At 72.5% G+C, this 57,671-nt stretch carries 27 protein-coding genes, 1 tRNA gene and 3 pseudogenes (1 of these 31 running past the window's edge); 5 read left to right on the top strand and 26 right to left on the bottom strand.

The features are described 5' to 3' along the window. Window positions 1-717, bottom strand: the 5' portion of a protein-coding gene (locus ACFYOY_RS32270) for a cytochrome P450 (protein WP_351892050.1). 576 nt of this gene lie to the left of the window's left edge; only the first 717 of its 1,293 coding nucleotides appear in the window; the start codon lies at window positions 715-717; its stop codon lies beyond the left edge, outside the window. A gap of 197 nt (window positions 718-914) precedes the next feature. Beyond that, window positions 915-1,766, bottom strand: coding sequence for a metallophosphoesterase (locus tag ACFYOY_RS32265; RefSeq protein ID WP_351892030.1), 852 nt, complete (start codon window positions 1,764-1,766; stop codon window positions 915-917). Window positions 1,767-1,872: 106 nt separating this feature from the next. On the opposite strand from ACFYOY_RS32265, the gene ACFYOY_RS32260 reads away from it, so the two are divergent. Both ACFYOY_RS32260 and ACFYOY_RS32255 read left to right on the top strand, forming a co-directional pair. Further along, the gene (locus ACFYOY_RS32260) at window positions 1,873-2,334 is read left to right on the top strand and encodes a universal stress protein (protein WP_078639047.1); all 462 of its coding nucleotides are present in this window, start codon (window positions 1,873-1,875) and stop codon (window positions 2,332-2,334) included. Between the two features lie 84 nt (window positions 2,335-2,418). Further along, a pseudogene (locus ACFYOY_RS32255) lies at window positions 2,419-2,532 on the top strand (dodecin family protein); the annotation flags it as partial. 35 nt (window positions 2,533-2,567) lie between these two features. Here the strand turns inward: ACFYOY_RS32255 and ACFYOY_RS32250 are convergent. Further along, the gene (locus tag ACFYOY_RS32250; RefSeq protein WP_351892020.1) at window positions 2,568-2,786 is read right to left on the bottom strand and encodes a dodecin; all 219 of its coding nucleotides are present in this window, start codon (window positions 2,784-2,786) and stop codon (window positions 2,568-2,570) included. Between the two features lie 550 nt (window positions 2,787-3,336). On the opposite strand from ACFYOY_RS32250, the gene ACFYOY_RS32245 reads away from it, so the two are divergent. After that, on the top strand, window positions 3,337-4,260 hold the full coding sequence (locus ACFYOY_RS32245) for a DNA-binding protein (RefSeq protein ID WP_388591033.1): 924 nt from the start codon (window positions 3,337-3,339) through the stop codon (window positions 4,258-4,260). A gap of 247 nt (window positions 4,261-4,507) precedes the next feature. Here ACFYOY_RS32245 and ACFYOY_RS32240 read toward each other — a convergent pair. Next, window positions 4,508-4,580: transfer RNA gene (locus tag ACFYOY_RS32240), tRNA-Pro, on the bottom strand. A 107-nt stretch (window positions 4,581-4,687) separates the two neighbouring features. Here ACFYOY_RS32240 and ACFYOY_RS32235 point away from each other — a divergent pair. Continuing rightward, a complete protein-coding gene (locus ACFYOY_RS32235; protein ID WP_388591031.1) occupies window positions 4,688-5,272 on the top strand; it encodes a DUF4352 domain-containing protein in 585 nt (194 codons plus the stop codon). Window positions 5,273-5,416: 144 nt separating this feature from the next. Here ACFYOY_RS32235 and ACFYOY_RS32230 read toward each other — a convergent pair whose 3' ends face one another. The 6 genes from ACFYOY_RS32230 to ACFYOY_RS32205 form a co-directional block, all read right to left on the bottom strand. Continuing rightward, on the bottom strand, window positions 5,417-6,484 hold the full coding sequence (locus tag ACFYOY_RS32230) for a phosphatidylinositol-specific phospholipase C domain-containing protein (protein WP_351892004.1): 1,068 nt from the start codon (window positions 6,482-6,484) through the stop codon (window positions 5,417-5,419). A gap of 211 nt (window positions 6,485-6,695) precedes the next feature. Continuing rightward, on the bottom strand, window positions 6,696-7,784 hold the full coding sequence (locus tag ACFYOY_RS32225; protein ID WP_351891997.1) for an NAD-dependent epimerase/dehydratase family protein: 1,089 nt from the start codon (window positions 7,782-7,784) through the stop codon (window positions 6,696-6,698). Window positions 7,785-7,880: 96 nt separating this feature from the next. Next, entirely contained in the window at window positions 7,881-9,719 is a 1,839-nt protein-coding gene (locus ACFYOY_RS32220; protein ID WP_351891992.1) for a transketolase, read from the bottom strand. A gap of 27 nt (window positions 9,720-9,746) precedes the next feature. Further along, window positions 9,747-11,066: an NAD(P)/FAD-dependent oxidoreductase gene (locus tag ACFYOY_RS32215; protein WP_351891986.1), complete on the bottom strand. Its 1,320-nt coding sequence runs from the start codon at window positions 11,064-11,066 to the stop codon at window positions 9,747-9,749. Window positions 11,067-11,206: 140 nt separating this feature from the next. Further along, the gene (locus ACFYOY_RS32210) at window positions 11,207-12,418 is read right to left on the bottom strand and encodes an FAD-dependent monooxygenase (protein WP_351891981.1); all 1,212 of its coding nucleotides are present in this window, start codon (window positions 12,416-12,418) and stop codon (window positions 11,207-11,209) included. Between the two features lie 191 nt (window positions 12,419-12,609). Further along, complete coding sequence (locus tag ACFYOY_RS32205; RefSeq protein ID WP_351891976.1) at window positions 12,610-13,476, bottom strand: DNA-formamidopyrimidine glycosylase family protein; 867 nt, start codon at window positions 13,474-13,476, stop codon at window positions 12,610-12,612. A 159-nt stretch (window positions 13,477-13,635) separates the two neighbouring features. Between ACFYOY_RS32205 and ACFYOY_RS32200 the strand changes: the two genes are divergently transcribed. Then, the gene (locus ACFYOY_RS32200; protein WP_388591027.1) at window positions 13,636-16,482 is read left to right on the top strand and encodes a peroxidase family protein; all 2,847 of its coding nucleotides are present in this window, start codon (window positions 13,636-13,638) and stop codon (window positions 16,480-16,482) included. Window positions 16,483-16,506: 24 nt separating this feature from the next. On the opposite strand, the gene ccrA is transcribed toward ACFYOY_RS32200, so the two are convergent. The 16 genes and pseudogenes from ccrA to ACFYOY_RS32120 form a co-directional block, all read right to left on the bottom strand. Beyond that, window positions 16,507-17,850 (bottom strand): crotonyl-CoA carboxylase/reductase, encoded by a 1,344-nt coding sequence (gene ccrA / locus ACFYOY_RS32195; RefSeq protein WP_351891964.1) that lies wholly within the window; start codon window positions 17,848-17,850, stop codon window positions 16,507-16,509. 112 nt (window positions 17,851-17,962) lie between these two features. Next, complete coding sequence (locus ACFYOY_RS32190) at window positions 17,963-19,387, bottom strand: NDP-hexose 2,3-dehydratase family protein (RefSeq protein ID WP_351891958.1); 1,425 nt, start codon at window positions 19,385-19,387, stop codon at window positions 17,963-17,965. Then, a complete protein-coding gene (locus tag ACFYOY_RS32185; protein WP_351891954.1) occupies window positions 19,381-20,367 on the bottom strand; it encodes an aldo/keto reductase in 987 nt (328 codons plus the stop codon). The genes ACFYOY_RS32190 and ACFYOY_RS32185 overlap by 7 nt, the downstream gene beginning before the upstream one ends. Beyond that, a complete protein-coding gene (locus ACFYOY_RS32180; RefSeq protein WP_351891949.1) occupies window positions 20,367-21,335 on the bottom strand; it encodes an NAD(P)-dependent oxidoreductase in 969 nt (322 codons plus the stop codon). Before ACFYOY_RS32180 ends, ACFYOY_RS32185 begins: the two co-directional genes overlap by 1 nt. A gap of 92 nt (window positions 21,336-21,427) precedes the next feature. Then, window positions 21,428-22,144, bottom strand: coding sequence for a response regulator transcription factor (locus ACFYOY_RS32175; RefSeq protein ID WP_351891946.1), 717 nt, complete (start codon window positions 22,142-22,144; stop codon window positions 21,428-21,430). Then, window positions 22,141-23,403, bottom strand: coding sequence for a sensor histidine kinase (locus ACFYOY_RS32170; protein ID WP_351891943.1), 1,263 nt, complete (start codon window positions 23,401-23,403; stop codon window positions 22,141-22,143). Before ACFYOY_RS32170 ends, ACFYOY_RS32175 begins: the two co-directional genes overlap by 4 nt. A gap of 1 nt (window position 23,404) precedes the next feature. Continuing rightward, window positions 23,405-24,142: an ABC transporter permease gene (locus ACFYOY_RS32165; protein WP_351891937.1), complete on the bottom strand. Its 738-nt coding sequence runs from the start codon at window positions 24,140-24,142 to the stop codon at window positions 23,405-23,407. A 21-nt stretch (window positions 24,143-24,163) separates the two neighbouring features. Next, entirely contained in the window at window positions 24,164-25,072 is a 909-nt protein-coding gene (locus tag ACFYOY_RS32160) for an ABC transporter ATP-binding protein (protein ID WP_351891930.1), read from the bottom strand. Window positions 25,073-25,235: 163 nt separating this feature from the next. Next, the gene (locus ACFYOY_RS32155) at window positions 25,236-25,832 is read right to left on the bottom strand and encodes a dTDP-4-dehydrorhamnose 3,5-epimerase (protein ID WP_351891923.1); all 597 of its coding nucleotides are present in this window, start codon (window positions 25,830-25,832) and stop codon (window positions 25,236-25,238) included. Beyond that, window positions 25,829-27,061 carry an activator-dependent family glycosyltransferase gene (locus tag ACFYOY_RS32150; RefSeq protein WP_388591022.1) on the bottom strand — a complete coding sequence of 411 codons (1,233 nt, stop codon included), beginning with the start codon at window positions 27,059-27,061 and terminating at the stop codon, window positions 25,829-25,831. Before ACFYOY_RS32150 ends, ACFYOY_RS32155 begins: the two co-directional genes overlap by 4 nt. A gap of 35 nt (window positions 27,062-27,096) precedes the next feature. Beyond that, a complete protein-coding gene (locus tag ACFYOY_RS32145) occupies window positions 27,097-27,882 on the bottom strand; it encodes a thioesterase II family protein (protein WP_388591020.1) in 786 nt (261 codons plus the stop codon). Window positions 27,883-27,939: 57 nt separating this feature from the next. Then, window positions 27,940-34,185: pseudogene (locus ACFYOY_RS32140) on the bottom strand (type I polyketide synthase); the annotation flags it as partial. 44 nt (window positions 34,186-34,229) lie between these two features. Then, a complete protein-coding gene (locus ACFYOY_RS32135; RefSeq protein WP_388591018.1) occupies window positions 34,230-44,387 on the bottom strand; it encodes a type I polyketide synthase in 10,158 nt (3,385 codons plus the stop codon). A 24-nt stretch (window positions 44,388-44,411) separates the two neighbouring features. Continuing rightward, window positions 44,412-49,220 (bottom strand): annotated as a pseudogene (locus ACFYOY_RS32130) (type I polyketide synthase); the annotation flags it as partial. Between the two features lie 154 nt (window positions 49,221-49,374). Then, window positions 49,375-54,273, bottom strand: coding sequence for a type I polyketide synthase (locus ACFYOY_RS32125; protein WP_388591016.1), 4,899 nt, complete (start codon window positions 54,271-54,273; stop codon window positions 49,375-49,377). Then, window positions 54,273-57,671 (bottom strand): SDR family NAD(P)-dependent oxidoreductase (locus ACFYOY_RS32120; RefSeq protein ID WP_388591014.1); only part of this gene is annotated, 3,399 nt, incomplete at its 5' end. The genes ACFYOY_RS32125 and ACFYOY_RS32120, both read right to left, overlap by 1 nt.

The raw sequence follows: 57,671 nt of genomic DNA, 5'->3' as shown, positions 1-57,671 counted from the left end.
GGGCCGCTCGGCGAGCGCGTGGGCGTAGGCGAACATGTCGGCCAGGGCCTCGCGGGAGCGCGGGTTCATCGGCCGGCCGTCGGGGCGTCGCGCCGCCGGGTGCGGTCGGCGGGCGAGGGCGGCGCGCCCCATGGGGCTGAGCTCCTCGAGGGCCGCGGTGGACGATCCGGCATAGTCGGCGTCCTGGTAGCCGATGACCCTGCCGGCCCAGTCGAACAGCAGCCGTCGGTCGCCCTCGGGGATGCCCATCACATGGGCGAGGGTCCAGACCGGCAGATCGGCGGCGAGTTCGACGAAGTCGGCCTCGCCGCGCCCGGCCACGGAGTCCACGAGCGCCGCCGCGCGCTCCTCGATGACCTCCTCCAGCTCCCGTACGGCGCGCGGGGTGAAGGCCGCGGCGACGATGCGGCGGCTGCGGGAGTGGTCGGGCGGGTCCTGATTGAGCATCATCGCCCGCACGAACTCCAGATCGGCGGGGGTGTCGGGGTCGCGGATCTGGGTGGCCCCGAGGTGGGAGGAGAAGACCTCGGGGGTGCGCAGGACGTGTTTGACGTCGGGGTGCCGGAACACCGCCCAGAAGCCGGGGCCGGCCGGCCAGGCCCCGACCGCGGGCTCCTCGATCCGGCAGACCGGGCGGGTGGTGCGCAGTTCGGCGAAGAGCGCGTAGGGGACACCGGCGGTGTAGGTCTCAGGAAGGAACGCCTCGACAGGGTTCACAGCCGAGACCGTACGGCGCCGCCCTCCGGGCCCGTCAAGACGCCCGGAGCCCACCGACCTCTGGGCCCACCAAAAACACCGTGAGCCCATCAGACGCCCCGACCCCACCGGGCCCCGCGAGCCCGCCGGACCCCGCGAGCCTCTCGGACGCCCCGGGCCCGCCGGAGACCGTGAGCCCGCCGGACGCCGTGCGGCCCCTACGGCACCGGCACCGGGAGGATCCGGCGCAGCGGGTCCTCCGGCAGCCGGCCGTGGGCCTTCCACTCCCGGGGGTAGCCGACCGAGACCTCCTGGAACTTCACCCCGTCCTCCACCGTGGTCCGGGGGATGTGCAGATGGCCGTAGACGACGGTCTCGGCCCGGAACCGCACATGCCAGTCGGCGGTCAGCTCGGTGCCGCACCACAGCGCGAAATCGGGGTAGCGCAGCACCCGGGTGGGCAGCCGGGTCATCGGCCAGTGGTTGATGAGCACGGTCCGCAGCCCCGGATCGACGGCCGCCAGCCGGGCCTCGGTCTCGGCCACCCGGGCCCGGCACCACGCGTCGCGGGTGGGGTAGGGGTCGGGGTGCAGGAAGTGCTCATCGGTGCAGACCACGCCCACCTCATGGGCATGGGCCAGCGCGGCCTCCTTGGTGGCCATGCCGTCGAGGCGGAAGGTGTAGTCGTAGAGCAGGAACAGCGGGGCGATGACCAGTGGCCCGCCGACGCCTTCCCAGAGGGGGTAGGGGTCCTCGGGGGTGACGATGCCCTTCGCCCGGCACATCTCCACCAGCGCCTCGTAGCGCGCCACCCCCCGGACTTCCAAGGGGTCCTTGGGATGGGTCCACAGCTCGTGGTTTCCCGGTGACCAGATGACTTTGGCGAAGCGCTCGCTCAGCAGGCCGAGGACCTCCTCGATCTCGGAGAAGACCTCGCCGACGTCCCCCGCGACGATCAGCCAGTCGTCGTCGGAGCCGGGCCGCAGCCGCTCCACGATCGCCCGGTTCTCCGAATAGGCCACATGCAGGTCACTGATTGCGAGGAGTTCGCCCCCGTGGGTGCCACCCATTGTCTCTCCTGTCGTACGGTGGCGGTCATGACGCGGTCGCGGTGCTCGGGCGCCGCGGGACGGGCCGGGTGATCACCGGACCGTCCCTGGCGCTAGCCTCGCAGATGTGGTGGACAAACTCCCTCCGTCTTTTGAACGGGGAACCGACGGACCCAAGGTCATCGTGGCCGGACTGGACGGTTCCGAATCTTCCTGGCGTGCCACGGCCTACGCCGCCGGACTGGCCAGACGCCAGAAGGCGCTGCTCGTCGTGGTCTATATCCAGCCGGTGCTGGCCGCCGGGGCGGCGCTGGGTGCCTCGGTGGCCGACACCACGGGCGAGGTGGCCGAGGAGCTGATGACGGAGATGCGGGAGGCCACCGAGCGGCTGCGCGGGGTCTTCGACGTGCGCTGGGAGTTCCACACCTTCCGGGGCGATCCGTACAACGGCCTGGCCCAGGCGGCCGATGAGCTGAAGGCCGACGCCGTGGTGGTGGGCGCGTCCGAGCAGGCCGGGCACCGCTTCATCGGCTCGGTGGCCGTACGGCTGGTCAAGGCGGGCCGCTGGCCGGTCACGGTGGTGCCGTAGGACGCCTGCCGGCTCGCGGAGCCCGGCGCGGTGAGGCACGGTGGGGGAAACGAACGGACCACCCCATGGACCGGGGAGACTGCCATGGCCCACGCCTACCGGGTGAGCGAGATCGTCGGCTCGTCCACCGGGAGCGTCGACGACGCGATCCGCACCGCCATCGGCCGTGCCTCCAAGACGCCGCGCAACCTCGATTGGGACAGATGAGCACTTGCAACTTGCGTGCGAGCCTGTCAGGAAGCCGTGTCCTCCAGTCGGAATCCGACCTTCAGCCCCACCTGGTAGTGCGCGATGCGTCCGCCTTCGATATGCCCGCGGACCTCCGTCACCTCGAACCAGTCCAGCTCTCGGAGCGTCTTGGAAGCCCGGTCGATGCCGCTCCTGATTGCGTCGTCGACGCTCTCTGCGGACGAGCCGACGAGTTCCGTCACCCGGTATGTGTGGCCGGACATGCGTCTCTCCCCTCAACAGGAACCCCCCTCCACCGTGCACCGCGCAGTCCGACTCCGCGACTTTACAACGTCATTCGAGGGCGACATCCGGGCACGACGAAGCCCCGCCCGGCGCCACGGGGGAAGCGCACGGACGGGGCCGCTGTTGGGACTGACGACCTACGGAACGACGCCCTTACCGCCGCAGCTGTTGCACGGGACGGCGTAAGCGATCCCGCCGACCGCGATAACCGTTGCCGTCAGCCTCGGGCCACGCTTCCGCGTGCATCCGCAGGCGTTGGCGGGACGAGGTTGCGGCCCGCGAAGCTGTTCGACGACGGCCGCACGGTCCTCGTCGGACAGCAGAGCTGTAGCGTTGCTCGTGCGCGTGCCTCTTCTCTGTGAGTGGTGCGCTGCCCTCGTCCCGGCCACTGGCCTCCAAGCACGCGACCGGGGCGGGGATGTATACGGCCCCCCGCCCCTCATCCCGTCGCACGTCACCGGGATTCGGAGCGGGGACGGGTGACTCATGATCAGTTAGCACAAAACTTAGAACGCTCTCCGAACCGTCGTGCGTCGTCACACGCTGCCGCACGAGGACGTTCCGCCTCTCGACGAACTAGCCGCCTCGCTCAAGCGCGCGGCGCAGCTCCGCGCCGACACGAAGTACCTGGAGCTGCTTCAGCTCCTCCCCACGCTGCTCGGCCAGGTCACGGCAACCGCTATGGAGAGCGACGGGGACGCTGTGGCGTGGGGGCAGGTGGCCGATGTCTATAGCTGTGCATACGCCTGCGCTCACCGCTTCCGTCAGCCGGATCTGGCGGACATGATCGTGTCACGTCAGCAGTGGGCGGCTCAGCAGACATGGAACCCCGAAGCGGTGGCTGCTGCGGCGTGGAATGAGGCGGGAACGTACCAGTCAGCCGGCGAATACTCCGACGGGCTGGCCGTCATCGAACGCGCCATTGTCCAGTATGAGAGGACTCCGGGAGACGACCTAAAACGCGTCGTACACCTGGGTTCGCTGCATCTCCGAGGCATCGTCCTGGCGTCGCGCCAGGAGGACGCCAACGCCACCGCGGACCACGTCAGGCGGGCAAAGGCGCTGGCAGAGCGGATCACGGGGCCCGATCATCTCCAGCACAACCTGACGTTTGGGCCGGGCAACACCGCGCTGTACGAACTGACAGCCCAGATCGAGCTGAACCACCCTGACAAGGCGGCCGAAGTGGCTGCTCCGCTGCTGAAGACCCCTCCCCCGGGCCTCAAGCCCAGCCGGGTTGGGCGCCTTGTCATCGATGCCGCTCGTGCTCGTCTGGCGACGAAGGATCTCGTCGGCGCTGAGGACGCACTCAAGTACGCCTTCCACGTCGCCCCGCAGATGGCGGAGATCCACCCGATGGCGCGGGAGGTGCTGCGGGTGCTGTGGACCCTCCACCAGCGCAGCCGACCGGATCTGCTGGTGATGGCCAAGCGGTCCGGACTGGCGTCCTGAGAAGGCGAAAGCCCCCGCCGGATCATCCCGACGGGGCTGTGTGTTGCGCTCATTTCGTCTGACGGTCGCCAACGGGGCGGTGCTCGCAGGTACATCCGTCGCCGACGCATTGAGCGTGATCCTCGGGGCGCCGATCGTCAGGCTGGCACGTCGGTTGCTGTTGATCCACGCCATCACGCCTCCCCGGAAATGGAACAGCCCCGCTGCGCGGGAGTCATCCTCCGCGGGCGGGGCTGGCTGGTGATCGTCGGGATAGCAGGTCTCGAACCTGCGACCTCCCGCCCCCAAAGCGGGCGCTCTTCCTACTGAGCTACCTCCCGGGGTTCTCCGGTGCATACTTGGCCTTCTCGGGCGGCTTGGGGAGCCGCTCACGCAATCTTTGGGGGATTCCATGCGCACGTCCCGTTACGCCGTCAGAGCGGCGTCTGTGGCATTTCTCGGGGCTGTTCTGGTGGGCTGCTCGTCGGAACAGAGCGATGGTCCGGACGTCGCCAAACCGGCTCCGTCGAAACCAGCGCAGAAGGCGGCCGAAGAATCGCCTTCCCCGTCGGCCTCGAAGTCCGCGGCCCCGGTGATCGCCGTTGGCGAGACGGGGACGTTCGATGTCGGCGAGACGGACGACTACGGCGAGAACTACAAGGTGACGACCAGAATGCAAGTCACTGCCGTCAGCGCGAAGTACGTGACGTCGGCCGAGGTGGACACCACCAACCAGCCGGAGCAAGGCCAGTACGTGAAGCTGACGCTCACACTGAAGAACGTCGGTAAGGCTCCAGCCGAGATCATGACCTACGGCATGATGCAGTGGGAGGACGTCCAGACGGCCGCGCAGGACGCCTCCACTCTCGAAGGCGTCGGCGAGGGTCCCGACCTCGACACGACGTACAAGCCGGGCCAGTCCGTGACGGGCACGCTCGTCCTCGATGTCGCCCGTCGGGGCGGCAAGGTGAGCTACGTCGGAGGCGACGATCCAGGTGAGGGGCCAACGTTCGTCGTAAGGCTGCCGAAGTAGGAAGTCTGCCGGGCAAGGCCGTTCTACCCGGATCGCGCACTACCAGGTGGGGCTGAAGGTCGGATTCCGGCTCGAGGACCCCGACTGACCCCGACTGACCCCGGCCGGGCCCGCGAAGCGGGCTCGGCCCCGGCGGTCGCGTGCTCAGCCACGGGGCACGACGCTGGAGAGCACGGACGGCAGCGGATACCAGTCGGCGGTCGCGAAGCTGGCGTGCCGGGCGGCGAGTTCGGACACCCGCGTGCGCGCCTGGTCCTCGGTGGGGCTGGTGCCGTCGATCGCGGGCGCCACGTTGTGCGCGTCCGTCATGATCAGCAGGTAGTGGCGGTCGTCGTACCAGGCGGTGTCGACACCGCTGGTGACATACGTGGACGCGTCCCCGTCGAAGGCCACGAACCACGGCCGGAGGGTGGCGTCGGTGTAGCGGGTGCGCGGGTCGCCCGAGGCGGCGCCGTGGACGGCGGGGAAGGCGGCGGCCTGACCGAGCTTCCCGGCGGCGGACAGGTCCCGCAGATGGGTGGCGTACTCACGGTCGGTCCACAGCGAGTCCAGCGGGTTGTTCTCCTCGACCGTGCCCGGGATCAGCTCGACGATGAACTTGCCCGCGAGCGCGGAGCGGGACGGCCAGCCGTCAGCCCGCACCGCCTCGTCGAGGTTGGCGTGGCCGCCCACCACATCCGCCGGGCGCAGCAGCGCGTCGCCCAGGGTGGCGCCGAGGAGGGCGTCGAGGTCGCCCGGGCCGCGTCCGCTCTTGCCGTAGAAGCCGTCCTTCATCTCCACCTTGATGAAGAGGGGACGGTGGCCCGGATGGGCCTGGTGCCAGGCCCGCATGTCGGCGAGGCAGCCGGTCAGGCTCTGGTCGCGGGGCTTGGTGCGCAGCTCGTCCGGGCCGGCGGCGTTCTCGCAGTTGTTGTCGTTGCCGAGCGGATTGCCGTGTGAGACCCGCCAGCCGGCGCCGAACGCATTGGTCCATACGTCGAGTTCCAGGAGCGAGGCGCCGGAGTCGAGAGCGTCGGCGAAGTAGGGATACTTGGCCTTTTCATACGCGTTGTGCACCCCTACCGAGGTGGTGGCGGAATAGGACGGATCGTCCGCGGCGGCGGGCCGGGCCTCCGCCGGTGCCGTCAGACACAGTGCGGCGGCCGCCGCGGCGACCGCCACCGTTCCCGTGCGCCGGGCATGACCGCGCGCCGGATTCCCCACCCTGCCCATGTGTCCCCACCCTCGTCGACATCCCGACCAACTGGGCAGCAGGGTACGGGAGTCGCGTCACGGGTTACGAGGGGCAATGGGTCACAGCGGGACGGGCCCCGCGGCGGTGCTGCCGCTGAGCCCGTCTCATGTGCCGCGTCTCACACGGCACGGGGCCGCTTCCCACCCGAACCCGCCCCGGTCCGGGCGCGGTTCGGGTCAGGCGCTCGGGTCAGGGGCGCTCTCCCACACCGGTCGTCGCGGCCTCCCGCGGCCGTCCGCCGGGCGGCTTGGCGGCCAGCGGGGCGGTCTGATCCATACCGGTGCCGCGCCGCAGCCCGGTGAGGAACTCCCGGAGCGTCTCGACGGCGGTGTGCCGGGGCCGCCAGCCCAGTTCCTCCTGGGCACGGGTGGTGTCCATCAGCGGGAGCCGCAGGGCCGCGTCGAACAGCTGGGGCGAGGGAGGCAGCAGATGCAGATGCCAGGCCGTGGCCATGGCCGAGCGGGCGGCGACGCGCGGGATCCGCACCGTCCGTGCGTCGAGGAGGCCGGCCAGCGTCTCGCCGTCGACCGGCGGTTCGGCCGCGAGGTTGAAGGCGCCGCGCACCTGGCGGCCGAGCGCCAGGCGGTACGCCTCGGCGGCGTCGTCGGTGTGCAGGACCTGGAGACGCAGTCCGGGCAGGTCGAAGACCGCGGGCAGAAAGCCGGCGCGGACCAGCCGCCGGGGCAGGAACGGCCCCATGAACAGCCGGCGCTGCTCGGCGGCCGCCTCCTCCTTGAAGAGGAACCCCGGCCGCATCCGTACCACCCGGATCTGCGGATGCTCCCGTTCGAAGGCGTCGAGCACCCGCTCCACATACGCCTTCTCACGGCAGTACGCGGCCTCCGGCCAGCCGTGGGTGGGCCAGGACTCGTCCACCGGGCGGCCGTCCTCGGGGCCGGGTGAGTAGGCGCCCACCGAGGAGGCGTACACCAGCACCGGCACCTCGGCCCGCGCCACCGCCTCGAAGACCCGGACGCTGCCGAGGACATTGGTGTCCCAGGTGATGGCGGGCCGGTGGCTGGGCTGGATCAGCCAGGCGAGGTGGACGACCGCGTCGGCGCCCTCGAAGTGCCGTACGAGGTCGGCCTCCTCACCGGCGTCCCGCCCGATGTCCGCCCGTACCCAGGTGGTCTTCGGCGGCGACCAGTCGGGCACCCTGCGGGCGACGCCCACGATCGACTCGATGTCCGGGGCCTCGCCGAGCGCGCGGACGACGCTCGTACCGGCGTTGCCGGTGGCCCCGACCACCACCACGCGCATGCCCTGCTTGATGCCCATGTGTCCGCTCCTTCCGGCCGCGTCGTGTCCTCGGCCGTCCCGGGGGCCTCGGCCGTCCCGGTCCCGGCCGCTCCGGGCCTCAGCCGTCTCCGGGCCTCAGCCGTCCCGGCCGACCAGCTCCCGCGCGGCCGCGACGATCGCGTCCGCGTCGATTCCCGCGTCGCTCAGCTGCTCGTCGGGGGTCGAGGAGCCCGGCATCGTGCGCACCGCGAGCCGGACCGTCCGGGGCACCGGACGGCCGTCGCCGAACGCCCCGAGCACCGCGTCGCCCAGCCCGCCCTCGGGGTGGTGGTCCTCCACGGTGATCAGCCGGCCCGTCACCTCGGCGGCGGTGCGCAGCGTCTCGGCGTCCACCGGCTTGACCGAGTACAGGTCGATGACCCGGGCGGGGACGCCCTCCTGGGCGAGCCGGTCGGCGGCCTCGATGGCCTCGTGCAGGGTGATCCCCGCGCCGATGAGGGTGACCTGGTCGTCGTCGGTGGCGCGGACGACCTTGGAGCCGCCGATGGGGAAGCTCTCGGTGGGCGGGTAGATGACCGGCGTTCCGCCGCGGGTGGTGCGCAGATAGCAGATGCCGGACTCCGCGGCCATGGCCGCGGTCAGCTGGGCGGTCTGGTTGGCGTCGCACGGGTAGAGCACCGTGCTGCCGTACACCGCCCGCATGGCCGCCAGGTCCTCCACGCCCATCTGCGAGGGGCCGTCCTCACCGATGGCCACCCCGGCGTGGGAGCCGATGAGGTTGAGGTCCGCGTCGCTGATGGCGGCCATCCGGATGAAGTCGTGGGCGCGGGTGAAGAAGGCCGCGAAGGTGGAGACGTACGGGTTCCAGCCGCGGGCCTGCATGCCGACGGCGGCGGCCACCAGCTGCTGCTCGGCGATGAAGAACTCGAAGTACCGCTCGGGGTGCTCCTTGTGGAAGTACTCCAGCCGGGTGGAGTCGCCCACCTCGCCGTCGAGCGCCACCACATCGCCGCGGGCGGTGCCGACGGCGGCGACCGCCTCGCCGAACGCGTCACGGGTGGGCACCGAGTCGCCGGTGTTGTAGCGCGGCAGGACCAGCGGGCCCTCGGGGAAGGGCCGGGTGGGAGCGACCGAGGGCGGGCCGAGCACCGGCACGGCCAGGTTGCGTACGCCGCCGAGCTCGGCGATGGCCTCGTCCGCGTTCTTCAGCGGCTTGCCGTGCATGCCCTCGCGGTTCTCCACCGAGGCGACACCGCGGCCCTTCATGGTGCGGGCGATGATGGCGGTGGGGCGGCCGACGGTGGACAGCGCCTCGGCATAGGCGCGGTCAATGGCCTCGATGTCATGGCCGTCGATCTCGATGGTGTGCCAGTCGAAGGCGCGGATGCGCCGCGCGTAGGCGTCCAGGTCCCATTCGTGGCGGGTGGGGCCGCGCTGGCCGAGCCGGTTCACATCGATGATGGCGATGAGGTTGTCCAGCCGCTCGTAGCCCGCGTGCTCGAACGCCTCCCACATCGAACCCTCGGCCATCTCGCTGTCGCCGCACAGCACCCAGACGCGGTAGGGCACATGGTCGAGCCGCTTGCCGCTCAGCGCCATGCCCACGCCGTAGGGCAGGCCCTGCCCGAGCGATCCGGTGGCCACGTCCACCCACGGCAGCCGCGGGGTGGGGTGGCCCTCCAGCCTGCTGCCGCGCTTGCGGAAGGTGACGAACTCCTCGTCACGGAGGGCCCCGGCCGCCTTGTAGACCGAGTAGAGCAGCGGCGAGGCATGGCCCTTGGAGAAGATCAGGTGGTCATTGCCCGGACGCTCGGGCTGCTCGAAGTCATAGCGCAGATGGTTTCCCATCAGGACGGCCATCAGGTCCGCCGCCGACATCGACGACGTGGGATGGCCGGACCCGGCGGCATCGGCGGCACGCACCGAGTCCACACGGAGCTGCTGCCCGAGCTCGCTGAGTTGTTCGTGTCGCATTGTTCTCCTTCCAGGTTTCGCCGACGGTCAGCCGCGACCCGCCCGCACCGTCTGCGCGACCTCGGGCGATTCGGTGTCCAGCGGCACCGCCCACGGCGGGATCACCCCGAGCTGCACCGCCTGACGTGGCAGCACCGCGTCGAGCAGCCAGTCGGCGGCGACCCGGACCCGGTTCCCCGGCATCGCCATCAGGTGATAGCCGCGGGTGACCGCGTTCGCGATCGGCCCGGACAGCGGTATGTGCAGCGGGTCCGCGGCGGCCTGCGCCCCGCCGAGGTCGACGGTGAACCCGAGGTCATGGTGTTTGTACGGTTTGGGAGCGCCGCGCCCGAGGGAGGCCAGGACGTTGTGGGCCGCGACCTTTCCCTGCCGGTGGGCGTGCTGTGCGGTCATCGGGGTGAACTGGCCCGGCCGGGTCAGATCGGGTACCGCGGCGGCGTCCCCGCAGGCCAGCACCTCCGGGTGGCCGGGCACGGCCAGATACTGGTCGACCCGCAGCCGGCCGCGTTCGGTCGGCAGCCCGAGCTGGTCCACCAGCGGGTCGGGGCGCACCCCGACACACCAGATCAGCGACCGGGTCTCGATGAACTCGCCGTCGTCCAGCCGCACGCCCTCCGAGGTGGCCTCCTTGACCGTGGTCCGGGTGCGGACCTCCACACCCCGTTTGCGCAACACCCGGTCGGCCGTGCGGGACAGCTTCTTGTCCAGCTCCGGCAGCACCCGGGGGGCGATGTCGAGCAGCAGCCAGCGGGGCCGCGGCGCGTCGCGCAGCGTGGTGTTCTTCCGCGCGAGCGAGTCGGTGAACAGCACCCCGTGGGCGGCCACCTCGGTGCCGGTGTAGCCGGCGCCGACCACCACGAAGGTGCGGCGGGCGGCCCGCTCCCGCGGGTCCTCGCTGGTGCCGGACATCTCGATCTGCCGGGTGACGTGGTCGCGCAGGTAGAGCGCCTCCGGCATGCCGCGGAAGCCATGGGCGTGCTCGGCCACACCGGGGATCGGCAGCAGTTTGTTGACGCTGCCCACGGAGAGGACGAGGCGGTCGTACGCCATCTCGCCGGACCGTCCGTCCGGGTCCCGCCAGGAGATCCGGCGGGCGTCCAGGTCGACGCCGTGGACCTCGCCCAGCACCAGCCGGACATGCGGCAAGGTGCCTGTGAGGGAGACCGAGACCCGTCGGGGCTCCAGGACCCCGGCCGCCACTTCGGGCAGCAGCGGCAGGTACAGGAAGTAGTCGTTGGGGTTGATCAGGACGATGTCCGCCGCACCCCGCAGGGTGCGGGAGAGGTCACGGGCGGCCTGGTAACCGGCGAAACCGGCACCGACGATCACTATGCGTACTGGGCTCACACGAATCTCCCGGGCATACGGGGCCAGGGAGCACCAAGTGCCCGTGAGAGTCCGGGCCAAACGTCGGGCCCGCGCGGTTCCGCCCCCGGGACCGCGTTCCGGAGGGTCCCGGTACGGTCCGGGGGCGGAGCCGCGGTAGGTCAGCGGCGCCGGCGGGCCGTCTGCGCGTCGACCGGCTCGTCCCAGTCGATGCGGTAGCCGGTCAGCCAGTCGGGGGCGCCCTTGCCGGCCCGGTCCAGCTTGCGCGGCATGGTGGCATCGCGCAGGGCCCGCGCCACGGGCCCCGGCGCCGTGCGGCGGGCCATGCCCGCGCTGGCCGCGGCGACCTTCTCGACCCGCTCCCGGCGCAGCGCCTCGTACGCGGCGAAGGCCGACTGGGGCGAGCGCAGATCGCGCAGGCATTTGGCGAGCACGACACCGTCCTCGATGGCCATCGACGCGCCCTGTGCGGCGTTGGGCGCGCAGGCGTGCGCGGCGTCGCCGACGATGACCATGGCCTCCTCGGACCAGGTGGGGGTGGAGATGATGTCGTAGGCGGCGGTGGCCACGATGGAGTCGCCGGTGGCGCGGACCAGGTCGGCGGCGGGGGTGTTGTCCTCGGCGAAGAGATTCAGCAGCCGCTCCCGCCACTCCTCGGCGGTGACGGCGGCGAGCTCAGCCTTGGACATCTCCTCGGCCGGGGCGTTGCAGAACCACCACACCTCGCCGTCCGGGGCGGTGGTGCAGCCGAAGAACGCCTGCCTGCCGAAGATCATCGTGTAGGCGTCCGGGTCCGGGGGCGTCTCGGCGTCGCGGGTGTAGCCGCAGACGGTGTGCTGTCCGGTGTAGCGGGGCCGGGGCGCGGCCGCGTCGATGGCCCTGCGGACGAGCGAGTGGATGCCGTCCGCGCCGATCAGCATGTCGCCCACGGCGCGCCCGCCGTCGGCGAAGGAGCAGACGATCCGGCCGCCGGGGCTGGTGTGGGCGGCGAGCAGCCGTTTGCCGTGCTCGATGCGCACTCCGCGGCGCACCGCCTCCTCGCGCAGCACCCGGGCGAGGGTGGCGCGTTTGAGGGTGACCGAGCCGAGGCCACCGTCCTGCGATCCGGACATGGGCCGGTTGCCGAGCCGCTTGCCGGTGTTGCTGATGAACTCGACGCGGCCGACCGGGAAGGAGTGCTCCAGCACCGGTTCATGGGCGTCGATGGTGCGCAATGCCTCCAGGCCGTTGGCGGCGACGACGAGGAACGCGCCCGCGTCGGTGGCGTCCGTGGGGTACGTCTCGTAGACGACCGCGTCGATCCCGGCTTTCCGCAGGGCCATCGCGGTCACCGTGCCGGCGATGCCGCCACCGATGATCAGGGCTGTGGTCATGGTGCTCCGTGACGTGGCGTGGGGTGTCGTGTCGTGGGGTTGCGACAGCACCATATGGCGGACCGGAGCTCCCCGGGTCAAGAGCGCCAGTTCAACTACCCGGTGGCGGACGGCATTTGGGACAGCTCCGGCAACCCGCCACGTGAGCGGCCCCGCCACGTGAGCCGCCGCGCTGACGTGAGCGGCCGCGCTTACTTGAGCAGTCGGGACAGCCGCCGGTCGGCGAGCGGCTTGCCACCGGTCTGGCAGGTGGGGCAGTACTGCAGCGAGGAGTCGCGGAAGGACACCTCGCGGACGGTGTCCCCGCACACCGGGCACGGCTGCCCGGTGCGGCCGTGCACCCGCATGCCGCCGCGCTTCTCCCCCTTGAGGTCGGTGGCGGCCAGCCCGCGGGAGCGCTCGACGGCGGAGCGCAGCGTGGCACCCATCGCCTCGTACACCCCGGCGATCTCCTCTTCGGTGAGGTCCGAGGCGAGCCGGTAGGGCGACATCCGGGCGGCGTGCAGGATCTCATCCGAGTAGGCGTTGCCGATCCCGGCGATGACGCTCTGGTCGCGCAGCACCCCCTTGATCCGGTGGCGTACGCCGCGCAGCAGACCGGCGAACGCCTCCAGGGTGAAGGAGTCGTCGAGCGGGTCCGGGCCCAGCCGGGCGATCCCGGGGACCTCCTGCGGGTCGTGGACCACGTACACCGCGAGCCCCTTGCGCGTCCCGGCCTCGGTGAGGTCGAACCCGAAGCGCTCCGGACCGGCCAGGAGCAGCCGCAGCGCGAGCGGGCCCTTGCCGGGGCGGGGCGGGGCCTCGGGGAGTCCGTCCCGCCAGCGCAGCCAGCCCGCCTTGGCGAGGTGGACGACCAGATGGGGGCCGTCGGTGGCCAGGTCGAGGAACTTGCCGTGGCGGGCCGCCGCCGTGATGGTGTGGCCTTCGAGCGCGCCCAGCGGCGGGTCGTAGGTCTTCAGGACGCTCACCGCGACGGGGAGGACACGGGCGATCTCCCGGCCGGCGGCGCGCTCGGCCAGGATCGCGGTGAGGGCCTCCACCTCGGGCAGCTCCGGCATGCCACCAGTGTGCCGCAGGGCGCAGGCGAATCACCCGGGGCGCCCCGGAGGGGGCGGGTTACCACCGGCGCACCGCTCCGGGCTGCGGCCTCGCGGGCGCTCCCTTACCGTCTCTTTTGTCCCTTCTCGCCCCAGCCTGCCCCGTACGGAGCGTTCCCCATGGTCGACACCGGACAGCAGTCCGTACGAAGCGAGGCAGTACGCGGCGGTGAGGTGGCACGCGTCGGCGAGGCGGCACGGCACGAGGCGACGGGCGGGACGCGAGGCGCGAGGTACGAGGGCTATGAGGCGTACGAGGGCGGCAGTCCCGAGGCCGAGCGGCGGCGCTTCGAGAAGCTGACGCGCGAGCTGATGCGGACGCAGCGGACACGCCCCGGCGGCGCGGACAGCCCGGGCGCCCCGCAGCTGCTGCGCCCCTTCCGGGCCAAGGCGGCGCTGGGCGTGGAGAACGCCCGGCTGCGGTTCCGCGACGACCTTCCGCCGGAGCTGTGCGTGGGATACGCCCGACCGGGCGCCGAGTACCCGGCCGTGGTGCGGCTGTCCAGCGCGAGCGGCACCGAACGGCACGACACCACGCCCGATCTGCGCCGGATGGCGGTGCGGGTCCAGGCCGGTCCGGAGGAGACCCACGATCTGCTGGCCACCAGCTTCCCGGTGTCCCATGCCGCCGATGTGCACGAGTTCGTCGCCTTCGCCAAAGCCACGGCGGGCGCGGGGAGCACTGTGGAGAAGGCGTTCGGGCTCTTCGTCCGGCTGCCGCTGGCGGTGGGCTGGGCCACCGCCGACCGGATGCGCCGCAATGTACGGACGGCCACCCGCCATACGGTGGGCTCGCTGGCCCGCGAGACCTTCTGGAGCCGGGGCGCGATCCTGTGGGGCCCGGCCGGTCCGGTGCGGTATCAGCTGCGTCCGGCGCCCGGCGGCACCGCCGCTCCCCCGCCCGACCGCGGCGACCCCGACTATCTCGACCGTGAGCTGGCGATGCGGCTGTCCACCGGCGACATCGCCTTCGAGCTGTGTGTGCAGCGCTATCTGGACGACCGCCGCACTCCGGTCGAGGACGGCTCGGTGGAGTGGCGGGAGAGCGACGCGCCGGTCGTCCCGGTCGCGGTCCTCACCGTGCCGTGCCAGGACCTGGACAGCGCCCGGGCCCGGGCCGCGGCCGGCCGTGTCGAGCTGCTGGCGTTCAACCCCTGGCACACCACGGAGGAGTTCCGTCCGCTGGGCAATCTCAACCGGGCGCGCAAGGCCGCGTACGAGGTCGCCGCGGCGCACCGCCTCGGTCTGCGCCTCCCCACCGCCGAGCCAGGCCCCACTGCCGAGCCGGGCCCTACCTCCGAACCGCGCCCCACCGCGCTGCTGCCCGTTCCGGTGCGCACCGCCTTCGACCTGCCAGTGCGCGCGGCCTTCGGCCTGGTCAACCGCTGTGTGCCCTGGCATCGGCTGCCAGACCCGCTGGGGCTGCTCAACCCGGTCGCGCTGGGCCGGACGCTGCGCCGGCTCGGATTCCTCGACGCGGCCCCGCCCGAGGCGCCTCCGCACCCCGATCCGGCCCCCGCCCCGGCCGTGGAGAGGCCACGGGCGGCGAGCTCGTACGACGGCCCGACCGGCGATCCGGGCATGGCGCGCAGGGAGGGGGCGCGGACGGATGACGGGGCGCGGAGGGACGTGGCCGGGGCCGCCACCGGCCATCGCCTGTCACCGGTCCACCGGCCCGATCTGATCCATGTGCCCCACCCCGCCACGGTCAGCGAACGGCTGCTGCACCGGGAGCGCTTCCGGCCCGCCACCTCGCTCAATGTCCTGGCTGCCGCCTGGACCCACTTCCAGTCCCCGGACTGGGTCGACGCCGCCTCCCACCGGTGGGACGGCTCGCAGGTGTACGGCGGCGCCGGGCCGCGCCTGGAGGAGGGCCATCTGCCGCTGGGCCCGGGCGGGGTGCCGCCGATCGGCTCGGCCGGCGCCTGGTGGCTTGGGCTCAGCGCGATGCACACGCTCTTCGCCCGTGAGCACGAGGCGGTGTGCGAGGCGCTGCGCCGCACCCATCCGGCGATGGACGAGGAGTCGGTGCACCGCACCGCCCGGCTGGTGGTCTCCGCGCTCATCGCCAAGATCCATACGGTGGAGTGGATTCCGGCGATCCTCGCCACCGAGGTGGTCGACCTCGGCTCGAAGACCAACTGGCAGGGCCCGCCCGCCCATTGGCTGTCCCGGCTCGGCCTGTGGCTGTTCGAGACGAGCGCGTCGGCGGGCGGCACCCGCGGTGTGCCGGACCATCCCGGGGTGCCGTTCGCCCTCGCCGAGGAGTTCATGACGGTCTACCGGACGCATCCGCTGGTCCCGGACGACATCGAGCTGTGCGACCACCGCTTCGGGCGGCGGTCGCGGTCGCTCGGCTTCGACGAGGTGCGGGGCGCGGCGGCCGAGGCGGTGATGCGCAAGACGGGGCTCGCCGACGCCCTCTACTCCTTCGGCGTCGCCCATCCGGGCGCGATCACCCTGCGCAACTACCCACGCGCACTGCGGCGTTGCGAGCGGGACGGCGAGCTCCTCGATCTGCCGGTGGCGGATCTGATGCGGGCCCGGCGGCGGGGTGTACCGCGGTACAACGACTTCCGGGCCCGGCTGGGCAGAGCGCGGATCCGCTCCTTCGAGGAGCTGTCCCCCGATCCGGACACCGTCGCGCGGCTCGAGGAGGTCTACGCCTCGGTCAACGAGATCGACACCATGGTGGGGCTGTTCGCGGAGAACCCGCCCGAGGCGTCGGCCTTCAGCGAGACGGCGTTCCATGTCCTGCTGCTCATGGCCACCCGGCGGATTCAGGACGATCGCCTCCTGACCGTGGACTTCCGTCCCGGGGTGTATACGCCGCTGGGGCTGGACTGGGTGGAGAAGTCCAGCATGACCTCGGTGATCCTGCGGCACTGCCCGGAGCTGGCCGGAGTGCTGCCCCGCGGGGCGAGTCCGTTCGCGCCCTGGCGGCCGGTGGCGCCGTCGCCGTCCTGACCACGGCCGTGGACCGGTTCAGGTTCAGTCCTGGCCGCGGAAGCGGTTGATGGACGGCAGATGGCGCTCGCGCAGCTCCGGATCGCGCACCCCCAGGCCCTCCTCCGGGGCCAGGCACAGGACGCCGACCTTCCCGGAGTGGCGGTTGCGGTGGACGTCCTGGGTGGCCGTGCCGACCGCCGTGAGCGGATAGACCTTGGAGAGCGTGGGGTGCACCATCCCCTTCTCGATCAGCCGGTTGGCCGCCCATGCCTCCCGGTAGTTGGCGAAGTGGGTGCCGATGATGCGCTTGAGCGCCATCCACAGATAGCGGTTGTCGTACTCATGGCGGTAGCCGGACGTCGAGGCGCAGGTGACGATCGTTCCGCCGCGCCGCGCCACGTACACACTGGCGCCGAAGGTCTCGCGGCCGGGGTGCTCCAGGACGATGTCCGGATCGTCGCCGCCGGTCAGTTCGCGGATTCGGGCCCCGAAGCGCTTCCACTCCTTGGGGTCGGGCGTGGACGCGTCCTTCCAGAACCGATAGCCCTCTTCGGCCCGGTCGATGACCAGCTCGGCCCCCATGGAGCGGACCAGTTCGGCCTTGCGCTGCCCGGAGACCACGCACACCGGGATGGACCCGCCGTTGACGGCCAGCTGGGTCGCGTACGAGCCGAGGCCACCGGCCGCGCCCCAGATGAGTGTCACATCGCCCTGTTTCAGCTGGGCGCCGTTGCGGGAGACGAGCTGCCGGTACGCCGTGGAGTTGACCAGGCCCGAGGACGCGGCCTCCTCCCAGGTGAGGTGGGCGGGCATCGGCATCAGCTGGTTGGCCTTGACCAGCGAGAGTTCGGCGAGCCCGCCGAAGTTGGTCTCGAAGCCCCAGATGCGCTGCTCGGGGTCGAGCATGCTGTCGTCGTGGCCGTCCGGTGAGCGCAGTTCGATGGACAGGCAGTGGGCCACCACCCGGTCGCCCGGCTTCCAGTGGCGCACCCCCGGCCCGGTGCGCAGCACCACACCGGCCAGATCGGAGCCGAGAACGTGGTACGGCTGGTCGTGGCGGGCCGCTCCGGGGTCGTCGGTCCGTGCGTACCGCTCCAGGAAGCCGAAGGTCGGCAGCGGCTCGAAAATGGCGCTCCACACGGTGTTGTAGTTGATCGCGCTGGCCATGACCGCGATCACCGCCTCGCCCGGGCCCGGTTCGGGCGTGGGCACCTCACGGATGTGGAGCGACTTCTGGGGGTCCTTGTCCTTGGTGGCCATGCCCTCGAACATCTCGGATTCCTCTTTGAGGATCACCGCGCCCCGATAGGACTCGGGCACGCTCAAGGCGGCGAAATCCGCGGCCACCGCATCCTCTGCCAGCACGGCGCTGATGATGTCCTGCATGACATGTCCTCCGATGTCCGCCCCGGGCACCCTGTGTCCCGGAGGCTATGGCAGCGGCCACGATCCGAATAACCCCTACGTCCGCCCAGGTCCGGCCCCCCTAGGCGCCCCCCTATACCGCCAGGGAGTGCAGACAGGCGATGAGCGTGCGGGCCTCGACATTGACGTAATGGCTGTGGCGTATCAGGTCGAGCAGCTGACGCACGGCCATCCAGCGGTAGTGCGACGGCTCCTCGGGGACGGCGCTCATCTCGGTCTCCACGACGAGATAGCGATTGAAGGCGTGGAAGAACCGGCCGCCTTCTTCGGAGAGCACGGTGTCGAACCGCACCCGGTCGGCCGGCGCCTCCACCACCTCCCGGAGGAACGGCGGTGTGGCCCCCTCGGGCAGATGGGTGTAGTTGCGCGGCGTGCACTGCACGGTGGGGGCCAGTTCCACCACATCCGTGTAGCCGGGTTCGGCGCGGGCCTGCACCAGCACATGCGGCACCTTGTCGGCGTAGGCCAGCAAGAAGGCCGCCACGCCCGGGCCATGGGGCTCGATCATGGGCTGGGTCCAGCTGCGCACCTCACGGCCGCCCGCGGTGACGTCCACGGCCATCACGCTGAAGAAGCGCCCGCTCTCATGGGAGATCCGATGGGCGCTGCGGTGCCAGCCGGCCGTCTCCCGCAGCGGTATCCGCTCGGTGAACACCTCGCGCTCGGTGCGCAGCCCGGTGATCCAGCTGAGGATGTCGGCGTCGCGGTGGAGGGCGGAGCCCGCCTGCCCCGGCCGTCCCGGCTCCACGGTCCCGCCGGGTCCGGCGGACTTGCGGTCCCGGAAGGTCTCCTCGGGGTCGAGCGGGGAGTGCGGCAGACAGGCCAGGACGCTGCGCGCGTCCATGTTCACCAGGTCCTCCACGGCCAGCAGATGGTGCAGCTGGCCCAGTGTCAGCCAGCGGAAGCCGTCGCGCACCTCGACGTCCGTCTCCGGTGCGACCTCTACCAGCATGTTGCGGTTGCGCTTGTGGAAGAACCAGCTGCCCTGCTCCGACTGGCGGACGTCGGCGAGCACTCGGTGCCGTTCCGCCTGCTGGAAGTACTCCACATACGGCACGGCCCGGCCCTTGTGCACGCGGGTGTAGTTGCTGCGGGTCGCCTGGACGGTGGGCGACAGCTGCAGTCCGCCGTGGTTGCCCGGCTCCATCTTGGCCTGCATCAGGAAGTGCGGTACGCCGTCGAAGTCCTTGACCAGGATGCCGAGGATGCCGATCTCCGGCTGGTGGAGGATCGGCTGGCGCCACTCCTCCACCGGCGCCCCGGGCATCCGCACCCGGATGCCCTCGACGCTGAAGAACCGGCCGGTCTCGTGGACGAGGTTGTGGGTGTCCGGCGCGAACCGCCAGCCGCGCATCGCCTCGAACGGAATGATCTCGATCCGGGACTCGTCGGCGTCGACGCGCTCCCGGAACCAGCGCTGGAAGTCGGCGAGCAGGGTCACCGAGCTGTCGACGGTGGCGGCCGAGCGGACCAGCCGCTCCTGGAGCGTGTTCACCACGCCCACGCCTCCGGTCCGGGGCCGCCGTTGCCGATCGGCGGGAACAGCCGGTCCAGTTCGGTCAGCACCTCGTCCGGCAGCGTCAGCTCCATGGCTTTGAAGGCCCCTTCGAGCTGGTCCAGGCTGCGCGGCCCGATGACCGGCGCCGTGATGCCGGGGCGTCCCATCACCCAGGCCAGCCCCACCTCGGCCGGGTCGGCGCCGAGGCCGTCGCACAGCTTCTCGTACGCGGCGACGGCGTCCCGGTGGACCTCCAGCGCCTGGGCCGCGCGGCCCTGGGCGGTCTTCACCGCGGTGCCCTCGGCCAGCTTGCGCAGCGCCCCGCTGAGCAGTCCGCCGTGCAGCGGGGACCAGGCGAGCACCCCGACCCCGTACCGCTGGGCGGCGGGGATCAGCTCCAGTTCGATATGGCGGGTGACGAGGTTGTAGACGCTCTGCTCGGAGACGATCCCGAGGAAGTGGCGGCGGGCGGCGGCCTCCTGGGCCTCGGCGATATGCCAGCCGGCGAAGTTGGACGAGCCGACGTAGCGCACCTTGCCCTGCCGGATCAGCGTCTCCATCGCCTGCCACACCTCCTCCCAGGGGGCGTGGCGGTCGATGTGGTGCATCTGGAACAGGTCGATCCAGTCGGTGCCCAGCCGGCGCAGCGAGTCCTCGCAGGAGGCGATGATGTGCCGGGCGGAGAGCCCCGAGTCATTGGGCCAGTCGCTCATCGGGTTGAACACCTTGGTGCCCAGCACGACCTTCTCGCGCCGGCCGCCACCCTGGGCGAACCAGCCGCCGAGGAACTCCTCGGTGTAGCCCTTGTGCTTCTGCCAGCCGTACTGGTTGGCGGTGTCGACGAAGTTGACCCCGCGGTCCAGGGCGGTGTCCAGGATCGCGTGGCTCTCCTCGTCGCTCGCCCTGACCCCGAGGTTCAAGGTGCCCAGGCACACCCGGCTCACCTTGAGGCCGGTACGTCCGAGATAGGTGTACTCCATCAGTGTCCTTCGGTACGGGCCGCCGCGGCAGCCGGTCGGCTCGAGGTGGCGGAGGAGGCGGCCCACAGGTCGTGGAGGGATTCCTTCAGGGCCACCTTCGGGGACCAGCCCATGAGCCGCCGTGCGAGGCGGATGTCGGCCTGGGTCCAGCTGCCACCCTTGCTGTGCACGGCGCCGCTCTCCTCGCGCACCAGATCCGCGGGGACCCGGGAGGCGGAGATCAGCAGCCAGGCCAGTTCGCGCATGCTGGAGGCGTCGCCCTGCCCGATGTTGATCACCCGGCCGGTCACCGGGCTGCCGGCGGCCAGTACCACGGCCTCGGCCACGTCGCGGACGTCGATGAAGTCGCGCTGGTCGTCGACGAGGGTGAGGGAGAGCGGAGCGTCCTCGGTGGTCCGGCGCAGCCGGTGGGCGAGTCCGCCGAGGAAGCTGCCCCGGGGGGTGCCCGGTCCGCAGACGTTGGTGACGCGCAGGACGCAGCCGTCGATGCGGCCCGCCTCCGCCGCGCCCAGGACGATCCGGCTGCCGACGAGTTTGGTGCGGGCGTAGGGGGTGTGCGGGGCGGTGGGGTGGTCCTCGGCGATGGCCGTGCCGTCGGGGACGGGGCCGTACTCGTGCACCGAGCCCAGATGGACCAGCCGCGGCCGCCTGGGGAGGGTCGCCACGGCGTCCACCAGCCGGTCGACGAGCGGGATGTGCGAGGCCGTCATGCTCTCCTCGTCGCCCTCCCAGCTGTCGCCCGCGGCGTTGACGACGAGATCGGCGGACTTCGCGGCGCGGGCGATGTCGTCGCTCGGCGCGGATACCGCGTCAAGGGGCAGAAATACGACTCCGGGAATGGGTTCAGCGGGTTTTCTCGCTATTGCCAGGACTTCATATCCGCGTTTGGTGAGAGCCCTGCAGATATGTCGCCCGATGAATCCGGTGCCGCCGATCACAACGGCCTGCCGATCTCGCATGTGGGCCATATCGCCACCGTATTGGCGCCGCTTCGAGCGGAACAACCCCTACCCTCATCCACCCCTATCTGCCACCCCTATCACGGCTCCGACCTGCGACGTCATTCGAATAGATGTCGTTTATGGGCCTCGCTGACGGCTGCCGCGCGATCCTTCACCCCAAGTTTTTCGTAGACATGCAGCAGATGTGTCTTCACCGTCGCCTGACTGATGAACAACGCCGCTGCGGCCTGTCGATTCGTGGCCCCGTCCGCGATAAGCCTGAGCACCTGGAGTTCACGGTCGCTCAGCGGCCCCTGGGTGGGTTTGCGGACCTGGCCGAGAACCCGTCCGGTGACCGCGGGCGAGAGAACGGACTGGCCCGAGGAGGCGGACCGCACGGCGCGGGTCAGCTCCTCGCGCGGGGTGTCCTTGAGGAGATAGCCGGTCGCCCCGGCGGCCAGGGCGCCCATGACGTCGCTGTCGGTGTCATAGGTGGTCAGCACCAGGATCCGGGCCTCGGGGTCGCCGCGCAGCAGTCGCTTGATGGCCTCGACCCCGCCCATCCGGGGCATGCGCAGATCCATCAGGACCACATCGGCCGGCCACCGCTCGTACAGTTCGACGGCCTCGGCACCGTCACCGGCCTCGCCGATCACCGTGAAGTCGGGGTCCCGCTCCAGCACCCCGCGCAGCCCGTCGCGGACCACGGGGTGGTCGTCCACGATGAGGATGCGGATGGGCGCGCCGGTGGCGCGGTGGGCGCCGTGGCCGGGGCCGTCGCCGCCGTGGGGGTCACCGTTGGGGGTGTTGTTACCGCTGGGGGTGATTCCGCTCATGCACCGGCTTCCTGGGGGATGACGGGGACGGCCGCGCTGATGGCGGTGCCCTCGCCACGGGCGCTTTCGATATCCAACGTACCGGCCACCCGACCCAGTCGGCGCCGCATCGCCACAAGCCCCAGCCCATGGCCGCCGGAGGTGCCGGCCGTGGCCTCCGCGGCCGCGGGGTCGAATCCGACGCCGTCGTCGAGCACATCGAGGACGATCACGTCCTCCATGTACGACAGGGTGATGCCCACCTTCGACGCCTCGGCGTGCTTGGCGATGTTGGCGAGTGCCTCCTGCGCCACCCGGTAGAGCGTGGCCTCCAGTTCGGCGTGGACGGGGGTGGCGGTCCCGGTCGTCGCGAACGCGACCTTCGCCCCCCGCCCCCGTGACCAGCCCTCGATCAGGCACTCCAGGGCGTCGGGCAGTGTCCGGGACTCCAGTTGCTCGGGGCGGAGCGCCTGGACCGACCGGCGCGCCTCGGCCAGGCTGTCGCGGGCCAGGTCCTTGGCCGCGCCGAGATGGCGGCGCCACACCTCGTGGTCGCCTTCGGCGTGTTCGGCGGCTTCCAGCTGCCGGATGATGCCGGCCAGCCCCTGGGCGAGGGTGTCATGGATCTCCCCCGCCATCCGCTGGCGCTCGTCCAGCACTCCGGCCTCACGCGCCTGGGTGATCAGCTGGGCGTGGAGCCCGGCGTTCTCGTTGAGCGCCGACCGGAGTTCGGCCACGGTCCGTTTGCGCCGCTGATGCTGTTCGTTCAGCCGGCTCGACAGCAGATTGATCCAGCCGATCACCACGGTCTGGAAGGCGATGGCGGCGACATAGCCGACCACGGCGCCGGTCGTGGGCTCCGGGAGGCCGTCCGGCACGGTGTTGACGACGAACGAGGTGGCCGCCACGGACACCAGCGCCCAGACCGTCGGCAGCAGCACCAGCGCCTGCAGGAACCCGGTGGCGGCGAAGACCATGAACACCTGGTCCCGCGCCATCAGCGCGGCGGAGAGGACGAGCAGCCCGGTGAAGTACACGGCCGTCCGCCCCATGCCGTACGGCTGTCTGCTGCGGCGGCCCGTCGGCAGGGTGTAGGTGCCCAGGATCCAGAGGGCGGCCAGCGCCGCCAGGCCGAGCGTGGTGAGCAGCCGCCGGGCCGGCGGCGGGCCGTGGACGACGCTCAGGGCCATGGACAGAAACAGCAGAAGGTAGGGCAGCCCTCCGAACAGGATGTCGGAGTGCCGCTCCCACCGTCCGCCGTCGTCCTTGGACGCGCTCACCTCACTCCCACCGGAACAGCTTGGCCGCGGCCGCGGTGGCGCCCACCGCGATCACCCCGAGGACGGTCAGGTGCAGCGCCTGCGGCCACTGGTTCTCCCAGGAGTCGCGCAGCGCCTGCAGCGCGGCGCCCAGCGGGGTGTAGTCGCCGATGGTGGACACGGTCTCGGGCAGATCCTCCTTGGGGAGGAACGCCCCGCCGAAGAAGAGGCTGGGGAAGAGCAGGGAAAGGCCCATCGCGGTGGCCGACTTGCTGCTCGGCGCCACGGCAGCGATGACCAAGCCGATGGAGAAGAGCGCCCAGGTGCCCAGGGCGAAGCTCACCAGGAAGGCGGGGACGTCACCGGGCAGCTTGGTGTCGAAGGCGGCCTTGCCGACGATGAGCACCAGCACCGCGGAGACCGCCGCGGTGACCAGGTTGATGAAGAGCTGGGCGATCAGCAGATTCCCCGGGTGGACGGGGCTGGCGGCCAGGCGCCGCAGGATGCCCTTCTCCCGGTAGGTCGCCAGCGTCGTGGGCAGCAGGTTGAGGGCCAGCATCGTCAGACACAGCGACATGGCCATCGCGGGGACGAACGCGGCCATCGACTCCTTGGTGGCGGCGTCGTCGTTGGACTTGGTGGTGACGAAGTGGAAGATGGCCAGCAGCATGATGGGCAGCGCGATGACGAAGAACACCGCGGTGGGATCGCGCAGGAACAGCTTGCTCTCGACGTAGGTGAGCTTGGTGCGCCCGGACATGGCAGAGATCTCCTCGGCGGTTCAGTTGGCGGGCTTGGAGCCGGTCAGGGCGACGAAGGCGTCATCGAGACTCGCCTGCTCCAGGCGGAGTTCGTTCGCCACGATCTGATTGCGGGCCAGGACGGAGATCACCGCGTAGACGACATTGCCCTTGCCGACCACCGTCACCTGCGACTTGGACCGGGTCACACTGCTCACCTCGGGCAGCGAGGTCAGCAGTTCGTCGTCCATCGGCACGGACGGCTTGAACCGGATGATCTGCTGCTCATTGACCCGGGACACCAGTCCGGAGGGGGTGTCCAGGGCGACGACCCGGCCGGATTCGATGATGGCGATCCGGTCGCAGAGCCGCTCGGCCTCCTCCATGAAGTGCGTGACCAACAGCACGGTCACGTCCTGCTCCCTGACCTTCTCGATCAGCTTCCAGGTCTCGCGCCGGGCGTGCGGGTCCAGTGCGGTGGTCAGCTCGTCGAAGACGGCGATCCTGGGGTTGCCGACCAGGGCGAGCGCGATGGACAGCCGCTGCTGCTGTCCGCCGGAGAGCGATCCGTAGGCCGTGTCGGCCTTGCCGGACAGGCCCCAGTCCTTGATGAGCTCGCGCCAGTCGACGGGATCGCGGTAGAAGGTGCTGTAGAGCTCGAGCGCCTCCCACACCTTCATCTTGGGGGGCAGTTCGCTCTGCTGGAGCTGGATCCCGATGGACTCGCGCAGCTCGGCGAGGTCCTTCAGCGGGTCCAGGCCCATCACGGAGATCTCGCCACCGTCCCGTTTGCGCATCCCCTCGATGCACTCCACGGCGGTGGTCTTGCCCGCGCCGTTGGGGCCGAGGATGCCGAAGATCTCACCCTCCTCCACGGAGAAGGACACGTCCTGTACCGCGACGTGATTGCGGTATTCCTTCCGCAGGTTACTGACCTCGATCAGCGGCATCGGCCCGGGTCCTCCTCGCTCGGTTCCTTCACTCTTCCACCGTAGGAAGCGGGTATCCCCCGCGGATCGGCCCATCGGCTGCCCACTGGGCTGATCCTCCCTCCACCCACCGGCTGATCGGCCGCATCAACCGATCGGTGGAGGGGGGTACGCCATGGCCGGGTCAGTCACGCCGGGGGTGCAGCGCCCGGCAGACCTCGTAGGACGGCAGCAGGCCCGCCCGTTCGGCCTCGGCCAGCCCGGGGGCGTTCCGGTCGCGCTGGGAGACCAGATACTCCAGGTCCGTGGGCCAGGGCAGGCCGAGCGCCGGGTCGAAGGGGTCGATCTCGTGCTCGGCGCCCGGGTTGTACTCCGCCGAGTTCAGATAGGCCGCCACGGTGTCGTCCCGCAGCGCGATGAAGGCGTGACCGAGGCCCTCCTCCAGATACACCGCCCGGTACGAGACGGGGTCCAGCCGCACACTGTCCCACTGGCCGAAGGTGGGCGAGCCCACCCGCACGTCCACCACCACATCGAGGAGTTCGCCGCTGGTGCAGGTCACCATCTTGGCCTGGCCCGGGGGTACGTCCGCGTAGTGCACCCCGCGGACGGTGCCGCGCCGGGAGACACTGTGGTGGTTCTGGCCCAGGCGCAGCGGATGGCCGACGGCCGCGGCGAAGGCCGATTCGGTGTAGTGGGCGACGAACGCGCCGCGCTCGTCGCGGTGGACGTTCGGGCTGAATTCGTAGGCGCCGGAGACCGCCAGTTCACGCACCTTCATCGGCCGTGCTCCATGGTGAGCTTCTCCAGCACCGGCACCACATCGTGCGGGGTGGGGGTGTGCAGGTTCTCCTCGCGCAGGCGCGCGGCGGTCTCCTTGTACGTGGCGTCGCCCAGCAGCCGTTCGACGCTCTCCCGCAGCACCTCGGCGGTCAGCTCGGAGGCGTGCACGGCCAGTCCCGCACCGGCCTCGTGCAGACTGGTCGCCTTGTTCCACCAGTCGCCGTAGCGGATGGTGGGGATGAACTGCGGTACGCCGTTGACCAGTGCGGTGCCCCAGGAGCCGAAGCCGCCGTGGTGGATGAGGACCGAGGCGCCGGGCAGCAGGGCGTGCAGCGGGACGAAGTCGACGATGTGGGTGTTGGCGGGGATCTTCTCCAGGGCCGTGACCTCCTCGGGCGGCAGCGCGGCCACCACGTCGATGTCCATGGTCCCGAGGGTGTCGATGATGTCGGTGACCGGCATGAAGGTGCCGCCCAGGGCCGCCCGTGCGGAGACGCCGGAGGTCAGCACGACCCTCGGCCGCTCGGGGACCTCGCGCAGCCAGTCCGGGATCTCGCAGGGGCCGTTGTAGGGCAGATAGCGCACCGGGACCCGCTGGACCGAGAGCGGAAGCTGGAGGCTGGTGGGGATCTGGTCGATGGTCCACTGGCCGACCACGACCTCCTCGTCGAAGGTGCGGTCGTAGCGGGCGAGGATGCCGCCGAGCCAGTCGGCCATCGGGTCCTCGCGGCGCTCCTCGGGCTGCTCCGCGAGGCGGGTCAGGAACACCTCGCGCATCTTGGAGTAGATGTCGATACACCACAGCAGCCGTGCGTGGGCGGCGCCCACGACCCGGGCGGCCACCGGGCCCGCGTAGCTGACCGGGTCCCAGATGACCAGATCGGGCTGCCAGTCGCGGGCGTAGGCCACCAGCTCGTGCACCATACAGTCGTTGTAGGTCTGGTACGCGAACATCACGCTGACCTTGAACTTCATCAGCACCTGTTCCCAGGAGTGCTGATCGAGGTCCGGAGTGGACCAGTCGGACAGCGGGTTCTCCAGCGAGTCGCGGTTCTGCGTCAGCATCTCGTGGAGGTTGTGGTCCGTGCCGACGGAGACGGCCGTCAGACCGGTGCTCTTGATGTGTGCGGTCAGCGCGGGGTTGCTGGCGACATGCACCTCGTGGCCGGCCGCGGCCAGCGACCAGGCGAGCGGGACCATGGTGAACAGGTGCGATTTCTCGGACACCGTCGCGAAAAGGATACGCATCGTCGGTTTCTCTCTCAGTCGATAGGTCGTCGGGGGCGGGCGGTGGCCGCCCGCAGGGTGTCCGTGATGACTCCGGCCACCGCTGCCTTCTGCTCACCCAGGTAGAAGTGGCCGCCGGAGAAGACCTCCAGCCGGAAGGAGCCCGAGGTGTGCTCCCGCCAGCCCGCCATCTCCGGGGCCCTGACGCGGATGTCGCTGTCACCGGCGAGCCCCACGATGTCGCAGCGCAGCCTGGCGCCGGGCCGGTACTCATAGGTCTCGGCCGCCTTGTAGTCGCTGCGAATGGCCGGCAGGGCCAGCCGCAGCAGTTCGGCGTCGCCGAGGATCCGCGAGTCGGTTCCGCTGACCAGTTGGAGCTCGGCGATGAGCCCGGCGTCGTCGCGCCGGTGGATGTCCAGGCTCCGGTGGTGGGAGGGCGCGGGCCGGCCCGAGGCGAAGAGCGCCACGGGCACGGTCCCCAGCTCCCCTTCGAGCAGCCGGGCCAGCTCGAACCCGACGCTCGCGCCCATGCTGTGGCCGAACAGCGCGATCGGCCGGTGAGCCGTCAGTGGCGTCAGCGCCGCGAAGATCTCGCGCGCCATCTCATGGATGTTCTCGATGGGCGTGTCATGGCGGCGGTCCTGCCGTCCCGGGTACTGGACGGCCAGCGCCTCCACGGTCGGCGGCAGCAGCTCGGAGATGGGGAAGTAGAAGCTGGCGGCTCCTCCCGCGTGCGGCAGGCAGACCAGGCTGACCTCGGCCTCCGGACGCGGATGGAACCTGCGGAACCACAGGCTCTCATCGGTGACGGGCAACGCCATGGTCCTCGTTCCTTTCGCGGTGCGGGAGGGCGCCTCGGCGGCGGGTGCGGGGCGTGGTCAGGCGCCGTCACGCGGCAGGGATTCCAGCCAGTCCTCGATGGCCTGGGCGGTGGGGAGGGAGTGGTCCTCCATCATGGTGAAGTGGTTGCCGCGCACATCGACGATGTCGTGCGGCAGCTCCCAGAAGGACCGCCAGTCGGGCAGTTCCTCCAGCTTCAGCGACCCGGTGGACAGCGGCTCCAGCGCGCGCACGAGGAGGGTGGGGGTCGCGATCGGCTCGGGATCCCAGCTGCCGAAGAGGTTGAGATACCAGCCCATGGCCGACAGCCGGTCGTCGTCCATGGTGACGAACACGCCCTCGCGCTCGGTCATCCCGTCCATGAGCGAGAGCCCGAACTGGTTGAGGATGCTGCTCTTGGGCACGTACGTGTCCACCAGCACCACCGCGGTCGGCTGGATGCCCATCCGCTCCAGATGTCCCGCCGCCGCATGGGCGAACCAGCCGCCCGCCGAGGAGCCGAGGAGCACGATCGGCGCCCCGTCCGCGGCCTTGGCCACCGCCTCGGCCTGGGCCGCGACCACCGCGTCCGCCGTCTCGGGAAGGGGCTCACCGCGCCCGAAGCCCGGCAGCGCGAGCGCCGACACATCGCGTCGGCCCCGCTGCGAGGCCGCGAACCGGGCGTACTGGTGGATGCCCGCGACCGCCAGGCACGAGGAGAAGCAGAACATGTGCTGCTCGGCCGGGCCCTTGCTGAGCCTGACCGGCGTCGGCAGCTTCTCCAGCTCGGAGGTGGCGCTGAACCGGGGCCGCAGCGCCGCCGTGGCGTGCAGCAGGTCGAAGATCTCTTTCCATTTCCCGGTCTCGAACGCCTGGGTGTACAGCGCGCTCAGCGTGGTGGACTCACCCGCGGCGGCAGCCGCCGTGCCCGAGGGCGTCTCCACGGACGGGCCCGACTGCCGGGCCGCGGCCAGGTCCGAGCGGAGCCGGGCGGCCAGATCGGTGGGCGTCTCGTGGTCGAAGACGAGCGTGGCGGGAAGCCTCAGCCCGGTGGCCGCGTTCAGCCGGTTGCGCAGCTCGACCGCGGTGAGCGAGTCGAAGCCGGAGTCCACGAACTCATGGGTCGCGCCGATGGCGGACGGGTCCGGGTGGCCGAGCACGGTGGCCACCTGCGTGCGCACCAACTCCACCAGTACGGCGTCCTGTTCGGCCTCGGACAGCCCGGCGAGCCGTTCCCGCAGCGCGGAGTCGCCGCCCGGTGAGCCGGCGCGCGTGTTCGCGCCCGCCCGGCGCGCCGGTGCCCGCACCAGTCCGCGCAGCAGCAGCGGTACCGAGCCGGATCCGGCGTTCGCGCGCAGGGCCGCGAGGTCGAGCCGCATCGGGATCAGCAGCGGAGTGTCCAGGGCGAGGGCGGTGTCGAGCAGTTCCATGCCCTGTTCGGAGGAGAGCGCGGCCACGCCCGAGCGGGCGGCCCCGGCCGTGTCCGCCGTTCCGGTCATCGTGCTGGTCTGCGCCCACAGCCCCCAGGCGAGGGAGTGGGCGGGCAGCCCCTGCGCCCTGCGGGCCTGCGCGAAGGCGTCGAGGAAGCCGTTGGCGGCCGCGTAGTTGCCCTGGCCCGCGCCGCCGAGCACACCGGCGGCCGAGGAGAAGAGCACGAACGCGGCCAGGTCCAGCTCCCGGGTGGCCTCGTGGAGGTGGAGTACGGCGTCGGCCTTGGGCCGCAGCACCGTGTCCATCCGCTCGGGGGTGAGCGAGGAGATCACTCCGTCGTCCAGTACCCCGGCGGTGTGGAACACCCCGGTCAGCGGGTGGTCGCCGGGCACTTGGGCCACCAGGGCGGCCACGGCGTCCCGGTCGGCGGTGTCGCACGCCGCCACGGTCACGGTGGCGCCGAGCGCGGTCAGCTCGTCCCGCAGCCGCCCGGCACCCTCGGCGGCAGGTCCCCGGCGGCTGGTCAGCAGCAGATGGCGGACGCCGCGCCGGGTCACCAGGTGGCGGGCGAGCAGCCCGCCGAGCGTCCCGGTGGCGCCGGTGATCAGAACGGTGCCCTCGGGGTCCAGCGCACGCGTGGCGCCGGTCTCGCCCTGGGCGCGGGCGAGCCGCGGGGTGTGCGCCTGGCCGGCGCGCAGCGCGAGTTGCGGCTCACCGGAGGGGAGGACCGCCGGGAGGGCCCGTACGGACTCCTCGTGCTCGTCGAGGTCGACGAGGGTGAACCGGTCGGGGTTCTCCGACTGCGCCGAGCGCACCAGGCCCCAGACGGCGGCGCCGGGCAGATCGGTGACGTCCGCGCCGGGCGCGGTGGCCACGGCGCCCCGGGTGACGAACACCAGCCGGGAGTCGGCGAACCGCTCATCGGCCGACCAGCTCCGGGCCAGCTCCAGGGCGGTGCCCAGGGAGGCGCGTACCGCGTCGGCCGGTGCGCCGGGCCCGGGCTTGCAGCACACCAGGACCGCCGCGGGGGCGGCCGTACCGGCGTCGACGGCCGCGCCCAGCGACTCCAGGTCCACATACGACTCCAGGTGGACCCCGGCCGCGAAGAGGCTCTCGGTCACCTCCAGTCCGTCGTCGCCGACCAACGCGGCCCGGGTCAGCGGGGTGGCCGGGGCGGGTCCGGCGAGAGCGGGCCAGTCGAGCTGGAACAGCGCCTCGTTGCTCGCGGCGCGAGCGCCGCTGAGCTGATCGCCGGTCATCTTCCGCAACAGCAGGCCCTCGACGGTGGCCACCGGGCGGCCGGTGGGGTCGGCCACCGCGAGCGCCACGGTGTCCTCCCCGGCCGGGGAGATCCTCACCCGCACCTCGTCGGCCCCGGCGGCGTGCAGCGACACTCCGGTCCAGGAGAACGGCAGCCGCCCCTGCGCCGTCTCGGGGTCCTCTCCGGCGAAGAGGGTGCCGAGCGCGATGCCGTGCAGGGAGGCGTCGAGCAGGGCCGGGTGGATCCCGTACGTGGCGGCGGCCGACTGCTGCTCCTGGGCCAGCCGTATCTCGGCGAACACCTCGTCGCCGCGCAGCCAGGCGGCCCGCAGGCCCCGGAAGGCGGGGCCGTAGCCGAAGCCGCCCGCCGCGTACCGCTCGTACATGTCGCTGACGTCGAGTTCGGTGGCATCCGCCGGAGGCCACTCGGTCAGCTCCGCGGGGGTGGCCGGTGCGGCGGTGGCGAGCGTGCCGGTGGCGTGGGGGGTCCACGGCTCGCCGAACCCGACGCCCTCGGGGCGGGAGTGGACGTTCAGCGGGCGCCGTCCGCTCTCGTCCGGTTCCCCGGCGGTCACCCTGAGGGTGAGCGCGCCACGGGCGGGGAGGATGAGCGGCGCCTGCAGGGTCAGCTCCTCGACCCGGTCGCAGCCCACCTGGTCACCGGCCTGGATCGCGAGCTCCAGGAAGGCGGTGCCGGGGAAGAGGACCGTGCCGGAGACGGCGTGGTCGGCCAGCCAGGGCTGGGCGGCCAGGGACAGCCGGCCGGTGAGCACCAGACCGTCGGTGTCGGCGAGTTCGACGGCGGCGCCCAGCAGCGGATGCCCGGCGGAGCCAAGGCCCGCGGAGGTCACATCGCCGGCCCGGTCCGGGCCGTCCAGCCAGTAGCGCTGCCGCTGGAAGGCGTACGTGGGCAGCTCCACCCGGCGCGCGCCACGGCCCGCGAACACCTTCTCCCAGTCCACCTCGCCGCCGTGGGCATGCACCAGGCCGACCCCGGCCAGCAACGACTCGGCCTCACCCCGGTCCTTGCGCAGCAACGGGACGAACGCGGCGTCATCGGTGCCGGAGACGCACTCCTGTCCCATCACGGACAGCACACCGACCGGGCCCAGCTCCACGAAGCGGGTCACGCCCTGGTCCTCGAGGAACCGCATGCCGTCCTGGAACCGCACCGGCTGCCGCACATGGCGCACCCAGTAGTCGGGCGTGCACAGCTCCTCGGCCGCCGCCTCGCCGGTCACATTGGACACCACCGCGATCCGGGGGGTGGCGTAGGACAGCTCACCGACGACCTTGGCGAACTCCTCGAGCATGGGGTCCAACAGCGGCGAGTGGGCGGCGACGCCGACCCGCAGCCGCTTGCTCTGGACGCCCACCGCCTCCGCTATCCGCAGGACGGCCTTCTCGTCACCGGAGATCACCGTGGCGGCCGGGCCGTTGACCGCGCCCAGGGCCACCTGGTCCTCGTGGCCCGCCAGATGGGGCAGCACCTCGGCCTCGCCGGTCTGCAGCGAGACCATCGCGCCTCCGGCGGGCAGCGCATCCATCAGCCGGCCCCGGGCCGCGACCAGCGCACACGCGTCCGGCAGCGAGAACACGCCCGCCACATGCGCCGCCGCCAGCTCGCCCACCGAGTGGCCGACGAGGAAGTCCGCGGTCACGCCCCAGGACTCCAGCAGCCGGTACAGCGCCACCTCGACGGCGAAGAGGCCGGTCTGGGTGTAGAGGGTCCGGTCGAGCAACTCGGCGTCCTCGCCGAAGACCACGTCGCGCACCGCGTGTTCGACATGTCCGTCCAGGTTGCGGTCGAGTTCGGCGCAGACGGTGTCGAACGCGGCGGCGAAGACCGGGAAGGCGGTGTGCAGGGCGCGTCCCATGCCGAGCCGCTGTGCGCCCTGCCCGGTGAACAAGAACGCCGTCTTGCCCGCACCGGCCACCGCGCCGGGCGTGACGCCGGAGGCCAACTGGTCGAGTTCACCCAGCAGTTCGGCTCGGTTCGATCCCACGACCACCGCGCGGTGGGTGAAGGCGGAGCGGGTGAGCGCCAGCGAGTAGCCGATGTCCACCGGGGACGGCTCGGGCGCGCCCGCCACATACGACCGCAGTCGCGCGGCCTGAGCCCGCAGGGCCTCCTCGGTCCGGCCCGACAGCGGCCACGGCACCAGGTCACAGGCGGCGGGCCCGGTGTCCGCGGGGGCCTCGGTCTCGGCCTCGTCCTCGGCCTGCCCGGCGGGGGCCTGCTCCAGGATCACATGGGCGTTGGTGCCGCTGAATCCGAAGGCGGACACCGCGGCGCGGCGCGGCCGCTCGGTGTCCGGCTCGGGCCACGGCCTGGCCTCGGCCAGCAGCCGTACCGCACCCGACTCCCAGTCGACGTTGGGGGTCGGCTCCTCGGCGTGCAGCGTCTTGGGCAGCACACCGTGGCGCAGCGCGAGCACCGTCTTGATGATCCCGCCGACGCCCGCGGCGGCCTGGGTGTGGCCGATGTTGGACTTCAAGGAGCCGAGCCACAGCGGGCGGTCCTCGGGGCGGTCCTGACCGTAGGTGGCGAGCAGGGCGCCCGCCTCGATGGGGTCGCCGAGCGAGGTGCCGGTGCCGTGCGCCTCGACCGCGTCCACATCGGCCGCGGTCAGCCCGGCGTCGGCCAGCGCCTGCCGGATGACCCGCTGCTGGGAGGGGCCGTTGGGGGCGGTGAGCCCGCTGCTGGCGCCGTCCTGGTTGGTGGCGGATCCGCGGACGACCGCGAGCACCCGATGGCCGTTCTCCCGCGCGTCGGACAGCCGCTCCACGAGCAGCATGCCCACGCCCTCGCCCCAGCCGGTGCCGTCGGCGGAGGCGGCGAACGCCTTGCAGCGGCCGTCGGAGGCGAGCCCGCGCTGCCGGCTGAAGTCCACGAAGGCCACCGGTGTGGACATCACCATCGACCCGCCGACGAGGGCGAGTTCGCACTCCCCGCGGCGCAGCGCCTGCGCGGCGAGATGCAGAGCCACCAGCGAGGACGAGCAGGCGGTGTCCACGGTGACCGCGGGGCCTTCGAGACCGAAGGTGTAGGCGATACGGCCGGAGGCGATGCTGCCGGAGCCACCGCTGCCGACGTATCCCTCGACATCGTCGGGCACCTGGCGCAGCCGGGTCGCGTAGTCCTGGTACATCACCCCCGCGAAGACCCCGGTGCGGCTGCCGCGCAGCGTGGCCGGGTCGATCCCGGCCCGCTCCAGGGCCTCCCACCCGGTCTCCAGCAGCAGCCGCTGCTGCGGGTCCATGGCCAGCGCCTCGCGCGGGGAGATGCCGAAGAATGCGGGGTCGAAGTGGTCGGCGTCGGTGACGAAGCCGCCCTCCCGCGCATAGCTCGTCCCCGGCTTGTCGGGGTCCGGGTCGTAGAGGGCCTCCAGGTCCCAGCCCCGGTCGGCGGGGAACTCGGTGACCGCGTCACGGCCGTTCGCCACCAGCTCCCACAGGTCCTCCGGGGACGCCACACCGCCGGGGTAGCGGCAGGCCATCCCGACGATGGCGATGGGCTCGTGGTCCTTGGCCTCGGCCTCCTGAAGGCGCTGGCGAGTGCGGTGCAGATCCGTGGTCACTCGCTTGAGGTAGTCGCGGAGCTTTGCCTCGCTCACCGTTTACCGCCCATCTCTTTGATTTCCAACTCCGGGTACTGTCAGGACAGGCCGAGTTCGTTCTCGATGAAGTCGAAGATCTCGTCGTCCGAGGCGGCGTCGATGCGGCCGGCGACCGCGTCCTCCGCGTCCTCCGGGCCCTGGCCGAGCCGTACCAGCAGGTCCTGCAGACGGGAGGCGAGCGTGGTGCGCGCCTCCTCGTCGGTGGCGACCCGGGCCAGATTGCTTTCCAGGGCGTCGAGTTCCGGAAAGGCCATCGACGCGGCGGTGAAGGTCTCCGGGGCGATCTCCGCTTCCAGGTAGGCGGCGATCGCCGTGGAGGTGGGGTAGTCGAAGAGCAGGGTGACCGGCAGGCGGCGACCGGTGGCCTTGCCGAGCTGGTTGCGGAGTTCGACCGCGGTGAGCGAGTCGAAGCCGAGGTCCAGCAGACCGCGCTCCGCCTCGACGGCGGCCACCGAGTCGAAGCCCAGCACCCCGGCCACGGTCGTGCGGACCAGGTCCAGCAGGAACCGGCCGCGCTCGGCCTCCGGCAGGCTGGAGAGATGCTGCTTGAGCCCCTCGGGCCGCGCGGGTGCGGCCCCGGCTCCCGCGCCCGCGACGCTCCGCCGGGCGGGCTTGGCGGGCGCGGCCCTCACCAGCCCGCGCAGCAGCGCGGGTACGTCACCGGGGCGCGCCGCGAGCCCCGCGGTGTCGAGCCGCATCGGCAGCACGACGGCGGCGTCCACGGCGCGTGCGGCGTCGAAGAGCCTGGCGCCGTCCTCCGAGCAGAACGGGACGATGCCACCGCGCGCCAGCCGGCTCAGATCGGCGCCCGCCAGCTTTCCGGTCATGTCGCTGCGCTGGGCCCACAGCCCCCACGCATGCGACTGGACGGGGCGGCCCTGGGCGCGGCAGTGCTGGGCGAAGGCGTCGAGGAAGGCGTTGGCCGCCGAGTAGTTGCCCTGTCCCATCCCGCCGAAGGTGCCGGCGATGGAGGAGAAGAGGACGAGCGCGGACAGGTCCAGGTCGCGGGTGAGCTCGTGCAGGGTGAGCGCGGCGTCGACCTTGGGCCGCAGCACGCGGTCCATCCGCTCGGCGGTGAGCGAGGACACCACACCGTCGTCCAGGACGCCCGCCGTGTGTACGACGGCCGTCAGCGGATGGGCGGCGGGGACGGTGGCCAGCAGTGCCGCCAGCGCCTCCCGGTCGGCCACATCGCAGGCGGCAAGGGTGACCTCGGCGCCCAACTCGGTGAGTTCCGCACTGAGTTCGGCGGCGCCTTCGGCGTCCGGGCCGCGGCGGCCGGCGAGCAGCAGATGCCGCACGCCGCCCTCGGCCACCAGATGGCGGGCGATGACCCCGCCGATGGTGCCGGTGGCTCCGGTGACCAGCACCGTGCCCTCGGGGTCCCAGGCCGGCGGGGCGGTGTCGGGGGCGGGGGTGGTGGCGAGCCTGGCCACCGTGATGTGACCCTGGCGCACCGCCAGTTGCGGCTCGTCCAGGGCGAGCGCGGTCGGCAGGGCGCCCACCGACTCCTCGTGCTCGTCGAGGTCGACGAGCACGAACCGGTCGGGGTTCTCCGACTGCGCGGAGCGCACCAGGCCCCAGACGGCGGCGTGGGCCAGATCGGGCACCTCCGCGCCGGACGTGGTGGCCACCGCGCCCCGGGTGACGAACACCAGACGGGAGTCGGCGAACCGCTCCTCGGTCAGCCAGGCCCGGACCAGCGCGAGCGCCCGGTGGGTGGCCGTCCGTACGGCGTCGGCCACCCCCTGGGGCTCCGGTGTGCAGGGCACCAGCACGGTGGCGGGCATGGCGGCCGGGTCGGCGGGCAGCGCCGCCAGGTCGCGGTAGGTGTGCGCATCGAGTCCGACCAGCTTGAAGTCGTCGTCGCCGAGCAGGCCCCAGCTCCCGGCGGGGTGTCGCTCGGGAGCCGCCGCGGAGGTGTCGGCGGCCACCCAGTCGAGCCGGTAGAGCGCGTCACCGCCGGTGGCGGCGTCGCCGAGCCGTTCGGGCCGCTTGCGCAGCACGAGGGATTCGACGGTGGCCACCGGCCGGCCGATGGTGTCCGCCACGGTCAGGGCCACCGTGTCGGCGCCGCCCGGTGTGAGCCGCACCCGTACCTCACCGGCGCCGGCGGCGTGCAGTGACACCCCGGTCCAGGAGAACGGCAGCCGGCCCTCGCCGTCCTGGAACGTCGGGCCGAGCGCGATGGTGTGCAGCGCGGCGTCCAGCAGGGCCGGGTGCAGCCCGTAGGCGGTGGCGGCGGACTGCTGCTCCTGGGCCAGCCGTACCTCGGCGAACACCTCGTCGCCGCGCAGCCAGGCCGCGCGCAGCCCCTGGAACGAGGGGCCGTAGCCGAAGCCGCCCGCCGCGAACCGCTCGTAGAGGTCCTCGACCTCGATCGGCTCGGCGCCCGGCGGCGGCCACGCCCCGCCCAGGTCGTAGGAGCCCTCGGCGGCGCCGACCGCCAGCACACCCGTGGCGTGCCGGGTCCACGGCAGCTCGCGCTGCGCGTCCTCGGGGCGGGAGTAGACGTTCAGTGTACGGTGGCCGTCCTCGTCGGGCGCGTCCACCACCAGCTGCAGGGTGACGGCTCCGCGCTCGGGGAGGATGAGCGGCGCCTGCAGGGTCAGCTCCTCGACCCGGTCGCAGCCCACCTGGTCACCGGCCTGGATCGCGAGCTCCAGGAAGGCGGTGCCGGGGAAGAGGACCGTGCCGGAGACGGCGTGGTCGGCCAGCCAGGGCTGGCCGCGCGTGGACAGCCGCCCGGTGAGCACCAGGCCGTCGGTACCGGCGAGTTCGACGGCGGCGCCCAGCAGCGGATGCCCGGCGGAGCCAAGACCGGCCGAGGCCATGTCGCCCACGGTGGCGGGCGCGTCCAGCCAGTAGCGCTGCCGCTGGAAGGCGTACGTGGGCAGCTCCACCCGGCGCGCGCCACGGCCCGCGAACACCTTCTCCCAGTCCACCTCGCCGCCGTGGGCATGCACCAGGCCGACCCCGGCCAGCAACGACTCGGCCTCACCCCGGTCCTTGCGCAGCAACGGGACGAACGCGAGGTCGGTGTCGGCCTCGGCCAGGCACTCCTGACCCATGGCGGAGAGCACACCGGCGGGGCCGATCTCGACGAAGCGGGTCACCTTCCGCTCGGCGAGGGAGCGTATGCCGTCCCCGAAGCGCACCGCCCGGCGGACGTGGCGCACCCAGTACTCCGGCGAGCACAGCTCCTCGCCCGCCGCCTCACCCGTGACGTTGGAGACCACCGCGATCCGCGGCGCGGAGTAGCCGATCCCGGCGGCCACCGTGCCGAACTCGGCGAGCATGGCGTCCATCAGCGGTGAGTGGAAGGCGTGGGACACGGTGAGCCGCTTGCTCTTGACCCCGGCCGTCTCCGCGATCCGCAGGACGGTCTCCTCGTCACCGGAGATGACGGTCGCCCGCGGCCCGTTGACCGCCGCCACGCTCACCCGGTCCTCGTGACCTTCGAGATGCGGCAGCACCTCGGCCTCGGCCGCCTGGAGCGACACCATCGCACCGCCCTCCGGCAGCGCCTGCATCAGCCGGCCCCGGGCCGCCACCAGCGCACAGGCGTCCCGCAGCGAGAACACCCCGGCCACATGGGCCGCCGCCAGCTCGCCCACCGAGTGGCCGACCAGGAAGTCCGGGCGCAAGCCCCAGGACTCGACCAGCCGGTAGAGCGCCACTTCGAGGGCGAACAGCCCGGTCTGGGTGAACACGGTCCGGTTCAGCGGCTCCGGGTCCTCCCCGAACACCACCTCCCGTACGGAGCCGTCCAGATGAGGGTCCAGTTCCGCGCACACCGTGTCGAACGCCGCCGCGAACACCGGGAAGGTGCCGTACAACTCCCGGCCCATAGCGGGTCGTTGGGCGCCCTGTCCGGTGAAGAGGAAAGCTGTCTTCCCGGCATCGGCCACCGTCTCCCGGGCCGTCCCCGAGGCCAGCTCCGCCAGGCCCCGCAGCAGCCCCTCCCGCTCGGCGCCGACGACCACGGCGCGGTGGCCGAAGGCCGAGCGGCTCGTCGCCAGCGCGTAGCCGACGTCCACCGGGCGCAGCTCCGGCAGCCCCTCCAGATGGGCCCGCAGCCGCCCGGCCTGTGCCCGCAGCGCCGTCTCGCTGCGGGCGGAGAGCACCCAGGGCACCACATCGGAGTCGATTGACCGCTCGGCCACCGGTGCGGTGGGCTCGGGGCCCTGCTCCAGTACCACATGCACATTCGTGCCGCTGACGCCGAAGGCGGACACGCCCGCGCGCCGCGGCCGTCCCGTCCCGGGCCACTCCCGGGCCTCGGTCAGCAGCTCCACCGCACCGGCCGACCAGTCCACATCGGGCGAGAGCACATCGGCGTGGAGGGTCTTCGGCAGCACACCGCGGCGCAGCGCCAGCACCATCTTGATGATCCCGGCAACACCCGAAGCGGCCTGGGTGTGGCCGATGTTGGACTTCAGCGCGCCCAGCCACAGCGGCCGGTCCGCGTCCCGCCCCTGGCCGTAGGTGGCCATCAGGGCCTGTGCCTCGATCGGGTCGCCGAGCCGGGTGCCGGTGCCATGGGCCTCGACCGCGTCCACGTCGGCGGCGGACAGGCCGGCACCGGCCAGCGCCTGACGGATGACGCGCTGCTGGGCGGGGCCGTTGGGGGCGGTCAGGCCATTGCTGGCGCCGTCCTGGTTGACGGCCGAGCCGCGCACCAGCGCCAGCACCTCATGGCCGTTCGCCCGCGCGTCCGAGAGCCGCTCCAGCAGCAGCATGCCGACGCCCTCGGCCCACCCGGCGCCGTCGGCGTCCGCCGAGAACGCCTTGCAGCGGCCGTCGGGTGCCATGGCCCGCTGCCGGCTGAACTCAATGAACGTGTCCAGTGTGGACATCACGACAACGCCGCCCGCGAGCGCCAGCGAGCACTCCCCCTGGCGCAGCGCCTGAACCGCCTGGTGGAGGGCGACCAGCGAGGACGAGCAGGCGGTGTCGACGGTGACGGCGGGTCCTTCGAGGCCGAAGGTGTACGAGATGCGCCCGGACGCCACGCTGCTCGCGCTGCCGGTGGCCAGATAGCCCTCGAACTCCTCGGGCGCGCGGCCGAAGCGCGATCCGTAGTCGTTGTAGCTGGCGCCGATGAAGACTCCCGCCTGGGTGCCCTTCACGGAGGCCGGGTCGATCCCGGCCCGTTCGAACGCCTCCCAGCTGGTCTCCAGCAGCAGCCGCTGCTGCGGGTCGATGGCGAGTGCCTCGCGCGGGGAGATCCCGAAGAACTCGGGGTCGAAGTGGTCGGCCTCGTGCAGGAATCCGCCGCCGGTGGCGTAGAAGGTGCCGGGCTTGTCGGGGTCGGGGTCGTAGTGGCCCTCGACGTCCCAGCCGCGGTCGGTGGGGAAGTCCGAGACGGCGTCACGGCCGTCCATCAGCAGCTGCCACAGCTCCTCGGGGGTGGTCACGCCGCCGGGCAGGCGGCAGCTCATGGCGACGATGGCGATCGGGTCGTCGTCGACCGCGACGGTGGCAGGGACCGGGCCCGCCGGAGCGGTGCCCTCGGTGCCGTCGGCGCCGCTCTCGGCCAGCAGGAAGCGGGTCAGCGCGGTGACGGTCGGGTAGTCGAAGACGAGGGTGACCGGCAGCCGCAGTCCGGTGGCCGTGTTCAGCCGGTTGCGCAGGTCGACGGCGGTGAGCGAGTCGAAGCCCAGTTCGCGGAAGGCGCGCCCGGATTCGACCGCCGTGGTGTCGGGATAGCCGAGCGCGGCGGCCACTTCGGTGCTGACGAGGTCGGCCAGCGCGTCCTCGGCCTCCTGCGGCGACAGTCCGGCCAGCCGCTGGGCGAGCGGGGTGTCCGCGTCGGCCGTGGTGGCGTCCGCCGTGTCCGTCCGCCGGGCGTCGGGGAGTTCGCCGAGCACGGCGGCCCCGTCCAGCGAGGGGGTGGCGGCGATGAGCCGATCCCACTCGATATCGGCCACGGCCACGTGGGTGTCGCCCACGTCCAGGGCGCGCTGCAGGGCGCCGATCGCCGGGTCGGGCGCCATCGCGGGCATACCGGTGGCCCGCAGCCGCGCCTCGACCGCCTCGTCGACCAGCCCGCCGCCCGACCACGCGCCCCAGGCCACGGAGGTGGCGGGGAGGCCCTGGGCGCGGCGGGCGTGGGCGAGGGCGTCGAGGAAGGCGTTGGCGGCCGCGTAACTGCCCTGGCCGGGGCCGCCGAGCGTGCCCGCGAAGGAGGAGAAGAGCACGAAGGCGGACAGCTCGCGGTCGCGGGTGAGTTCGTGCAGATGGAGCGCCGCGTCCACCTTCGGGCGCAGCACCCCCTCGGCGCGCTCGGGGGTGAGGGTGTCGAGCACCCCGTCGTCCAGGACGCCCGCGGTGTGGACGACCGCGTCGAGCGGGACGTCGTCCTCGTCCAGCGTGGCGAGGAGGGCGGCCAGCGCGTCGCGGTCGGCGGCGTCGCACGCGGCCACGGTCACCCGGGCCCCCGACTCCCGCAGCTCATCGGCGAGTTCGGCCGCACCGGGGGCCTCGGGGCCCCGGCGGCCGGCGAGCACCAGGTGTTCGGCGCCACCCCGGGCCAGCCAGCGCGCCACATGGGCGCCCAGGCCGCCGGTGCCGCCGGTCACCAGCACGGTGCCGCGCGGCCGCCACGGCGCGGTGGCGTCGGTCAGCGCCGCCGAGGCCCTGACCAGCCTGCGCCCGTGGACACCGGAGGCACGCACCGCCACCTGGTCCTCGCCGGTCGGCCGGCCCGCGAGCACACCGCACAGCCGCGCGATGGCACGGTCGTCGAGGATGCCGGGCAGATCGACCAGACCGCCCCGGCGCCGCGGGTATTCCGCGGCGGCGATCCGGCCCATGCCCCAGGTGAGGGCCTGCAGCGGGTGGTCCAGCACGTCCGCGCGGCCCACGGAGACCGCTCCGCGCGTGGCGTACCACAGCGGGACGTCGGCGCCGGTGTCGCCGAGCGCCTGCAGCAGGGCGAGGTTGAGGGCGAGGCCGAGCGGCTGCGCCGCGTCCGCCCGGTACGGCTCCTCGGCGAGCGCGAGGAGCGAGAGCACCGCGGTCGGGGGCGCGTCCGCCGTCGCCTCGCCGAGCCTGCGGGCGAGCGCCTCGCGTACGGCGTCCGCCTCGGTCAGCTCCACCAGCCGGACCCGGGCGCCGCGTTCCCGCAGCGCCTCCGCGACCCGCGGGCCTTCCGGCGCTCCGGCGGGCGCGGCGATCAGCCAGGTGGCACCGGCCGACGACCGGTCGTGCGGGGCGGTGAGCGTGTCACCCAGGCGCTTCCAGGTGATGTGGTAGCGCCAGGAGTCGAGTACCGACCGCTCGCGGCGCGCCCGGCGCCATGCGGCCAGCGCCGGAACCACCATGGCCAGGGACGACTCCTCGGCGTCCACCTCCAGCGCGGCGGCCAGCGCCGCCAGGTCCTCGCGCTCCACGGCGTCCCAGAAGTCCGCGTCCACCGCGTCGCCTTCGGCGGCGGGTGCGGAGGAGCCCTCGAGCCAGTAGCGCTGCCGCTGGAAGGCGTACGTCGGCAGTTCGACGACCGACGCCCCCGCCCCGGCGAACAGCGCGGCCCAGTCGACGGCCACCCCGCGGACGAACGCCTCGCCCAGCGACATCAGGAACCGCTCGGGACCGCCCTCGCCACGCCGCAGCGACCCGACGACCACCGCGTCCTCGACGGTCGCCTGCAGCGGCATCGTCAGCACCGGATGCGGGGACATCTCCAGGAACGTCCCGAACCCGGCCGCCGACAGAGCCCGCACCGCCGACTCCAGCTCCACCGTCTCCCGCAGATTGGTGTACCAGTACCCGGCGTCGAGCCCGGTGGTGTCGATGGTGTCGCCGGTGACCGTCGAGCAGAACGGCACCTCGGCACGGCGCGGGGCGATCGAGGCCAGGACGTCGAGGAGTTCGTCGCGCAGCTCCTCGACATGGGCCGAGTGCGACGCGTAGTCCACCGGGATGATCTTCGCCCGTACGTCCTCGGCCTCGCACCCCGCCTGAAGTTCACGCAGCGCCTCCGGGTCACCGGACACCACGATCGAGCCAGGCCCGTTGACCGCCGCCACCGAGATACGGCCCTCCCAGGCGGTGATCCGCTCACGCACCCGATCAGCACCCTCGGCCACGGACATCATCCCGCCACGCCCCGCCAGCCCACGCCCAATGGCCTGCGAGCGCAACGCCACCACCCGCGCCCCGTCCTCCAACGACAACGCCCCCGCCACCACCGCCGCAGCGATCTCACCCTGCGAATGACCCACCACCGCAGCAGGCACCACCCCACACGACCGCCACACCTCCGCCAACGACACCATCACCGCCCACAACGCCGGCTGCACCACATCCACCCGACCCAACCCCGGACCCCCACCCCGCAACACCTCGCTCAGCGACCACCCCACAAACCCCGACAACGCCACCTCACACTCCGCCAACCGCCCCGCAAACACCGGCGACGAATCCAACAACTCCACCGCCATCCCCACCCACTGCGACCCCTGCCCCGGAAACACGAACACCGGACGGGCGTCGGTCGCCGTGACTCCCTCGCCGCGCACCACGTGCGCGGACTCGCCGCCCGAGGCCAGCGCGCCCAGTGCGTCGATCAGTTCGTCGCGGTCGCCGCCCAGGACCAGCGCACGGTGGTCGAAGCGGCCACGGGTGGTGGCGAGCGAGTGGCCGATGTCGGCCGGGGAGAGGCCGGGGCGCGCGGTCACATGTGTCAGCAGCCGCTCGGCCTGCGCCCGCAGGCCCGCCGTGCTCTTCGCCGACAGCACCCACGGCACCACTCCCCCGCCCACGGGGGCGGTCCCCTCCGCCGCGTTGTCGGAGGGCTCCTCTTCGGGCGCTTCCTCGATGATGGTGTGCACATTGGTGCCGCTGGCCCCGAAGGCCGAGATACCGGCCCGGCGGGGCTCCTCGCCACGTGGCCACTCCCTGGCCTCGGTCAGCAGCTCCACTGCCCCCGCCGGCCAGTCGATCCGCGAGGAGCGCTCCTCGGCATGGAGCGTCTTGGGCAGCAGGCCGTGGCGCATGGCCTGCACCATCTTGATGACACCGCCAACACCCCCGGCGGCCTGCGGATGGCCGATGTTGGACTTCAGCGAGCCGATCAGTACGGGGTGATCGGCCGCGCGGTCCTTCCCGTACGTGGCGAGCAGCGCGCCCGCCTCGATCGGGTCGCCCAGCGGGGTGCCCGTGCCATGGGCCTCGACCGCGTCGATCTGTTCCGCCGTCAGGGCGGCGTTGGCGAGCGCCTGGCGGATCACCCGCTGCTGGGAGCGGCCGTTGGGCGCGGTGAGACCGTTGCTGGCGCCATCCTGGTTGACGGCGGAGCCGCGGACGATCGCCAGCACCGTGTGGCCGTTGCGGCGGGCGTCCGAAAGTCGCTCCAGCAGCAGCATGCCGACGCCCTCGCCCAGGCCCATGCCGTCGGCGCCCTCGGCGAACGCCTTGCAGCGGCCGTCCTGCGCCAGTCCGCGCTGCCGGGCGAAGCCGATGAGCCCCATCGGGGCACCCATCACGGCGGCGCCGCCCGCGAGGGCGAGGGAGCAGTCGCCCTGGCGCAGCGACTGGCAGGCCAGGTGGAGGGCGACCAGCGAGGAGGAGCAGGCGGTGTCGAGGGTGACGGCCGGGCCCTCCAGGCCGAGGGTGTAGGCGATGCGGCCGGACATGATGCTCGCGGAGATGCCCGTGACCAGGTGGCCCTCCAGCCCTTCGGGCATATGGGGCCAGTCGGGGATGTAGCCCTGGTAGGCGGCGCCCACGAAAATGCCGGTCCTGCTGCCGCGCAGGCCCGCCGGATCGATTCCGGCGCGCTCGAACGCCTCCCAGGAGGTCTCCAGCAGCAGCCGCTGCTGCGGGTCCATCACGGTGGCCTCGCGGGGCGAGATGCCGAAGAACGCCGGGTCGAACTGGTCGGCGTCGTGGAGGAATCCGCCCTCGGTGGCGTAGACGGTGCCCTGCCGGTCGGGGTCCGGGTCGTACAGGTTCTCCAGGTCCCAGCCGCGGTTGCCGGGGAAGCCGGAGATGGCGTCGCGCTCGCCGGTGACCAGCTCCCACAGGCCCTCGGGGCCGCGCACATCGCCCGGGTAGCGGCAGCTCATCGCCACGATGGCGATGGGTTCCCGGGACGCGGCGGTGAGTTGCTGATTGGCCCGGCGCAGCCGTTCGGTCTCCTTCAGAGACTCCCGCAGCGCGCCAACGATCTTGTCGGTTGGGTTTGCCATTGTCAGCTCCGCAGTCGAGTCTCGTCAGAGGTCGTTCTTGTCGTAGGCCATGCGGACGAGGTCATCCACGTCCAGGTCGTCGATGGACTCGGCGGGCTCCTCGTCCACCGGTCCGGTGGCGGGGTCGTGGGAACCGGCCAGTCGCAGCAGCTCGTCCAGCAGCCCGGATTCGCGGAGCCGGAGCAGGGGGATGGAGGTCAGTGCCGCGCGGACCTCGGCCTCCTCGGGGTCGAGGCCGGTGCCCGCGCTGTCATCGGGGAAGAGTTCGGCGCCGATGTGCCCGGCGAGCTCCTCCGCGCTCGGGTAGTCGAAGACGACGGTGACGGGGAAGCGGAGCCCGGTCGCGGTGCCCAGGCGGTTGCGCAGGTCGACGGCGCTCAGGGAGTCGAAGCCCAGCTCGCGGAAGGCGCGCTGGGCGTCGACGGCCTCCGGGCCGGGATAGCCGAGCACGGTGGCGATCTGGGAGCGCACCAGCGACAGCACGGCCGCCTGCCGGTCCGCCGGTGCCATGTCGGCCAGCCGGTCGCGCAGCGAGGAGGACTCACCGGTCGTGTCCGCCCCCGTGCCGACGTCGGCGGCGAGGATCCGCGCCACGTCGGGCACTTGGCCGATGAGCGGGCTGGGCCGGGCCGAGGTGAAGACGGGGACGAACCGCTCCCAGTCCACGTCGGCGACCACGACCACGGTCTCGTCCCCGTCCATCACCTGCCAGAACGCGTCGATGGCGAGCCGGGGAGTCATGAACGGGATGCCCCGGCCGCGCAGTTGCTCCTCGGCGAGGTTGGCGGCCATGCCGCCCTCCTCGGGGCTCCAGATGCCCCACACCACCGAGGTGGCGGTGAGGCCGCGGGCCCGGCGGTTCTCGGCGAGCCCGTCGAGATAGGCGTTGGCGGCAGCGTAGGCGCCGTGTTCGCCACTGCCCCAGACGGCCGAGATGGAGGAGAAGAGCACGAAGGAGTCGAGGGTGTCCCGGTCGAAGAGGGCGTCCAGGTTGGCGGCGCCCGCGACTTTGGCCTCCGCCGTGTCGGCGAACTCCGCCAGATCGGTGTCGGCGAGCGGGACGAGCACACCGCCACCCGCGATGTGCAGCACGGAGCGGATGGGCGGGCCCTCGGCCTCCACATCCCGTACGAGCGCCTCCAGCGCGGCGCGGTCGGCCACATCGCACGCGGCCACGGTGACCTTGGCGCCCAGCTCGGTCAGTTCGGCCCTGAGCTTGTCCGCACCGGGCGCCTCGGGGCCGCGGCGGCTGGTGAGCACCAGGTGTTCGGCACCGGCCTGGGCCAGCCGCCGGGCGATCTGGGCTCCGACGCCACCGGTGCCGCCGGTGAGCAGCACGGTGCCCTCGGGGGTCCAGGCGGCGCCGCTCCCCCGGTGTCCGGCGGCTCGTACCAGCCGCCGGGTGAACACACCGGAGGGCCGCAGGGCCAGCTGGTCCTCGTCGCCGAGACGGCCCGCGAGCGCACCGCACAGCCGTGTGGTGACCCGGCCGTCGACGGTGCCCGGCAGGTCGATCATGCCGCCCCAGCGCTGGGGGTGTTCGAGGGCGGCGACCCGGCCCAGGCCCCATACGGCCGCCTGGGCGGGGCTGTCGAGCACATCGGTGCCGCCGACGGACACACCCCCACGGGTGGCCAGCCACAGCGGGGCCTCAACGCCAGTGTCGCCGAGGGCCTGGACGAGGGCGAGGGTGAGCGCGAGGCCCATGGGCACCCCCGCGTGGCCGGGGTGCGGTGCGTCGGCGAGCCCGAGCAGGGAGAGCACCCCGGCCGGGGTGTCTCCGGCGGTGGCCTCGGCGAGCCGCGCGGCGACCGCGGCGCGGTCGGCCTCGGCCGCCTCGACGGTGACGACCGTGGCGCCGTGGGTCTCCAGACCGTCGCGTACGGCGTCGATGAGCTCGGTGCCGGGGTGGCCGGCCGGGACCACGAGCAGCCAGGTGCCGGTCAGAGCCGCCGAGGCCGGGTCCGGCACCCGGTTCCAGGTGACGTGGTAGCGCCAGGAGTCGAGCACGGACCGCTCCCTGCTGCCGCGACGCCACGAGGACAGCGCCGGGAGCACGGTCCGCAGCGACGACCGCTCCTCGTCGGCGTCCACTTCCAGCGCGGCGGTCAGCGCGGCCAGGTCCTCGCGCTCGACGGCGTCCCAGAACTCGGCGTCCGCCGGGTCGCCTCCGGTGGCGGCCGCCGGTGCCGGGGGCTGCTCCAGCCAGTAGCGCTGCCGCTGGAAGGCGTACGTCGGCAACTGCACCACGGACGCGCCCAGCCCGGCGAACAGCGCGGCCCAGTCGACGGCCACCCCGCGGACGAACGCCTCGCCCAGCGACGTCAGGAACCGCTCGGGACCGCCCTCGTCACGCCGCAGGGACCCGACGACCACCGCGTCCTCGACGGTCGCCTGCAGCGGCATCGTCAGCACCGGATGCGGGGACATCTCCAGGAACGTCCCGAACCCGGCCGCCGACAGAGCCCGCACCGCCGACTCCAGCTCCACCGTCTCCCGCAGATTGGTGTACCAGTACCCGGCGTCCAGACCCGCGGTGTCCATGGGTGCGCCCGTCACGGTGGAGTGGAAGGTGATATCCGAGGTACGCGGGCGGATCGGGCCGAGGAGGTCGAGGAGTTCGTCGCGCAGCTCCTCGACATGGGCCGAGTGCGACGCGTAGTCCACCGGGATGATCTTCGCCCGTACGTCCTCGGCCTCGCACCCCGCCTGAAGTTCACGCAGCGCCTCCGGGTCACCGGACACCACGATCGAGCCAGGCCCGTTGACCGCCGCCACCGAGATACGGCCCTCCCAGGCGGTGATCCGCTCACGCACCCGATCAGCACCCTCGGCCACGGACATCATCCCGCCACGCCCCGCCAGCCCACGCCCAATGGCCTGCGACCGCAACGCCACCACCCGCGCCCCGTCCTCCAACGACAACGCCCCCGCCACCACCGCCGCAGCGATCTCACCCTGCGAATGACCCACCACCGCAGCAGGCACCACCCCACACGACCGCCACACCTCCGCCAACGACACCATCACCGCCCACAACGCCGGCTGCACCACATCCACCCGACCCAACCCCGGACCCCCACCCCGCAACACCTCGCTCAGCGACCACCCCACAAACCCCGACAACGCCACCTCACACTCCGCCAACCGCCCCGCAAACACCGGCGACGAATCCAACAACTCCACCGCCATCCCCACCCACTGCGACCCCTGCCCCGGAAACACGAACACCGGCTTCCCGGCGGGGCCCGCCAAGCCCTGGGCCACGAGGCCACCGGGCTCGCCCCGGGTGAGCGCCGTCAGCCCGTCGCGGAAGTCCTCGACGCCCCCACCGACCACCACGGCGCGGTGGTCGAAGAGGGCGCGGGTGGTGGCCAGCGAGAGGCCCACGTCCGCCGGAGACAGCTCCGGATCCTCCGCGAGGCGCGCCAGCAGCCGTTCCGCCTGCGCCCGCAGACCCGACTCCGTCTTGGCCGAGAGCACCCAGGGCACCGTTCCCCCGCCCATCGGGGCGTCCCCCTCGGCCGAGGTGTCCGAAGGCTCCTCCTCGGGGGCCTGCTCGATGATGGCGTGGGCATTGGTGCCGCTGGCGCCGAAGGCGGACACCCCGGCGCGGCGGACCCGCCCGGTCTCCGGCCACGGCCGGGCCTGGGTGAGCAGTTCGACGGCGCCCGAGGACCAGTCCACGTTGGGCGACGGCTCCTCGACGTGCAGGGTCCTGGGCAGCACACCGTGGCGGATCGCCTGCACCATCTTGATCACGCCGCCGACCCCCGCGGCGGCTGCCGTGTGGCCGATGTTGGACTTCAGCGAGCCGAGCCACAGCGGCCGGTCGGCCGGGCGCTTCTTCCCGTACGTGGCGAGCAGGGCGTTGGCCTCGATGGGGTCGCCCAGCGACGTTCCCGTGCCGTGCGCCTCGACCACATCGACATCGGCGCCGGACAGTGTGGCGTTGGCCAGCGCCTGGCGGATCACCCGCTGCTGCGCACGGCCGTTGGGCGCGGTGAGGCCGTTGCTGGCGCCGTCCTGGTTGATGGCGGAGCCGCGGACGACCGCGAGCACGGGGTGGCTGTTCCGGCGGGCGTCCGAGAGCCGCTCCAGCAGCAGCACGCCGACGCCCTCGCCCCAGGCGGTGCCGTCGGCCGTCGAGGAGAACGCCTGGCAGCGGGAGGAGGTGGACAGCGCACGCTGGCGGCTGAACTCGATGAAGCCGCTCGGCGTGGACATCACGGTGGTGCCGCCGGTGAGCGCCATCGAGCAGTCGCCCTGCCGCAGCGCCTGGCAGGCCATGTGCAGCGCCACCAGCGAGGACGAGCACATGGTGTCGACCGTGACGGCCGGTCCCTCCAGGCCCAGGGTGTAGGCGACCCGGCCGGAGAGGATGGCGCCCGAGGCGCCCATGGACATCTGGCCTTCGAGCCCTTCGGGGAGCTCGGTCAGACCGCGGGCGTAGTCGAAGTCGGTGGCACCCATGAAGATTCCGGTGTCGCTGCCGCGCAGGGTGCCCGGGTCGATTCCGGCCCGTTCGAAGGTCTCCCAGACCACTTCCAGCAGCAGCCGCTGCTGCGGGTCCATGGTGAGGGCCTCGCGCGGCGAGATGCCGAAGAACGCCGGGTCGAACTGGTCCACGTCATGGAGGAATCCGCCCTGGCGGGCGTAGGTGCGGCCCTCCCGGTCGGGGTCCGGGTCGAAGAGGTTCGGCAGGTCCCAGCCCCGGTCGGCCGGGAAGTCGCCCATGCCGTCCCGGCCTTCGGCGACGGCCTGCCACAGGTCCTCGGGGGACCGGATGTCGCCCGCGTAGCGGCAGTTCATCGCCACGATGGCGATGGGCTCGGGGGTCTGCAGCTCCTGGATCCGGCCGTGTGCCGCGCGGAGGTGGCCGGTGGCCCGCTTGAGGTAGTCGCGCAGCTTCTTCTCGTTGTCCATGGTCGTCAGCTCCTCAAGAGGGCCGGAACGTCGGTGGCGGCCGGGGCGGTGGCGCGGCGGTTCATCGGGCCGTCAGATCCCGGCCCAGCAGCTCGAACATTCCGTCGAGCAGCTCGAACATCTCGTCGTCCGTGGCCGATTCGATGTCGTCCAGCTCCAGGGCGGCGAGGGTGGACTGGGCTCGCTCGAGCTCCGCGAGCGACGCGGTGTCCATGGACTCCTCGTCCGACGGCAGGAGTTCCTCCCGCAGCAGCCCGGCGAGGTCGTCGGCGGTCGGGTAGTCGAAGACGAGGGTGACCGGCAGCCGCAGCCCGGTGGCGGCGTTCAGCCGGTTGCGCAGATCGACCGCGGTGAGCGAGTCGAAGCCCAGCTCCTTGAAGGCCCGTCCGGTCTCGACCGCGCCCGCGTCGGCGTAGCCGAGGGCCGCGGCCGCCTGCTCGCTCACCAGCTCCACCAGGGCGGTGTGACGGTCGGCCGGGCTCAGCTCCGCGAGCCGCTTGCGCAGCGCGGCGGCGCCACCGGCCTCCTCCCGCTCCGCCGCGGCCGGGTCCTGCCCGGTGCCGCCCGCCTCGGGGAGGTCGGCGAGCAGCGGCAGCGGCCGGGTGGTGGACAGGGCGGGTGCGAAACGGCCCCAGTCGATGTCGGCGGCGACGAGGAATCCGTCGCCGTGCGCGACCGTCTGGCGCAGCAGTTCCAGGGCCCGCGCACCGTCGATGGGGGGCGCGCCGCGCCGTCGCAGCTGGTCCGCCACCTCACCGTCGATCATTCCGCCGCCCGCCCAGGCGCTCCAGGCCACCGACGTGGCGGGCAGGCCGTCCGCGCGGCGCAGTTGGGCGAGCGCGTCGAGATACGCGCTCGCCGCCGCGTAGTTGCCCTGCCCGGCGGCGCCCACGGTGCCGGCGATCGAGGAGAGCAGGACGAAGGCGTCGAGGTCCAGGTCCCGGGTGAGCTCATGCAGATGGCGCGCGCCCGCCGCCTTGGGGCGCAGTACGGCATCGATCCGCTCGGGGGTGAGAGCGTCGACGGTGGCGTCGTCCAGCGTGCCGGCGGCGTGCACCACGGCGGTCAGCGGGTGGTCCGCGCCATCGCCCGTGACCGAGTCCAGCAGGTGTGCCAGCGCCGCGCGGTCGGCCACATCGCAGGCGGCGACAGTCACCTGGGCGCCGCTCTCGGTCAGTTCGGCCTCCAGCTCGGCCGCACCCGGGGCCTGGGGCCCGCGACGGCTGACGAGCACCACGTGTTCGGCGCCCTCGTGGACCAGCCCGCGGGCGATCTGGGCGCCGACGCCGCCGGTGCCACCGGTGATCAGGACGGTGCCGCGCGGCTGCCAGCGGTCACCGGAGGACGTGGCACCGGCCCGCCTGAGCCGCCGGGCGAGGGTGCCCGATGCGCGGATGGCCAGCTGGTCCTCGCCGTCCTGGCCGGTCAGGGCGCGGGCGAGCGCCCGGAGGGCGCCCTCGTCGATCCTGGCGGGCAGATCGATCAGGCCACCCCAACGCTGCGGGTGTTCCAGGGCGACCGCACCGCCCAGACCCCAGACCAGGGCTTGTGCGGGGGCTTCGAGACGGTCGGCGCCACCCGCGGAGACGGCGCCGCGGGTGACACCCCACAGGGGCGCGTCGAGGCCCGCGTCGCCCAGCGCCCGTAGCAGGGCGAGGGTGGTGACGAACCCGGTGGGGACGTCGGGGTGTGCCGGGTGCGGTGCCTCGTCGAGGGCCAGCAGGGACACCACACCGCCGGGCGCCCCGGCTTCCCCGAGGGCCTCGGTGATGCGGGTGGCGAGCCGGGTCCGGTCGATGTCGTCCGCGCCGATCCGCAAGGGGACGATCTCGGCACCGAGCGCGGCGAGTCCGGCGGTGATGGCCTCGGCGTGTGCGGCTCCGGTGTCGGCGGCCCCGGTGCTGGTGGCCCCGGTGCTGTCGGGCACCGCCACCAGCCAGCGGCCGGTGAACGCGGAGGTCCACTGTCCGTCGACCGGCTGCCAGCCGACGCGATAGCGCCACGAGTCGAGCACCGCTTGGTCGCTCAGCCGGGACCGCCACGAGGAGAGCAGCGGAAGCACCTCGCTGAGCGGCGCGTCGGCACCGGTGCCCAGTGTGGCCGTCAGCGTGTCCAGGTCGGCGTTCTCGACCGCGGTCCAGAACTCCGCCTCCGCCGGGCCGGTGGCCGCCTCGGCGACGGGCCCGGTCTGGGGCTCGACCCAGTAACGGGCGCGCTGGAAGGCGTACGTGGGAAGGTCGACGCGCCCGGCACCGCGCCCGGCGAACAGCCCCCGCCAGTCCACCTCCGCGCCGTGGACGTACGCCTGGGCGAGCGAGAGCAGCATCCGCTCGGGGCCGCCCTCCTCGCGGCGCAGAGTGCCGATGACGGCGGCCGCGCCGTCAGCGGCCTCGACGGTGGCCTCCATGGCGGCGGCCAGCACGGGGTGCGGGCTCACCTCCACGAACAGCCGGTGGCCGCTGGTGAGCAGCGCCCGGGTGGCCGTTTCGAGCCGCACGGTCTCCCGCAGATTGCGGGCCCAGTACGCGGCGTCGAGCCCGGCGGTGTCGAGGGGTTCACCGGTCACGGTGGAGTGGAAGACGGTCCGCGAGGTGCGCGGACGGATGGGGGCGAGGATGTCGAGCAGCTCGTCGTGGATCTGCTCCACCTGGGCGGAGTGCGAGGCGTAGTCCACCGGGATCAGCTTCGCCCGTACGTCCTCGGCCTCGCATCGGGCCAGCAGCTCGTGCAGCGCCTCCGGTTCACCGGAGACCACCACGGCGCCTGGGCCGTTGACCGCCGCCACGGAGATGCGGCCGTCCCAGGCGGCGATGCGCTCCCGCACCTCCTCGACCGGGAGTGAAACGGACATCATGCCGCCGTGTCCGGCAAGGCCCCGTGCGATGGCCTGCGAGCGCAACGCCACCACCCGCGCCCCGTCCTCCAACGACAACGCCCCCGCCACCACCGCCGCAGCGATCTCACCCTGCGAATGACCCACCACCGCAGCAGGCACCACCCCACACGACCGCCACACCTCCGCCAACGACACCATCACCGCCCACAACGCCGGCTGCACCACATCCACCCGACCCAACCCCGGACCCCCACCCCGCAACACCTCGCTCAGCGACCACCCCACAAACCCCGACAACGCCACCTCACACTCCGCCAACCGCCCCGCAAACACCGGCGACGAATCCAACAACTCCACCGCCATCCCCACCCACTGCGACCCCTGCCCCGGAAACACGAACACCGGACGGGCCTCCACCACCGCCGCGCCCCCGCCGCGCACCACCCCGGCGGACACCCCTCCGGTGGCCAACGCCTCCAAGTGGCACAGCAGTTGGGAGCGGTCCGCGCCCACAACCGCGGCGCGGTATTCGAAGGCCGACCGACCGGTGGCGAGCGCGTGGCCGACGTCGGCCGCAGACAGGGCCGGACGCTCGTTCAGCCACGCCAGCAGCCGCTCCGCCTGCGCCCGCAGTGCCGTTTCGCTTCTGCCGGAGAGCACCCAGGGGACGGCGGAGCCGCCGAGCGCGGTGCCGTCGAGCGCGGGTGCGCCGTCTTCCTCGTCCTCCCCGGCGGCCGGGGCCTGTTCGAGGATGACATGGGCGTTGGTGCCGCTCACGCCGAACGCGGACACCCCGGCACGGCGCGGGCGGCCACGCTCCGGCCACTCCTGGGCCTCGGTCAACAGCTCGACCGCGCCGGAGGCCCAGTTGACGGCCGGGGACGCCTGGTCGACGTGGAGTGTCCTCGGCAGCGCGGCGTGACGCAGCGCCATCACCGTCTTGATGACCCCGCCGACCCCGGCCGCCGCCTGGGTGTGGCCGATGTTGGACTTGAGCGAGCCGAGCCACAGCGGATGGCCAAAGGTGCGGCCCTTGCCGTAGGTGGCGAGCAGCGCGCCCGCCTCGATCGGGTCGCCGAGCGCCGTGCCCGTGCCATGGGCCTCTACGGCGTCGACGTCGTCCACCGTCAGCCCGGCGGCGGTCAGCGCCGCCTCGATGACGCGGCGCTGGGCCGGGCCGTTGGGCGCGGCGAGGCCGTTGCTGGCGCCGTCCTGGTTGATGGCGCTGGAGCGCAGGACGGCGAGGACCGGGTGCCCGTTGCGGCGGGCGTCGGACAGCCGCTCCAGCAGCACCATGCCCGCGCCCTCGCCCCAGCCGGTGCCGTCGGCGCCCGCCGCGAAGGACTTGCAGCGGCCGTCGGCCGCCAGTCCGCGCTGGTGGCTGAACTCGACGAAGACACCGGGGGTGGCCATGACCGCCACCCCTCCGGCCAGCGCCAGCGAGCATTCGCCGCGGCGCAGCGCCTGGGCCGCCAGATGCATCGTCACCAGCGATGAGGAGCATGCGGTGTCCAGGGTGATGGCCGGTCCTTCGAGGCCGAGGGTGTAGGAGATGCGGCCGGACGCGACGCTGGAGACGTTGCCGATCAGCAGATGGCCCTCGACGCTCTGCGGCGCGTACTGCGGGTCTCCGCCGTACTGGAACGAGGCGAGTCCCACATAGACCCCGGCCCTGCTGCCCTTCAGCGAGAGCGGGTCGATGCCCGCGCGTTCGATCGCCTCCCAGGACACTTCGAGCAGCAGCCGCTGCTGCGGGTCCATGGCCAGCGCCTCACGCGGGGAGATGCCGAAGAAGGCCGGGTCGAACTGGTCGGCGTCGTGGACGAATCCGCCTTCGCGGGTGTTGCAGGTGCCCGACCGGCCGGGATCCGGGTCGTAGAGGCCCTCGATGTCCCAGCCCCGGTTGGCGGGGAATTCCGAGATCGCGTCCCGGCCCTCGGCCACCAGCCGCCACAGGTCCTCCGGTGAGCGGACACCGCCGGGGAAGCGGCAGCCCATCGAGACGATGGCGATCGGCTCCCGCTCGTCGGCCTCGATCTGGTCCAGCCGCGCACGCGCCTGCTTGAGATCGGAGGAGACCCGCTTGAGGTAGGTGAGGAGTTTCTCTTCGTTCTCGTTCGCCATCAGGAAGCCCCGAATTCGTTGTCGATGAAGTCGAAGACCTCGTCGGCGGTAGCGGAAAGGAGTTCGGTGTCGGGCGATGGGCTGCCGGTGCGCTCCACGGGCGTCCCGCCCAACTTCGCCATGAGGTCGCCGAGACGCCCCGTCAGCCGCTCCCGGACTCCGTCGTCGGCGATCAGCTCCGGCAGTGCGGACTCCCACCGGTCCAGGTCGTCGAGGAGGGTGAGCGCGTCCGTCGGCCGGGCCGACGGCAGCTCGCCGCGGAGGTACTCGGCCAGCGGCACGGGCGCCGGATAGTCGAAGACGAGGGTGGCGGGCAGGTCGAGTCCGGTGACCGTGGCCAGCCGGTTGCGCAGTTCGACGGCGGTGAGCGAGTCGAAGCCCAGCTCCTTGAACGGGCGGCCGCCGGCGACCGCGTCGGACGAGGAGTGGCCGAGCACGGCCGCCGCCTGGGCGTGCACCAGATCCCGCAGGGCCCGGTCCAGGTCCTCGCCCGACAGGCCCGCGAGGCTCTCCAGGAAGGTGTCCGCCACGCCGTCCGGCCCGCTGCCGTCGGGGGCGGCCGCCGTGGTGGCGAGGGCGTCGCGCACCTCCGGCAGCTCGCCGATCAGCGGCCGCGGGCGCGCCGCGGTGAAGCCGGGGACGAAGCGGTCCCAGCGCACATCGGCGAGGACGAGCGAGGTCTCGCCGGTGTGCAGTGCCTCGCCGAGCGCGGCCACCGCCAACTGGGGTGCCATCGCGGGCAGTCCACGGCGGCTGAGGTGCTCCGCCACCTCGCCGTGCTCGATCATGCCGTGGTCGGCCCAGGGGCCCCAGGCCACGGAGGTGGCTGGGAGGCCGCGTGCCGCGCGGTGCTCGGCGAGGGCGTCCAGGCAGGCGTTGGCGGAGGCGTAGGCGCTCTGTCCGCCACTCCCCCAGGTGGCGGCGATCGACGAGAAGAGCACGAACGCTTCGAGGTGGTCCTGGTCCAGCAACGCGTCCAGATGGGCCGCGCCCAGGACCTTGCCGTCGGCCATCTCCGCGAAGTCGGCCACCGTGCTGTCGGCGAGCTGGGAGAACTCCACGACGCCCGCGGCGTGGAAGACGGCGTGCACCGGGTCACCCCCGGCGGTGGTCCGGCGCAGCAGTGCCGCCACCTCGTCGCGGTCGCGGACGTCGCACGCCGCCACCGTCACCCGGACGCCGCCCTCGCTCAGCGCGATCAGCTCGTCGCGCAGTTCGGCGGCGCCGGGTGCCGCCGGGCCACGGCGGCTGGTGAGCACGAGATGTTCGGCGCCGGAGCGGGCCAGCCAGCGGGCGACCTGGGCGCCGAGCCCGCCGGTGCCCCCGGTGATCAGCACGGTGCCATGCGGCTTCCAGCTCTCCCGGCTCGGTGTGCGCAGCGGCGCCCGGACGAGCCGCCGGACGAACACCCCGGCGTCGCGGAGGGCGAGCTGGTCCTCCGGACCGCTGTCGCCGACGATGCCGGAGAGCGCGGCGCACAGCCGGTCGGCCGTCCGCTCGTCGAGGTCCCCGGGGAAGTCGACCAGACCGCCCCACCGCTGGGGGTGTTCCAGGGCCACGACCCGGCCGAGGCCCCAGGTGGCGGCCTGTGCGGGGCTGCCGAGCGGATCGGATCCGCTCACCGACACGGCACCGGCGGTGGCGAGCCACAGCGGCGCGGCGATCCCCGCGTCGCCCAGCGCCTGGATCAGCCCGACGTTGAGGGCCAGACCGGTGGTGAGCGCGGTGTGTTCGGGGTGCGGACCGTCGTCGAGGGCGAGTAGCGAGAGCACACCGGCCGGGGTGCCCCCGGTGGCCACCGCCTGACGAAGCCGCTCGGCAAGCGCGTCGCGGCCGGTCGTGGACAGGGTGAGGGGCACGACGTGTGCGCCGCGCCGGTCGAGCGCGGCCGCCACGGCGGCGACCCGCGCACTGTCGGCCCGGCCCTCGGGCACGGCCAGCAGCCAGGTGCCGGACAGCGGCGCCGTACGTTCCTCGACGGACACCGGAGACCAGGTGATCCGGTAGCGCCACGAGTCCACGGTGGCGCGGTCGCTCTGGCCCCGGCGCCAGGAGGAGAGCGCGGGCAGCAGTTCGCTGAGCCGCGTCTGCTGGTCGATCTCCAGGGTGGTGGTCAGCGCCTCCAGGTCCTCGCGCTCGACGGCCTCCCAGAAGCGTGCCTCCACGGCGGACGCGTCCGTGGCGGCGGCGGTCGGCGTTCCAGGCGTAGCGGGGTCGAACCAGTAGCGCTGCCGCTGGAAGGCGTACGTGGGCAACTCCACCCGGCGCGCACCGCGCCCGGCGAACACCCGCTCCCAGTCCACCTCACCACCGTGAGCGTGCACCTGCGCGACCCCGGACAACAGCGCCTCGACCTCGGCACGGTCCTTGCGCAGGAGAGGGACGAACGCGGCCGGGCCGGACACACACTCCCGGCCCATGGCGGAGAGCACACCCGCCGGGCCGATCTCCACATACCGGGTGACACCCTGCCCTTCGAGGAACCGTATGCCCTCCCCGAAACGGACCGCCTGCCGCACATGGCACACCCAGTACTCCGGCGAGCACACCTCCTCGCCCACCAACTCGCCCGTGACGTTCGAGACGATCGCGGTGCGTGGCATGGCGTAGGTGATCCCGGCCGCCACCTCGGCGAACTCGGCCAGCATCCCCTCCATCAGCGGCGAGTGGAAGGCATGCGAGACGCTCAGCCGCTTGCTCTTGACCCCCACCGCCTCCGTGACCGCCAGCACCGCCGACTCCTCACCGGAGATGACAGTCGCCACCGGGCCATTGACCGCCGCCACACTCACCCGGTCCTCGTAACCCGCCAGATGCGGCAGCACCTCGGCCTCCGCGGCTTGGAGGGAGACCATCGCGCCGCCCTCGGGCAGCGCCTGCATCAGCCGACCGCGCGCGGCCACCAGCGCACACGCGTCCTCCATCGAGAACACCCCCGCCACATGCGCGGCGGCCAGCTCCCCCACCGAATGCCCCACCACGAAATCCGGCGCGACACCCCACGACGCCATGAGCTGGAACAGCGCCACCTCCACAGCGAACAACCCGGTCTGCGTGAACACCGTCCGGTCCAGCGCCTCAGCGTCCCCGCCGAAAACCACCTCCCGCACCGAACCATCCAGATGACGGTCCAACTCCGCGCACACCGCGTCGAACGCCGTCGCGAACACCGGGAACGCCGCGTACAACTCCCTTCCCATACTGGGTCGTTGGGCGCCCTGCCCGGTGAACAGGAACGCCGTCCTGCCCTCCTCGTCGGCCACCGTGCCGGGGGTGACGCCCGTGGCGAGCCGGTCCAGTCCGCTCAGCAGCTCCTCCCGGTCGCGGCCGACGACCGCCGCACGGTGGCCGAAGGCGGACCGGCTCAGCGCCAGCGAGCAGCCCACATCCACCGGATC

Origin of the sequence: Streptomyces sp. NPDC007875 (genome assembly GCF_042868035.1) — a bacterium.
GTDB lineage: Bacteria > Actinomycetota > Actinomycetes > Streptomycetales > Streptomycetaceae > Streptomyces > Streptomyces antimycoticus.
Note: the sequence above shows the minus strand (reverse complement) of the source record. Positions and strands in the feature narration are given on the sequence as shown.

Bases quoted from the DNA above. Each gene is read 5' to 3' on its own strand.
- ACFYOY_RS32265 (WP_351892030.1), bottom strand. From the start codon at position 1,766: ATGGGTGGCACCCACGGGGGCGAACTCCTCGCAATCAGTGACCTGCAT.
- ACFYOY_RS32250 (WP_351892020.1), bottom strand. From the start codon at position 2,786: ATGTCCGGCCACACATACCGGGTGACGGAACTCGTCGGCTCGTCCGCA.
- ACFYOY_RS32230 (WP_351892004.1), bottom strand. From the start codon at position 6,484: ATGGGCAGGGTGGGGAATCCGGCGCGCGGTCATGCCCGGCGCACGGGA.
- ACFYOY_RS32225 (WP_351891997.1), bottom strand. From the start codon at position 7,784: ATGGGCATCAAGCAGGGCATGCGCGTGGTGGTGGTCGGGGCCACCGGC.
- ACFYOY_RS32220 (WP_351891992.1), bottom strand. From the start codon at position 9,719: ATGCGACACGAACAACTCAGCGAGCTCGGGCAGCAGCTCCGTGTGGAC.
- ACFYOY_RS32210 (WP_351891981.1), bottom strand. From the start codon at position 12,418: ATGACCACAGCCCTGATCATCGGTGGCGGCATCGCCGGCACGGTGACC.
- ACFYOY_RS32205 (WP_351891976.1), bottom strand. From the start codon at position 13,476: ATGCCGGAGCTGCCCGAGGTGGAGGCCCTCACCGCGATCCTGGCCGAG.
- ACFYOY_RS32200 (WP_388591027.1), top strand. From the start codon at position 13,636: ATGGTCGACACCGGACAGCAGTCCGTACGAAGCGAGGCAGTACGCGGC.
- ccrA (WP_351891964.1), bottom strand. From the start codon at position 17,850: ATGCAGGACATCATCAGCGCCGTGCTGGCAGAGGATGCGGTGGCCGCG.
- ACFYOY_RS32185 (WP_351891954.1), bottom strand. From the start codon at position 20,367: ATGGAGTACACCTATCTCGGACGTACCGGCCTCAAGGTGAGCCGGGTG.
- ACFYOY_RS32180 (WP_351891949.1), bottom strand. From the start codon at position 21,335: ATGGCCCACATGCGAGATCGGCAGGCCGTTGTGATCGGCGGCACCGGA.
- ACFYOY_RS32175 (WP_351891946.1), bottom strand. From the start codon at position 22,144: ATGAGCGGAATCACCCCCAGCGGTAACAACACCCCCAACGGTGACCCC.
- ACFYOY_RS32165 (WP_351891937.1), bottom strand. From the start codon at position 24,142: ATGTCCGGGCGCACCAAGCTCACCTACGTCGAGAGCAAGCTGTTCCTG.
- ACFYOY_RS32160 (WP_351891930.1), bottom strand. From the start codon at position 25,072: ATGCCGCTGATCGAGGTCAGTAACCTGCGGAAGGAATACCGCAATCAC.
- ACFYOY_RS32155 (WP_351891923.1), bottom strand. From the start codon at position 25,832: ATGAAGGTGCGTGAACTGGCGGTCTCCGGCGCCTACGAATTCAGCCCG.
- ACFYOY_RS32145 (WP_388591020.1), bottom strand. From the start codon at position 27,882: ATGGCGTTGCCCGTCACCGATGAGAGCCTGTGGTTCCGCAGGTTCCAT.
- ACFYOY_RS32135 (WP_388591018.1), bottom strand. From the start codon at position 44,387: ATGGCAAACCCAACCGACAAGATCGTTGGCGCGCTGCGGGAGTCTCTG.
- ACFYOY_RS32125 (WP_388591016.1), bottom strand. From the start codon at position 54,273: ATGGCGAACGAGAACGAAGAGAAACTCCTCACCTACCTCAAGCGGGTC.